The sequence below is a fragment of the Deinococcus fonticola genome (assembly GCF_004634215.1).
GTDB classification, from domain to species: Bacteria; Deinococcota; Deinococci; order Deinococcales; family Deinococcaceae; genus Deinococcus; species Deinococcus fonticola.
In genome coordinates this window covers 55,391-112,613 of sequence record NZ_SMMH01000009.1, presented here as the reverse complement: position 1 = coordinate 112,613, position 57,223 = coordinate 55,391, and the positions used below count along the sequence as shown (strand labels likewise).

Below are 57,223 nucleotides of genomic sequence, written 5' to 3'. Positions count from 1 at the left end.
CGGAAGCGTTTTTGGGCGCGGCCGCAGAGGCGGCGCAGGTCAGGGCCAGGGAAGCCAGCAGCAGGCGAAGAGGGCGCATCTGACTTACATTATGGTTCGGTCAAGATGACGAATGTCTTGCAGGTTGGGTTACAGGGGAGCAGACTTCCCTTTCCCTATGCTCGCTACTCCGTTTAGACCCGCGTCAGATCTTTGGGCAGGGGCAGGAACTCGATTTCGGGATGCTGCTCGGCGGTGTATTCCAGATCGTACTTGCTGCGAAACAGCATGACCGGGCGGCCCTGGTCGTCCTCGACGTGGCGGGCGAAACGGGCGACATTGGTGGGGTCACCGGCCAGCCAGCGCACCAGCCCGTAACTGGTGACGTGCATGTCCACATCCACGCCGTATTCCTCCTGCAAGCGGGCCTGAAACACCTCGAATTGCAGCGGCCCGACCGCCCCCAGGTAGGGGTCGCGCGCGCCGTCGGTGGGGTAGAAGACCTGCACCACGCCTTCCTCGGCCAGTTGAGTGAGGCCCTTCATGAACGCCTTGCGTTTGCCCACATCCCGCAGGGTAATGGTGGCGAAGGTTTCGGGGGTAAACCTGGGGAAGCCCGGCAGCGTCACCTTGCCGTCCACGCTCACCACGTCCCCGATCTGGAACACGCCGGGGTTGACCAGCCCCACGATGTCGCCGGGGAAGGCTTCCTCGACTTTTTCCCGATCCTGCGCGAACAGCGTGTGGGCCTGCGAGAGCCTGAGCTTGCGCCCGGTGCGGGTATGCGTCACGTCCATGCCACGCTCGAAGTGCCCGCTCATGACCCGCATGTAGGCGGTGCGGTCGCGGTGTGCCCGGCTCATGTTGGCCTGCAACTTGAAGATGAAGCCCGCGAACGGCGCGTCCGGGTCGCGCTCGCCCAGGTTGGTGTCCACCGGGCCAGGGGGCGGCGCGAGGTCGACGAAGTGGCTCAGGAAGTGCTCGACCCCGAAGTTGTTGATGGCACTGCCGAAAAACACCGGTGTGAGTTCGCCTTTCAGGAAGGTGTCGGCGTCGAAGGCCGGCATGGCCCCCTGAATCAGTTCCACGTCCTCGCGCAGCTTGTTCGCCAGATCCGGCCCCACCAGTTCATCCAGTTTCGGGTCGTCCAGGCCCGCCGTGTGCACCGGGGCGCGGTGCTTGCCGCCCGAGGTGCGGTCGAAGGTCAGCACCTGGTTGGTCAGCAGGTCGTACACGCCTTTGAAGTCCGGGCCGTCGCCAATCGGCCAGGTCAGCGGCACCGCCGTGATTTTCAGCGTTTCCTCGACCTGCGCCACCAGCTCGAAGGCGTCGAGCGCGGGCCGGTCGAGCTTGTTCACGAAAGTCAGGATGGGGATGCCCCGGTTGCGGCACACCGCAAACAGTTTCTCGGTCTGCGACTGCACGCCACGCGCCGCGTCCAGCACCATCAGGGCGCTGTCGGCGGCGGTCAGGGTGCGGTAGGTGTCCTCGGAAAAATCCTGGTGTCCCGGCGTGTCCAGCAGGTTCACGTGCTTGCCGCGGTACTCGAAGGTCAGGGCCGAGGAACTGATGGAAATGCCGCGCTGCTGCTCGATGCTCATCCAGTCGGATTTGGTATGGCTGCGTCCTTCCTTGGCCGTCACCGACCCCGCCTCCTGAATGGCGCCGCCGTACAGCAGCAGTTTCTCGGTCATGGTGGTTTTGCCGGCGTCCGGGTGGGAGATGATGGCGAACGTCCGGCGGCGGTTGATTTCGCGCTCCAGCGCAGCGGGATTGCTGTTGTTATGGGATTGGCTTGGGGCAGTCATGCTTACTCCTGCGGGCAGGTCAGGCCCGAACAATGTGACTCAGAGGGAAAAAACAGTCGTCTCGACTCGCGCGCGACCACACGGTCAGGGGGGCGTGAGGAGACCACTCATACCCTCCATGATACCCGGAAACGGGGGCCTGACGGCGCCATGATTTCCGGGCGCCGGAACAGCAGGCGCCTGACCTGCGGCTGATACGGCGCTGCTTTCCTGCGCTCAGGAACCCCGCCTCTGAGCGAAAAGGAGAACCCATGCGGCACCCCGTCCGAACCACGGCCACCCTTCTGTGCACGGTCTCGCTGTGTACGGCCCCGTTCTGTACCGCCCAGGCCGCCCCACCCATGTTTCTGGATGTCGCCACCAGCCCCAAAGGCAGCAGCGCGAGCGACATGTTCCGCGACATCGGGCGGGTGTGCACGAACGCCAGTTTTCTGCGCCAGCGCCAGACCAGCGGCAGTGTCGAGAACCTGGACTTGCTGCTCGGCAATCAGGTGTCCCTGGCCTTTATTCAACTGGACGTGCTGAAAGCCCGCGACCAGATCGACAAAGACCCCCGCGCCCGCGAGCTGAAACAGCTTCTTCCACTGAACTTCGACGAGATTCACCTGATCGCCCCGCGCCCCCAGCAGAAGAAGAACGTGTTCGGGAAAGTCAGCATCGTCGGCGCAAGCAAATTCAGCGACCTGAAAGGCAAGAAGGTCGGCACCTGGGGCGGCAGCATGATTACCGCCAACGTCCTGAAAGCCAAATCCGGCCTTCCCTTTACCATCGTGGAGTACAAGAACCGCGAGGACACCCTGAAGGCCCTGGCCGCCGGGCAGGTGGACGCCGCCCTGAGTGTGGTCGGGCAACCTGCCGACTGGGTGAAAAGCCTGGACGCTACCCGTTACGCCCTGCTGCCCCTGGACATTCCCAGCAATAAAGTCAACGGCTTTTACCGCGAGGCCACGCTGCGCTACCCGCAACTGGGCAGCGGTGTTCCCACCTACGGCGTGCAGCGCATTCTGGTGACCCGCGACTTCAAAACCCCGGAGAAACGCGCGGCCCTGCTGAACTACCAGAAGTGCGCCCTGGGCAAACTCACGGCCCTGCAGGAAACCGAGGGCTTTCACCCCAAATGGAACGAGGTGACCTTCAAGGAAAGCGACTGGCCCTGGTTCAGGTAAACCCCGGCGCGCGCCACCATTGCGCGCCGCGCCCGCCCGTACCCTGAGCGCATGACCCTGCCCACCCCCACCCAGCCGACCATCTACACCATCGGGTACGAGGACGCGCACCTGCACGAGTTCCTGCATACCCTGACGCAGGCTGGCGTGAAGCTGGTGGTGGACACCCGCGAACGCGCCCAGAGCCGTCGCCAGGGCTACAGCAAAACCGCCCTGACCGAAGCCCTGAAAGAACAGGGCATTGGTTACAAGCACCTGCACTCCCTCGGCACGCCGCCCGCCATCCGCAAGGCGTACAAGCTGGATCACGACTTCCAGGCCCTGAAAGCCGGGTACACCCTGCACCTCGCCACGCAAGGGGACGCGCTGCACGAACTGGCCGACCTCGCCGCGCAGTACCCCACCGCCCTGCTGTGCTACGAACACGAACCCGGCGAATGCCACCGCTCACTGATTACGGGAAGGCTGGGCGAGATGGGGCTGATAGGCGACGTGGTGAACCTGAAACCGCCCAGGCGCAGCAAAACATGACCCGCCAAGTTTTCATCGGTTGCGTGGGCTGGAGTGTGGCCAGTGGACGCCCCGAGTTCGGGGAGGGCAACAGCGTGCTGGAACGCTACGCCACGCGCCTTACCGCCGTGGAGATCAACAGTTCCTTCTACCGCCCGCACCGTCCCGCCACCTACGCGAAGTGGGCCGCGAGCGTGCCGGACGGCTTCCGCTTCAGCGTGAAAGTCCCGAAAGCCATCACGCACACCGCGAAACTGCGCGACGTGCACACGCCGCTTGCCGAGTTTATTGAACAGGTCAGCCACCTGGGCGGCAAGCTGGGGCCGCTGCTGGTGCAACTCCCACCCAGCCTGAAGTACGACCCCGACCTCGCCACGGACTTCTTCCACACCCTGCGCGACCTCACGCCCGCCCCCGTCGCCTGCGAATCCCGGCACGCCACCTGGTTCAGCCCCGACGTGGACGAGGTACTTAAGACCTACCGCGTTTCCCAAGTTGCCGCCGACCCCGCAGTAGTGCCAGAAGCCGCGCGTCCTGGCGGGTGGGAAGGGCTGAGTTACTACCGCTGGCACGGCTCACCCAGACGGTATTACTCGGCCTACACAGAAGAGGCGTTGCAAGGGCTGGCAGAGGAAATCCAGGCGCTTGAAGGTGAGGTGTGGGTGATCTTCGATAACACGGCAGCAGGGGGAGCGGTGGGGAATGGGTTTGAGTTGAAGCACGCACGGATCGAACGGTCCCCCGCAGGCCACACCTTCCCCAACTGAACGGATTGACCAATCAACGCAATTGGCTCAAGGGAACGCCCGCGCATACGCCAACGGTTTACGCTTCAGTCGTCGTGAAAGGGGCCGCCCATTCTCTGAGAAGGACAGACAGGAGTCGGCCGTAGACCTCCTCCTCTTTGATCAGCTCGCCGGCTCCGTAGGCGCGGGCCTCCCATGCACGCCGGTGAGGGGGGACGCTCCGACCTACGACTAGGTCAACGACTAACTCCGTCAATTCTGCCAGCTCTTCGCGTCGCTGTGATTGGAATTCCTCGGTGTGGACGAGTTCCTCCAAGTTCTGCCAGATAACATTGGTCATCATCCTGGGATTGTGATCAAGTTCCTGTGCGAGTGCTGTTGCGAACTTCGGCAAAGCATCCTCTGCATGAGTTCCTGCCGATAGCTGACGGAGTGGATAGACGGCGTCAGCCAGGATGTGTGTGTCCATGCTGAGCATCAGCAATGATTCAAGCACTTCCCCCTGTTCAATCCGGGAGTCCGCCCAGGTTCGGACTGCTTGAGCGGAAGAGTCCATCGGCCCGCATAAACCCAGTTCGATACGCCAGAGCCAGCATTTGGATTCAAGGCCCGTTTTCGGGAGCGGCCTTTGACTCACGCCCGCATTCCCCCACCGTTCCCTTGCTTGTTCATCCATGCGGGGGGCTTGGGCGCGAATCTTCCCAGGATGGTTTGCTGGTCATACGCCAGGTGGGCGTTGGCCCAGGGGAAGGTTTCGTTCAGGACTTTAATGGCCTGCTGGCTGCCCATGGCGTGGTCGAGCTGGTAGATCACGAATTGCTCGGGCGTTTCCAGTCTCAGGTAGGTGGGCATGCTTCCGGCGTGTTCGTCCAGTACGCTCTGGAATTCGCCGATGCTGTCGGGGCTGGCGGTTTCCAGGTCGATGGTGACGTACATGACCTTGGGCACCTCGCCCAGTTGCTCGATGCTGACGACTTCCTCGGCGATGGCCCGCAGGCCGCCGTCCTCGCTTTCCAGTTCCACGATCACCAGGGCGGGCGTGTCGTTGACCAGTTTCTCCTGAATGCGGTCGTAGGCGCGGGAGAAGGCGACCAGTTCGGTCTGGCCGCTCTCGTCGGCGAGGATGAACCTTGCCATCATGCCGCCGCTCTTGGTGGGTTTCTTGACGACGCCCTCGATCATGCCGGCCAGGACGGCTTTCAGGCGTTTGCCGGGCGCGGCGTTCTGCGCGGTGAACCAGGTGTCCAGGTCGCTGATGCGGCAACTGGCGGCCTCGCGCAGGCCCTCGTGCTGTTCCAGCGGGTGACCGGAGATGTAGAGGCCCAGGGCGTCCTTTTCGATCTTCAGGCGTTCCAGGTCGCTGTAGGCGGGAATGCCGGTGCGCAGGGGGCGTTCCTTCTTCACTTCGTCCATGCCGAACATCATGCTCATGCCGCTCTGCGCCTTGGCGTTGATGTCGGCGGCCCCGGCGGCGTCCTCCAGGGCGTCGTCCAGGCTCTGGATGAGCTGGTGGCGTTCGCCGAACTGGTCGAATGCGCCGCTCTTGATCAGGCTTTCCAGCGCCTTGCGGTTGCAGACCTTGTTGCCCAGGCGCGAGCAGAAGTCCGCCAGGGACTTGAACGCCCCGGCCTTCTCGCGTTCCTCCAGGATCTTCAGCACGGCGTTCTCGCCCAGGCCCTTGATGGCGTACAGCCCGAACAGGATGTCCTGCCCGACCACCGCGAAGTCGCTGCTGGAACGGTTGATGTCCGGCGGGAGAACGTGCAAGTCCATCTTCCGGGCGTCACTGACGTACTCGGCCACTTTGTCGGAATCGCGCCTTTCGACAGTAAGAAGCGCGGCCATGAATTGAACCGGGTAATTTGCTTTAAGCCAGGCGGTCTGGTAGGTGATGACACCGTAGGCGGCCGAGTGGCTGTTGTGCACGATCAGGTCGTTCGCCACGAAGTTATGCGTGCCGGGAACTTCCAGGTCGTAAGTTTGCGCTTCACCGGCACTCTCTATGCTGGTGATGGTGTCCCAGTACAGGTCGTCCGAGCAAGCTTCCAGCAGAGAAGGGTCTGCAAAAAACTCGCCCAGGCTCTGGATGGTGCTGCGCCGGAAGCCCTTTTTATGCACTTTGGCCGCGCCGTAGAACTCCTTGATGCAGACGCCCGACCGGGCCTCGATGTCACCCCAGGTCAGGCCGCTGGCGTTCTTGGTCTGTTGAACGCGAGTTTTGATGCTGGCAGGCAGGGTGTCCACTGTTTCGCGCTGAGTGGGCGTGCTGGCGTAGTAGGCCTTCAGGTCACGCAGTTGTTCCGTGCGCCCGACGATATGCGGCGCGATCACGTTCAGGAACTGCTCGATGCTGCGCCGCCCGACGAGGTGAACGGTGTATCCGGTGCGGCCTGAAACGTCGTCGCCGCGCTGGTAGGCGAAGTGCTTCTCGCTCACCTTGCCGACCATGCCCAGGCGCAGCAGGACGTGCGCCAGGTCATGCGCGAGGCGCTTTGAGGAGGTAGCCGCGTAGGGTGTGGTGTTGCCCTTCCCGTACAGGAAGCCGTCGCCCGACCAGTACCGGCCCAGAAGCACTGCCAGGCTGGCGTTGGTCAGGCGGAACACCGCCGGGGGCAGGGCCTTCTCGGTGGCTTTCACGCCGATCAGGCCCAACCCTTCCAGCCACAAGCGCACGCCGGACTTGCCGCCTGCACCGCCGCGCAGGCCGCTGCCCAGGTACACGTCATGCACGTTCTGACGGTCGGCCCGCAGCTTCACGGTGGGCCGGGTGTTCGGGAACTGCTGCGCCAGGGCAACCATGTCCGCCACCTGTTCCGCGCTTTGCGAGTACAGGTAGGCTCCGTGGGTGTGGCAGGTGTTGCCCTCGGCCAGAATCCAGCCCAGCAGGCCCGCCTCATATTCCGGGCAGTTCTCGGTGCCCAGTTCCGGCAGGCGGGCGGGCGCGGCAATCCGTTCGCCTTCTCTCAGGTCTGCCACGGTGCGCCAGCCGTCCAGCGTCAGCAGCGGGTGGTTGCTCGTGGCGGTCAATTCGCGGCCCAGCGCGGTTTTTACCATGAACACGGGTTTCACGCCGTTGTCGAAGAACTGCCCGGTGGGACGCAGTTCCAGACGGTATGAGCCGTTCACGCTCGGCAATTCCACGCCCACCCCGTCGCGGTACAGGTCTTCAATCCGGCGCAGCTCACCGCCCGCCACCGGAACCAGCGTGTCCCCCGTCAAACACTTGTTGAAGCCGTAGTTCGCAAACGCATCCAGCAAGTCGAAGAGCCTGTTTCCTTCATCTTCGGGAACGCCTTTTTCTTTTGCGCCTTTGACAAAGAGCTGGCGCTGGCGTTTCATTTCCTCGGCGTCTTTCTTGCCCATCGCGCGGCGCAGCAGGTCGGCCCCGCCCAGCGAGTACCCGGCGACCTCGGAGGCAATCTGCATGATCTGTTCCTGATACACCGGGATGCCGTAGGTTTCCTTCAGGATTTTTTCCAGCCACTGCGCGCTGTTAGGGAAGCCGTCGCGGACGTAATCCACCTCCTCCAGGCCGTGGTGGCGGCGCACGTAGGTGGGGATGTTCTCCATCGGGCCGGGGCGGTACAGCGCGGACAGGGCGATGATGTCGGCCAGGCGGCGGGGTTTCAGGCGGCGGGAGGCGTCGGCAATCCCGGCACCTTCGAGCTGGAAGACGCCCTTGGTGTCGCCGCGGCTCATCAGTTCGTAGGTCTTGGCGTCGTCGAAGGGGATGTTGTCGAAGTTGCCGTACTTCTCGTCGAAGTCGGTGCCGGACTCCCGCAGGATGCGTTTGGCCTCGTCCAGGAAGGACAGGGTGCGCAGGCCCAGGAAGTCCATCTTGATCAGGCCGATGTCCTCCACGGCCTTCATGTCGTACTGGCAGACGATGCCCTCGCCGGACGTGTCGCGCATGACCGGCACCAGGTCGGTGAGCTGGTTCTTGCCGATCACCACGCCCGCCGCGTGGACGGAAGCGTGGCGGGTCAGGCCTTCGAGTTGCTGCGCGAACTCGTAGGCTTTCAATAGTTCGGCATCTTCGGCCAGGTACTGCTGGATGTCCGGCACGCTGTCGCGGGCCTGTTCAAGGCTGTAACTTTTCCCGAACTTGATGGGAATGAGTTTGCTGACCTTGTCCACCTTCGCGTATTCCAGGCCCATCACGCGGGCCACGTCCTTCAGGCACGCCTTACTCGCCATCGTCCCGAAGGTGGCGATCATGGCGACCTTGTCGTCCCCGTACTTTTGCCTCACGTAGTCGATCACTTCCACGCGCCGGGCATCGTTGAAGTCGATGTCGAAGTCCGGCATGGAGATGCGGTCCGGGTTGAGGAAGCGCTCGAACAGCAGCTCGAATTCGAGGGGATCGAGGTTGGTGATGCGGATGGCATAGGCGACCAGCGACCCCGCGCCCGAGCCGCGCCCCGGCCCCACGGAAATGTCGTGATCCTTGGCCCAGCCTATGTAGTCGGCCACGATCAGGAAGTAATCCGGGAAGCCCATGTTGTTGATGACCGACAGCTCGTACTCGGCGCGGCGCAGCAGCACCAGGGCGTGCCGGTGGTGGCTGCGGGTGGTTTCCTTCTCGGTTTCGCCGTCCAGGTCGATGGTGGTGTCGCCGGTGCGCTCGCGGGTCTTGCGGCAGTCCTCGGCGGCGTAGGTGGGCAGGTCGCCGTCCTCACCGCGTTTTTCCATTTTGACCAGCGCGGGGTAGGGCGTGTACTTCTCGCCGGCCTCCTTGCCCCGCGCTTCCCATTCGCTGCCCAGGAAGGCCAGCAGGGTGTAGAGGGTGTCCAGGTCGCAGGTGGCGGCATCGCAGCCGTCCACGCGGGCCAGCACGCGGGCGGCGTCCTCCGCGCCCAGTTCGGCCAGCGACTGCGCCGCGTAATCGCGCAGGAGGTTCTCGGTCAGGTGGGCCGGGTAGCGTTTCACCGCCCCGGCGTAGGTCTGCACGCGCAGTTCCTCGGCCATCGTGCGGCCTTTGGGAATCGGCAGCGCGGGCATCTGGTACTGGCGGTTCTTGCCCACCGGCAGGTGAACGTCACACAGGTCGGCAATGTGGGCGGTGTTGTCGAACACTTCCTCGCCCCACTCGGCCACCGGCAGCGCCCGCTGCATCTCGTCGAGGTTTTTGACGTAGAACTCGTCGCAGGGGAACTTGAAGCGGTTCTCGTCGGCCAGCGTGGCCTTCGTCTGAATCGCCAGCAGCGTCTCGTGCGCGGTCGCGTCGGTCTTCTTCACGTAGTGCCCGTCGTTGGTGGCGACCATGCCGATCCCCAGCTCCTGCGCCCAGGCTTTCAGGATGGGGTTGTTCTTCTTCTGCTCGGGCAGCCCGTGGTCCTGAATCTCGATGTAGTAGTTCTCGCCGAACAGTTCGCGGTACCACAGCAGGCGTTTTTTCGCGTCGTCCTCGCGGCCCTGCATCAGCAGCTGCTGCACCTCGCTGCCCAGGCACCCCGAAAAGGCGATCACGCCCTTATGGTGTTCCTGCAGGAGTTCGTGGTCGATGCGGGGCTTGTAGTAGTACCCCTCGGTGTACCCGCGGCTGCTCAAGCGGCACAGGTTCTGATACCCCTCGAAGTCGCGGGCCAGCAGGGTCAAATGGAAAATGCCTTTCTCCCCGTCCTGAGCGCGGCTCCTGTCTCTTCTCGTGCCCATGCCCGGCACCACGTAAGCCTCGTAACCAATAATGGGTTTCACGCCCATGCCCGTCGCGTAGTTGTAGAAATGCACCGCCCCGTGCATGTTCCCGTGATCGGTCATCGCCAGGGCGGGCGTCTGGCCCTCCGGCGTGACTTCCTTCGCCCATTTCAGCAGGTCTTTCAGTTTGGCCGCGCCGTCCAGCAGGCTGTACTGGGTGTGCTGGTGCAGGTGGGCAAATCTCTTGGGTTTGCAGCACGAGCCGTCCGGCAGGTGAATGTGCCGGTCGGGCGCGGTTCCAGCGGGAGCCGTTGGCGGGGTGGGGGAGACGTCGTCGGGCGGGGTCACCTGTTCAGGATACGCCGGGCACATAATGCCGGTCTGTGGTGGTGGGCCTTGACGGCCCCAAGTGCAGATCAACTCAGGTGCAGACCGGGTAGCGGGTTGAATTGGCCGGCCCAGGTGGTGGGCCGGCACGTCATTGTGCTGTCAGAGCATGGCCGTATTGTTTTATTCATATGCGGTCAGGCGGTTCTCCCCTCACCTGGCAGTTGGTGATTTTCGGCCTGCTGCTCGGTATTGACGTGTTGGTCGGCCTGCGGGTGGTGCAACGCCTGGTGCTGCACCAGGGTGAAATCTCCCCGGACGCGCCATTCTTCGTGCTGCTGCTGCTGGTCTTGCAGGTCAGCCTGCTGCTGGTCTTTGCCCGCTGGAAAAGCACCCTGCGGCACGCCAGGCATCTGCGGGAAGCGTACGAGCGCGAGGTGGAACTGTCGCGGCAGATCATGGAGAGCGTGGAGATGGGCGTGTCCGTGCTGGACGCCGAGGGGCGCTACCATTACCTGAACCGCGCGGCGTGCGAGCTGCTGGGGATCAGCCGCGAAGCCCTGCTGGGCAAGACCGCCGAGGAACTGGTGACCGGGACAGGAGGGCTGTCGTACCAGGAGATGGCCGCGCAGTCGCTGGTGACCACGCGGCAGATGCCGGTCACGCTGCGCCGCAGCGACGGCCAACTGCTGCGGGCTCTGGTCAAGGTGACGCCGCGCTGGTACGAGGGCCGGGTGGTGGGGTTCATCACCTCCGTGGTTCCGTGCGGCGACCTGCCGCAGGCGCGGGCCGAAAGTGGGGTGCAGGAGCCGTCCGCCGGCCCTTCCCGCTGACCCGGCGCGGTTCATGTTCTTCGCATCCAGGTTTGGCGCTCTGCATTATCATGGCGGATATGGCGTATACGATCCTCGTCGCGGATGATGAACCGGCGATTCGCACCATGCTGGAGGTCATCCTGTCGGCAGATGGACATGAAATAGTGGCAGTGCAGGACGGCAAGGCTGCCCTGGAATACCTTCAGGATCACACGCCCGACGCGATGCTGCTGGACGTGAAAATGCCTTTTATCAGCGGCTTCGAGATCTGTTCGCGGGTCAAGCGCGTCCGGCGCCTGCGCAACACGCCGGTGCTGCTGCTGACCGGCATGGACGACGACCAGACACGCGACCAGGCCAAGATGGTCAACGCCGACGACCTGGTACACAAGCCCGTCAGCGGCAAGCAACTGCGCGGGCGCGTGGCGCAACTGATCGAAGCCCGCCAGGGAGGGACGAGTTGATTTTCTTCCTGCGCTTCACGAAATTCCTCACGTCGCTGGTGCTGGCCGCATTGGTGGCCGGGCTGGGCGTGGCGGCGGCTTACGGCACCAAGTGGGCGCGTGAACTGCCCGACTACCGTGAACTCGACAGCCTGACCCGCCAGCTGGGCGCGGAAACCAAGGTGTTCGCGCGCGACAACACGCCGCTGGGCAGCCTGATTCCCAAGATCGGGGAGCAGGCCATCAGCCGCACCATCGTGAACCTCAACGAGATCAGCCCTTTCATGGTGGCGGCCCTGATCGCCAACGAGGACCGCACCTTCTTCCAGCATTACGGCCTCGACCCACGCGGTATCGCCAGGCAGTTCCAGCGCCTGGCGCAGGGTGAGGAGGTGCAGGGCGGCTCGACCCTCACCAACCAGCTGGTGAAAAACACCCTGCTGCTCGACGAGTACCGCATGGCCCGCACGCCGGACCGCAAGATCAAGGAATGGATGCTCTCCATGCAGGTCGAGCGCAGTTTTACCAAGGAAGAAATCCTCCAGAATTACCTGAACGCCATCTACTGGGGCGACGGCGGGCCGGTGGAACTGTACGGCATCCACTCGGCGGCGCAGGCTTATTTCCGCACCACGCCGAAGAACCTGACACTGGCGCAAAGCGTGTACCTGACCACGCTGGTGCCCAGTGCCGGGCGTTACTTTGATTACAAGACGAACCGCACCACCTACATGAAGCCGGTGCTGACCCGCATGGTCGCCGACGGCTGGATCACCCAGGCGCAGGCCGACGCCGCCTGGAAGGAGAAACTGCAACCGCGCGGCTGGCAGGTGCAGTACGACGCCAGCGGCAACATCGTCACGGCAAAACTGGTCGACCGCAAGGCCAAGGAACTGAAGGCCGTGACCACCACCCGCGCCCCGCACTTCATGGGGCAGGTCGAGTCGGAACTGGTGAGGCGCTTCGGGCGTGAAAAGGTGTACGGCTCAGGGGGGCTGCGGGTGTACACCACCCTCGACCCGAAAATCCAGAATGCTGTCGAGCAGACCAGCCGCGAAACCTACTACGGCTACATGACCGCCCAGGGGCAGGCGCTGCCCTACGGCTCGACGCTGGCCGCCGTCATCATCGACCCCTTCACCTCCGAGGTGCTGGGCATGGTCGGGCAGAAACTGGTGGGCAACGAACCGCCCGCCGACTGGAACAATGCCGCGCAGGGGCAGCGCCAGGTCGGTTCGACCATCAAGCCGCTGCTGTACACGGCGGCGCTGGAAAAGGGCGCCACGCAGTTCACGCGCATGGCCGACCAGAAGTGGTGTACCCGCGACCCCGGCTCAAAGGGTGGCTGGTACTGCCCGCAGGACTACGAGGGCATTCAGACCAACCGCGTGATGACCATTCGCGAAGGCCTCGACAAGTCCCTGAACCTGGTCGCCATTCGCGTGGCCGAGTACGTGGGCCTGGATACCTTCTTCAACAAACTGAAGCTGCTGGGCGTGCCGCCGAACGACGGCACCAGCTGGGCCGCCGCGTTGGGCGCCGTGGAAACCACCCCGGTGAAACTGGCCGCCGCCTACGCGCCCTTCGTGAACGGTGGCCTGTACCGCCCGCCCCGCTACATCACCCGCGTCACCACGGCCCGCGGCGAGGTGCTGTTCGACGCCGCCAACGACGCCAAACTGCCCACCCGGGTGTGGTCGCCCCAGGTGGCCTACGTGGGCCTGGACATGATTAAAGGCGTCGTGAACGACCTGGACGACGCGCAGGCCGGCCTGGCGCAGCGTGCCCGGCTGGACAACTGGCCGGTGGCCGGCAAGACCGGCACCACCAACGGCATTACTGACGGCAGCAAGGACCTGTGGTTCGTGGGCACCACGCCCCTGTACACCGGGGCGGTGTGGGTCGGCAAACAGCAAAGCGGCGAGATGCCCAAGCGCTACTACTCCGGCTGGGTCAGTGCGCCCATCTGGAAACGCATGATGCAGCTGTCGCACAAGGACCTGACGCCCCGGGACTTCCCGCCGCCGCCCGCCGGGGTGTACTACGGCGGTACGCCCGACAAGGGCATTTTGCCGGAGGTGAACGCCGCCATGGTCGACCGCAGTTACCTGACCCGCGACCCACGTCAGGGCATCGAGGAAGAACTGCCGCAGGCCCCCCGTTACCGTGAGACCAGCTACGCCTCGGCCAGCAGTGGCACGGATCCGCGCACCGTCGTGGTCGATATCGACAAGACCACCGGGAAGATCGCCACCGAGTTCACGCCGCCCGCCAACGTCGTGCAGCGCCGCGTGGACATCGAGCAGTTGCCCGGCTACGCCCCCGACAGTAACCCCCAGCCCCTGCGCGACGAGCAGGCCGACCCGGACGCCGTGAAGCTGGTGCGCTCGCAGGTGGGCGGCACACCCGTGCCCAACGAGACGCAATCCCCCATGCCGGAGCAAAAACAGAAACCGTAAATCCCGGTGTTACCCCTTACGTCTTCCTGATACGTCTGACCTGATCTGTGCAAGGCGGGTCAGGCTTTCCCTTTTCCCCAGCGGTTCACGCTGGCGCCCCTCTCGCAGTAGTCAGGCCGCTTCTCATGCCGGTGCCAGAACGGGCGGGCATAGTGAGGGGCATGAAAGGTGCGCCGCTGCTGTCGCTGCTTCTTCTGCTCGGGGCCTCGCCGGCCAGCGCCCTGGTGCGCCTGGGTGAGAAGCTCCCTCCGCACCCCTGGACGGACTCGGACGACACGCGCGAAATCGTGGTGGTGTACTCGCACGACTGCGGCGACCTGGGCGGCTTGTGGCAGGCCATCCTGAATAGCGGTCTGCCCGTCCGCGCCGTCAACGCCGAGGACGTGGCCTCGCCGGCGCCGCAGGGCGTGAGCGTCTGGCGCGGCGACGACGCCACCGCCTTTGCCCGCAAACTTCGCCTGGAAGCCTACCCTACCGTGCTGCTGGTCAACGAGGGCCGCATCCTCAACGCCTGGGAAGGCACCTTCGGCGGCAAACTGGAGTGAGGCTCAAGCGGCCAAGCGGCTGGCTTTGTCGCCCTGCAATTTGCATGAATCGGCGTTGTGACGGCTCAACATCACGCGGCAGTGCCGTCGGCTCTCTGAGTCGCGTCTCTCCTTGTTCACTGTGCAGGACGTACCAGAGGTGCCTACTCGCCTTCTGAGGGCTGATGAGAGCACCCGTCTTCACCAGTACTGCTTGACTCAAATCATGCAGTGAAAACGGCTGAGCCACGCCCCGTGAGGCGACCGATGAGGCCAGTATTTGCCGGCCACTCACTTCTTCCCGAGCAGGTAGGCTTTGGGGTGGTGGCCGCCGCTGTAGACCTGAAACAGTTCGCGGGCGTTCCACCTGTCCTGTTCGCGCAGCACGGTTTCAAAGAGGCGGAGTTCGTGGGTGATGACGCACAGCCGCCCGTGTTTGCTGATCAGGCGGTGCATTTCCTCCAGGAAACGTGGGTACAGGATGTTGTTGCTGCGGTGATTGCCGATGGCGTCACCCCACGGCAGGTCGGCGATGATCAGGTCGAAACTCCGGGCGGGCAATCCCGTTTCGAGGGCATCGACCTGCGCCACCTCGATCTCGCGTCTGGCGGCCTGCAGGTTCTTCCGGGTGCAGGCCACCGCGTCGGCGCTGATGTCCACGCCCACCAGGGCGTCGTAAGGCCCCATCAGGGCGCGTTCGATCATCAGGGTGCCGCTGCCGCACATGGGGTTGAAAATGCGGTCCTCGTCGCGTTGCCCGGCCAGTTTGTGCGCGGCGTAGGCGATGGTGGCGTTCAGGCCGCCGCCCATGTTGCACTCGCGCCAGGCGCGTGCTGAGAGGGGGCGCGGGGTCAGGCGGGCCAGCACTTCCCAGCCCGGGCCGCCCGTTTCGGGGCGCAGGCGGATCAGCAGTTCGCCTTCCTGCGGGTCGTGGGGCAACTCCAGGCCGCTTTGCAACTCCTCGGCGAGGCGCTGCATGACGCTGGATTCCTTTCCGGCGGCACTCAGGCGGAAGGAACGGTGTCCGCCCACCTGGGCCACGCCCCGCAGGAAGTCCGTCAGTTCGCCCAGTTGCTGGTTGCCCAGCAGGCCGCGCGGGCGCGGCACGTCCCAGGCTTTCACGCGGTAGGCGGCCACCGCTGAACGCAGGCGCGTAAGGCGTTCCGGGTCGCCCGGGTACCAGAAGCGCAGGCCGCGCTGGTCACGGGCCAGCTTCACGCCGCTCAACTCGGTTTCCGCGATCTCCTCCAGGCCCGGCAGCACCTCCAGTTCGTACTCGTGCGCGGGCTGACGGGTACGGTAATCGGTGGGTCGGGGCGAGAACTGACCACCGCCCGCCGGGGTTCTTCTTCCGGCGGAAGGACGGTTGGGCGTGCGGGAAGGTCGAGGCATAGCAGGACAATATAGCGGTAGAATCCGCGCCGTGCCTGCTGCACCCCCCAGTCCCCCCACCGAGCCACTGCGCCGCAAATCCTTTCTGGCCCGCCTCAGCCCGCCGCAACTGATCGCGCTGTCCTTCGCGGTCGCCATTCTGATCGGCGGCACGCTGCTCAGCCTGCCCGTGACGCACGGCCTCAACCCGGACGGCACGCTGCGCCCGGTGAATTTCCTTCAGGCGCTGTTCACCGCCACCAGTGCCCTGTGCGTCACGGGCCTGAACGTCATCGACCCCAGCAAGGACTTCAACCGGCTGGGGCAGGTGATCATCATGCTGCTGATCCAGGTGGGGGGGCTGGGGATCATCACCTTCGGCACGTCGTTCGCCCTGGTGATGCGGCGGCGCGTGGCCTACTCGGAACGCATCCGGGTGGCGCAGCAGGTCAGTGCCCTGAACGCCGGGGATGTCACGCGGCTGATTCGCAACATCTTCCTGTACACCTTCGCCATAGAACTGGTCGGGGCCGCCGTGCTGGCGTTCAAGTTCGTGCCCATGCACGGCTGGAGCATGGGGTTGTTCTACGCCGTCTTTCACTCCATCAGCGCCTTCAACAACGCGGGCTTCGCGCTGTACAGCGATAACCTGATGGGCTTCGTAACCGACCCCCTGGTGAGCCTGGTGATCGGCTTCCTGATCATCCTGGGCGGCACCGGCTTTCTGGTGCAGATGAACGTCGTGGCGCACCTGCTGCACCCCCGCCGTTACCGCCTGATGGTTCACAGCAAACTGGTGCTGACCATGATGCTGGCGCTGCTGCTGATCGGCATGCTGGCCTACCTGATCTTCGAGTGGAACAACCCCCAGACCCTGGGCAAACTGGGGCTGGGTGGCAAACTCCTGGCCAGTTTCTTCCAGTCAGTCACCACCCGCACTGCCGGATTCAACACCATCGATTACGGGGCCATCACCTACCCCACCATTTTCGTCACGCTGCTGCTGATGTTCATCGGCGCGAACCCCGGCAGCACCGGGGGCGGCATCAAGACCAGCACCTTCTACGTCATGATCGCTTCGGCCTTCAACATGGTGCGCGGGCGGCGCGACAACACCCTTTTCGAGCGGCGCATCGACACCGAAACCACCCTGCGGGCCATGACCGTGGGCTTACTCAGCATGGGCCTGGTGCTGGGCATGTTCCTGCTGCTGCTGATCTTCAACAAGAACGGCGAGACGAAATTCGTGCAACTGGCCTTCGAGGCCGTCAGCGCCTTCGCCACGGTGGGCCTCAGCATGAACCTGACGCCCAGCCTGCACCCCGATCAGCACGTGATCCTGATCCTGCTGATGTACCTGGGGCGCATCGGGCCGCTGACCTTCGCGGTGGCATTCAGCCGCCCTGGGGGCAAAGACCTCGTGCGTTACCCCGCCGAGCGGGACATCCTGATCGGGTGAGCGCGTGACCTCTGCCCGACGCCCCGTGCTGGCCCGCTTCACGCCGCCGCAGATCATCGCCGCGCTGTACCTGCTGGGCATCCTGCTGGGCACGCTGGCACTGCACCTGCCCGGCGTGCAGACCGGCGTCAACCGCCTGGACAGCGTGAAGCTGCTGTTCACCGCCACCAGCGCCATCTGCATCACCGGCCTGACCGTCTCGGATCTGGGGGATGGCTTCACGCGCTTCGGACAGATCATCGTGATCGTACTGGCGCAGATCGGCGGCCTGGGCATCGTGACCTTCGGCACGCTGGTCGCCATGCTGGCCGGGCGCAAGGTGAACTTCACCGAACGGCAACTGCTGCGCGAACAGATCAGCGCCCTGAATGTCGGCGGGGCCGTGTCGCTGCTGCGAATCATCCTGCTGTACACGCTGGTCGGCGAACTGGCCGGCGCCGCGCTGCTGGCCCTGCGCTTCGTTCCGCAGTTCGGCCTGGGGGACGGCCTGTACTACGCGCTTTTTCACTCGGTCAGTGCCTTCAACAACGCCGGATTCGTGGTGATGCCCGGCGGCATGAGCCAGTACGTGCAAGACCCGCTGGTCAGCGGCGTGATTGCCCTCCAGATCATCCTGGGCGGCCTGGGCTTCCTGGTGCAGCTGAACGTGCTGACCCACTGGCAAAACCCGCGCCGCAACCGCCTGCTGATCTACAGCAAACTGACCCTGGCCACCACGGCTTTCCTGCTGGTGACTGGCACGCTGGTGTATCTAGTGCTGGAGTGGGCCAACCCCGGCACCCTGGGGCCACTGCAACCCGCCGGGAAAGTCCTGGCGGCTTTCTTTCAGTCCGTGACGCCGCGCTCGGGGGGGTTTGCGCCCCTCAACACCGAGGCGCTGGTCAGCGGCAGCCTGTTTCTCACCATGGCCCTGATGTTCGTCGGCGCGAACAGCGGCTCCACCGGGGGCGGCATCAAGACCAGTACGTTTGCCATCCTGATGGGCAGCGCCTGGAACCTCATCAGCGGCCGCACGGACCTGATCGCCTTCGGACGCCGCATCGTTCCCGAAAACGTGGTGCGGGCCGGTACCATCACCGCCATCTACACCCTGCTGGTCTCCGGGGCGTTCTTCGCGCTGCTGGTCACCAACCCCAGGCTGGACTTCACGCACCTGCTCTTCGAGACCATCAGCGCCGCCGCCACTGTCGGCCTTTCCATGAACACTACGCCCCAGATCAATGACCCCGGCCTGCTGATCCTGACCGTCCTGATGTACCTCGGGCGCATCGGGCCCGTGACCTTCGCGGTCGCCATCAACGCCCGCCGCACCAACAAAAGCCTGATCGACTATCCGCCGGAACGCGACATTCTCGTCGGGTGAGGGGTGTGGAGCGATGGGTGTTCAGCCCTGACGTCAGCTTTTGCCGGAGCTTCTCCAGGCCACAAGCGATACGGATTCCGTCTGTTTCGCCACGCCCGGAACCCGCTTCGCTCCCACTCGCTTTGCCCGGATTGAATCGCCTACGAAGTGATTCAATCGGAGGCCGTATCACAGGCTAAACTTGCCCCAGTGAGGAACTCCGCATGAAAACCAAACAGTGCCTGGTGATCGGCCTGGGCCGCTTCGGCACGGCTGTGGCCACCACGTTGTACGAGATGGGCCACGAGGTCGTGGCGATCGACCAGAACGAAGAGAACGTGGAGCGCGTCATGAACCTGGTGACGCACGCCGCCATCGTGGACGCCAGCGACGAACGCGCCCTGCGCGCCCTGGGCGCGGGGGATTTCGACGTGGTGATCGTGGCGATCGGCTCGGACGTGCAGGCAAACATCCTGGCGACCATGAACGCCAAGAGCCTCGGCGCACCCTACGTCGTCACGAAGGCCATCGACGAGATGGCGCGGCGCGTGCTGGAACGCATCGGCGCCGACCTGGTGATTCGCCCGGAGCACGACATGGGCGTGCGCCTGGCCCGCCAGATCGCCACGCCGAACATCGTGGACACCCTCGACCTGGGCGGCGATTATGCCATCGTGGAGATCGAGGCCAACGAGAGGTTGCGCGGCACCCTGCGCGACCTGAACCTGACCGGGCGGTTCGGCGTGCAGATCATCGCCATCAGCCACGCCGGGAAAATCGAGGTCACGCCCCGTGCCGAGGACACCGTGAACCCCCACGACAAACTCGTGGTGATCGGCACTAGCCACAGCATCGACGAACTCAGGCGCTACATCGGCGATTGAGGGCTGGGGCGCCCTGGGGCAGCGCGGTCTTTCCTGAACCTACTGAAAATTCTGGTCGATCACGTTCGCTGCTCTGGCGGGTTCCGTCGACGGGCTGGGCACCTGCTGGGGCAACCGGGTGGGTTCGGGCAGCAGGTGCTTGCTGCTCGGTTCCGCAAAGGAATTGACCAGGGCGCGGTACCCGTTCAGGAACTGGCTGTACTCGTGGCGGGCGGCATTCAGTCGGCCGGTCAGTTCGAGGTACTGGTCACTGAACTGCTTCTCCAGGTGGGCGACGCGCCCGGCGTGCTCGTGCTCACGTTTCAGGGTCAGTTCGTGCTGCTGGCGTTCCAGGTCGGTGTGGCGGGTGCGGTACGCGATTTCTAGCGTGCTCATGCGCTCCTGATGCGTCGCCTCCAGTTGCGCGGTGCGGCGTTCCTGTTCACGTTGGATGTCCTGCGCGTGCGTGTTCGCCTGCGCCACCAGGAGTTCACTTTCGCGGATGGCGTTTTCCTTCAGGTCATGCGACACGCGTTCGGCGGCCACGAACACGCGGCGAATTTCCTCCTCCTGTTCCTTTTTCTCGTTCAGTTCGGCGCCCAGTTGTTCCACGCGGGCTTCCAGCTCGCCCTGACGGTGCAGCAGTCGCTCCAGTTCCTGCGCCACGTCTGCCAGAAAGGTCTGCACGGCGGCGGCGTCCAGGCCGCGCAGGCGGGTGGGGAAGGTCTGGTGGGTCAGGTCGCGGGGAGAATATTTCATGGAAAGAGCCTCCTGCCGACGCGCACCAATGTGGCCCCAGCGGCAATGGCCTGCGGGTAATCGTCGCTCATGCCCATACTCAGCTCGGGCAGGCCAAGCTCGTGCGCCCACTGGGCCGTGGTCCGGAACACCTGCGCGGCGGCCTCCGGCTGGTCGTAAGGGGCCATGACCATCAGGCCGCGCACATTCAGCCCGGTGGCGCGCACGTCCCTGAGCATCTGCGGCAGGTCGTCCGGGGACACGCCATGTTTCTGCGCTTCGCCGTTGTGCATTTGCAGCAGCACGTCCGGCGCGCGCCCCCACTTCTGCGCGGCCTCGGCAAGCGCTTCGGCCTGCCAGCGTTCCTCCAGGCTGTGAATCAGGGTCACGTCCCGCAGGTACTTGACCTTGTTGCGCTGAAAGGCCCCGATGAAATGCCACTGGGCGCCCGGCAGCAGCGGCACCTTGTCGCGCAGTTCCTGGCCTTTGTTCTCCGCTAGCGCAAAGGCGCCGTGCACCAGGATCGATTGCTGAATCTGCTCGGCGCTGTGCCCCTTGGTCACCGCCACCAGTTGCACGCTGCCTGGCACGCGCCCCGCCGCCACTTCCGCCGCACGAATGCCCGCCAGCACTTCAGGGACACTCATCCGGCCCTCCAAATCATGAAACACGCTGTCCGCACACGGGTATTCTCCGCTTCAGGCGGGATGGACACAAGGGAGGGTGGTGGGCCGCGGGGTTTGGCTCATGGCAGTGGGTGGTGAGAAAGCAGGGGGGAGAGGATGCTTTCACCAGCCGCTCTCTGCCTTCCGCTGCTTTACCTATCCATTCTTTTGTGCATGTCGGACAGTTCTCCGGTGCAGGGGTTCTGGTCTTTCACGGGTCTGCTCAAATCCACGCACCAGCGGGCGGCGAACATCCGTTTGGCGGCCTTCAGGGCCGGGCCGGAACCCTCGCCGCCGTTCTGGAAAAAAGTCACGACCAGAAAATTCGGGTTGCTGAGGGGGCCGTAGCCGGTGTACCAGGCGTGCGTGTACGCGTACCCGTTGCGGCGCGACAGGCCGTTCTCGGCGGTGCCGGTTTTGCCCCCGGTTCGCACCGGAAAAAGCCACGGCGCCAGTTCGTGGCGGGCTGTGCCGGTGGGAATCAGGGTGGTCCAGGTCAGGCCTTCCTTGATCAGCCGGAAGCCGCTCAGGTTGCCGTTCTTGACCACACTCGTCGCGGGCCGCAGGGGCTGCACCTGGCCGTTGTAGGCGCGAACCACCGTCAACGGGCGCTGCCGCCCCTCGTTGATGACCGTGGACAGCACGCGGGCCACCTGCGCGGGCGTGACCAGCACGTCCCCCTGGCCGATGCTCATGTTCAGGCCCGACCCCGGATACCACGGCGCTTTCGGGCTGGTGTAATCGTCGATGGACGGAATGCTCCCCACCTTCTCGCCCACCAGTTCGATCCCGGTGGGGCGGCGATACCCGAGTTCGGTGCCGCGCTCCTTGAGTTGCCGCGAGTACGCGCCGGGACTGGCCCGCACCGCCGAGGTGTAGTACCACGGGTTGCACGAGAAGGCGATGGCCTTGCGGGCGTCCACCCAGCCCAGGCTATAGCGGGCCCAGTTGCGAAACCGCATGCCCTGGTAGACGTAGCTGGGCACACAACTGGTCGAGAAATTGCCCCACTTCTCCACATACGCCAGACCCGAGGCGGGTTTGAACACGCTGCCGGGGTTGTACGCCTGCAGGGTGCGGTTGGCGGTCACGGCGTCCAGCGCGGCATTCTGGCGGTTCGGGTCGACGGCCCAGTTGCGCATGCCAGGGTTGGGGCTGGGTACCTGAGCGAACCAGTTGGGGTCGTAGGCGGGGCTGCTCGCCATCGCCAGCACCTCGCCCGTGCGCGGGTCGAGGGCGATGATGGCCCCCCGCACCAGGGTTTCACGCGGTTTGCCGTAGTGGCGCCGGCCCTCGTTCACGTCGGCCAGGCCCGCCTGCAGGGCGTCCTCGGCGGCGCGTTGCAGGCGCGAGTCGATGGTCAGGGTCACGTTCTGGCCCTTCAGGCCGGGGTCGATGACCTGCTCGGTGAGGGGCTTGCCGCTGGCGCTCACCTCGCGGCGCAGCAGGCCGTTCTTGCCGGCCAGGTGCGGCTGCAGGCTGTACTCCAGGCCCGAGCGGCCCGCCAGGTCGCCAAGCGTGAAGCCCTCCTCCTTCACCTGCCTGTCCGAGGCTTCCTGCACGTACCCGATCAGGTGTGCGGCCATCCGCCCCTGCGGGTACACGCGCTCGTTGCGCTGACGCAGTTCCAGGCTGGGCACCGTGACCAGGTATTCGGCCAGCGCGGCCAGCCGTTCCTGCGGCACGTTGCGGGCCAGCACCACGCTGGTTTCGCTGCGCCGATCCGGTTCACGCGGCTGCCCGTTCACCAGTACCGACTGCGGCACGCCCGCCAGGAAGCGAATCTTGTCCCAGTCGGCAATGGCCTGGGCCGGATCACCCGGGTTGCGCCGCCCCAGGTACACCAGATCGGTCACGCGGCGGCTGCTGGCCAGCAGCACCCCGTCGCGCGTGCGGATCTCGCCGCGTACCGCCGTGATCACGTCGTCTCGCTGGAAGTTGGAACTGGCCCGCACTGCGAACTGAGAGTGCTGGTGCAGCTGTAACTGGTACAGGCGCCCCGCCAGCGCCGCCAGGCCCAGCGTGAGCATCAGCGCCACGCCGCGCAGAATCGAGCGCCCCTGCGCCTGCTGCTCGGTGGTCATGGGGAGGGTGGTGCCCAAAGTCTCGCGCCCGAAGGCGTCCACGCGGGTGCGCTTCAGCTCACGCTGCGCCGCTGAAGTGGCCGGTGGGGGAGCCGATGAAGCCAGATCGGTCTGCGTCCCGGTGTCCACCCGTGACGGTTCAGGTTCCAGTGTCTCTGGTTCTACCGGGGGAGTTGGTTTTTTCTGCGGCTCGTCCGGGAACTCGAAGTCGATCACGTGGGCCTCAATCCAGTCCTTCCTGCGGGCGGCCCAGCAGGTACGTCATCAGCGATTCCCACGACCAGCCGATCAGGAATGTCGTCAGGAAGGTCATCGGAACGACTTTCAAGAGGGTCGGCACGGTCACCAGATTCGTGCGCAGCACGTAAGTCAACAGGGTGAAGGTGAACCACTGCCCGACCAGGGCCGCCGCCACGGTCAAGGCCAGGCGCCGCCAGCCTCCACCGGGCAGCCAGCGCCGTACCGCCAGCACCAGCAGCGCTCCGCCGGCCAGCCCCGCCGCGTGCAGCCCCAGGGCGCCCGCGCCCAGGATGTCCTGCAGCAGCCCCACTGTGAACGCCCCCAGCAGGGCGCCGGTGGGCCGCCACCGCCACGCCAGGGCTGCGCCCGTCAGCAGGAACAGGTCCGGCGGCGCAATGCCGATGGGTTGCAGCAGCCGCGCCAGAAAGCCCTGCACGATGATCAGCAGCACGAAGTAGGCCACGATCATCAGCCACTGCGGCCCGGCGGGCAGGGCCAGCCCGCCGCGCGAGGGCAGGTCGAAGCGGTTGAGCTGCTTCATGGCGCGGGCCTCATGGGGTGATCCTCACCGTGTCTGTCAGCATCACGTCTTGCAGCGTCCTGTTTCTGAGGATCACAGTGCCCCCAGCACGGTCACGTCCGTCAGGGCCCCGACATCCACGGCGGGTTTCACGATCACGGTGCGCGTCACGTCGTTTGGCCCCACCGGCACGATTTTCTCCACCGTGCCCACCCGGATGCCCACCGGGTACACGCCCCCCAGGCTGGAGGTCACCAGCACGTCCCCGACCTTCACCGGAACGCCCAGCGAGAACTCGGCCCGCAGTCGGTTGGGCGGGGAACCCACCGCCAGGCCGCGCCCACCGCGCCCCCCCGAGAGCGTGACGCCCACGCTGCTCTGCGGGTCGACCAGCGCAATAACGGTGGATTTCCGGGCGCTCACCTCGATCACCTGACCCACCAGGCCCGCCGGGATGGTGACGGGCATATGGACGCGCAGGCCGTCGGCGCGGCCCCGGTTCAGTTTCAGGCGGGCCAGCAGCGGACTGGGGGCCACGTCCACCACCTGCGCGATGCCCACGGCGTTGGGGGCCTGGGTGGACGTGATCTGCGTCAGTTGCCGCAGGCGACCCAGCTCCACACTCAGCAGTTCGTTCTGCTGGCGGAGTTCCTGATTCCGGCGGGTCAGCGTTTGAATTTCCTCTCTGGTGCGCCGCCCTTCGGCCATGCTGGCAAAGCTGCCACGCACGTTGTCGGCCGCCACCAGGGCCACTTTGGAGAGCGGGGCGGTGGCGCTGCCCAGGGCGGACGGGGCCAGCACCTGAAAGCGCAGCAGCACCACACTCAGCACCAGCAGCAGCCCGTATACGCTGAGGGCCTGCGTCCAGGGCCTCACGCGCGGGTTGCCGCCTGCAAGTCGGTGGCTCCAGTCAGGTCGTCCCACACCGGCACCCCGGCCCGGCGCAGCAGGCGCATGACCAGCGCCAGCGGAAACCCGACGATGTTCGAGTAATCCCCGTTCACCCGCGCCACCAGCCCCATGCCGACGCCCTGAATGCCGTACCCGCCTGCTTTGTCCAGCCCCTCGCCACTGCGGGCGTAAAACTGGATTTCCTGCTCGGTCAGCGGCCGAAATTCCACGTCGGTGCACTCCACGCCGCTGAAGGTGCCGCTGGGGGAGAGGACGCTCACGCCCGTGAACACCTGATGCGTCTTGCCTGCAAGGGTGCGGATAAAGGCGGCATTTTCCAGCGCGTCGGCGGGTTTCGCCAGCAGTTCACCGGCGCAGGCCACCACGGTGTCTGCCGCGATCACCACCGCGTCCGGGTGCAGCTTAGCCACCGAACGCGCTTTCAGCAGAGCGAGGTCGCCCGCCAGCTTCTGCGGGTTCGTTTCGGGGCTGTCCTCGTCCTCGCCGCTCACCAGCACCTCGAACTTCACGCCCAGGTTGCTGAGCAGTTCGCGCCGCCGGGGGCTGCCAGAGGCCAGAATCACGCGCCGGGTCTTTTCGCTTCCTTCCGGCACTCAGTACCCCTGCATGTTCTGCGTGCCGCTCACCAGACCCACCCCGCCGGAGGTTCCCAGCCGCGTGGCGCCCGCCGCGATCATCGCGTCGGCATCTGCCGGGGTACGCACGCCGCCCGCCGCCTTGATCTTCGCCCGGCCCGCGATGACTTCCGCCATAAGCCGCACATCCTCCACGGTGGCGCCGCCCGTGCCGAAGCCGGTGCTGGTCTTCACGAAATCCGCGCCGCCACGCACCGCCGCTTCGGTCGCGCCGCGCTTCTGCTCGTCCGACAGGTAACAAGTCTCGATGATGACCTTCAGCACGCGGTCCGGAATAGCCCGGCGCACCGCGTTCACGTCGGCCTGCACAGCGTCCCAGTCGTTCTCCAGGGCCGCGCCTACGTGGATCACCATGTCCACCTCGTCCGCGCCGGCTTCAGCGCTCAGGCGGGCCTCCACGGCCTTCTGCTCGCTGCTCACCGCGCCCAGCGGAAAGCCGCAGACCGTCGCCACCTTCACCTCACTGCCTGCCAGCTCCGCCCGGCACAGAGGAATAAAAACCGGGTTCACGCACACCGCGTAGAAACGGTGCTCCCGCGCCTCGGCGCACAACTGGCGAATATCGGCGCTCGTCGCGGTGGCTTTGAGCAGCGTGTGATCAATGGAGGACGCGAGGTTCACAGGCCACAGAATACCGGGCCACAGGCGAGAAAGCTGAGGAAGCCGCCAGGCAGCGCCTCAATCTTTCATTTTGCGTCTTGCCCGCTGAACAACCCACTGCCAGTGGGACAACCAGTCGAGATCCTCAGCGTCACAACCGTATTTCCAGGCGCGGAAGTAGCCGTGCATGATGCGCGCTGCCGTATTGTCGAGACCATGAGAATGTCCGAACTCTCCTGAAGTGGCCCGCTCGAAGGCCACCCAGCTCAGGGAAGAAAGAGGTTCCAGCGTCGGGTTTCTAGTCCGGCGCAACTCCTTCAGGTAAATGGTGACGAACTCCGGGCAAGCGTCCAACCTTTCAATAAGCAGCAGAAGTCTCAACAGACCAAACCGCACCCGTCTGTCGAAAGAGGAAAGTGACGGTGACAGCAGTCTGCTGACTTCGTCATGACGTTCTGGTTTCATCTTCTGCTAGAATAGTCGGTTGGGTGACCCGCCCCGCACTTCGAGGCGGGTTTTTTTGGGCCTGGAGAGCAGAAAGCTAAAGGCGGAAGGCTGAAGGCGGCTTGCTCCGAGAGGGAGCTAACTTATGGAATACAGAAACATTGCGATTATCGCGCACGTCGACCACGGCAAAACCACGCTGGTGGACGGCCTGCTGAAGCAGACCCTGGAACTCAAGCACGGTGAGGAAATCGCCGAACGCGCCATGGACAGCAACGACCTGGAACGTGAACGCGGCATCACCATTTTGGCCAAAAACACGGCCGTGGAGTACAAGGGCGTCAAGATCAACATCGTGGACACGCCCGGCCACGCCGACTTCGGTGGGGAAGTGGAGCGCGTGCTGGGCATGGTGGACGGCTGCCTGGTGCTGGTGGACGCCGCCGAAGGCCCCATGCCGCAGACCCGCTTCGTGCTGCGCAAGGCGCTGGAGCTGGGCCTCAAGCCCATCGTGGTGGTCAACAAGATCGACCGCCAGGACGCCCGCCCCGAGGAGGTCGTGAACCTGACCTTCGATCTGATGGCCGAACTCGGCGCCAACGACGACCAGCTCGATTTCCCGATCCTGTACGCCATTGCCCGCGAAGGCAAGGCCTTTAAGGACCTGAACAACCCGCAGGACGACATGCACGAACTGTTCGAGCTGGTGCTGGAGAAGATTCCCGCGCCGCACGTCGACCTGGATGCGCCCTTTCAGATGCTGGTCACCAACCTGGATTACTCCGAGTACCTGGGCCGTATCGTGCTGGGGCGCGTCAACCGCGGCACCGTGAAGAAGGGCGAGTTCGTGAACCTGATGCATAAGGACGGCACCATGACCAAGGTGCGGATCGTGCAGCCCTTCACCCATCTGGGCCTCAAGCGCATCGAAGCCGACGAAGTGGGCGCGGGCGACATCGTGGCGCTGGCGGGCATCGAGGACGCGCAGATCGGGGAGACCATCGCCGACCTGGCCGACCCCGAGGCGTTGCCCATCATCACCGTGGACGAACCCACCGTGAACATGACCTTCCAGCCGAACACCAGCCCCTTTGCCGGCAAGGAAGGCAAGTATGTGACCAGCCGCCACCTGAACGACCGCCTGAAAAAGGAAGTCATGACGAACGTGTCGCTGCGCGTCGAGGAAATCCGCCCGGACGAGTTCGTGGTGAGCGGGCGCGGCGAACTGCACCTGTCGATCCTGCTGGAAACCATGCGGCGCGAAGGCTACGAGATTCAGGTCGGCAGCCCGCGCGTCATTACCCGCGACATCGACGGCGTGAAGCACGAGCCCTTCGAGCACCTCGTCATCGACGTGCCCGAGCAGCACAGCAGCAGCGTGATCGGCGTGCTGAGCAGCCGTAAGGGCCAGATGATCAACATGGAGCCCCAGGGCAGCCGCGTGCGTGTGGAATTCAAGATTCCCAGCCGGGCGCTGTTCGGCTTCCGCACGCAGTTCCTGAGCATGACGCAGGGCGAAGGCATCATGAGCCACGTGTTCGACGGCTACGCGCCGTGGGCCGGCGACCTCAAGGTGCGCCAGAACGGTTCGCTGGTCAGCATGGAAGACGGCCCGGCCTTCGCCTACTCCATCTTCAAACTGCAAGACCGCGGCAACTTCTTCATCGACCCCGCCACCGAGGTGTACGTGGGCATGATCGTGGGCGAGAACAGCCGCGAGAACGACCTGAACGTGAACGTCTGCAAGAACAAGAAGCTCACGAACGTCCGCTCGTCGGGGGCCGACGAGGCCTTGAGCCTGATTCCCCCCAAGCGCCTGACCCTGGAAGACGCGCTAGAATACATCAGCGAAGATGAACTGGTCGAGCTGACCCCCAAGAGCATTCGCCTGCGCAAGAAAGTGCTGAACCCCAGCCTCCGTAAGTAAGCCGGGGGGTTGAAAAGGGGGCCGTGGCGTGTGCTGCGGCCCTTCTCCTTTTTGTGTATTGGCAGCCGGGGCAGCGGACACTGGACTGGGAACAGTGACCGGGCGCCCCGGCGTGTAGACTCAGGGCGTGTCAGCTGGCCGTCCCCTCTTCATCTTGCTGCTGCTCGTCTCGCTGGGCCTGATGGCCTTTGCGGCCCAGGGCCACCATCAGGCGCTGCTGGCCGGCGCGACCCTGATCCTGGCCCTGGCTTCGTGGTCACTGGGCGGGGGCTGGCGCTGGACAGCCCTGATCGCCTACCCACTGGCCTTCGCTGCTTCGATGTTCCTGGCCGGGCGCAGCGCTCCTTTGCCGCTCCTCGATCTGATTGGGGCCCTGCTGACCCTGGCCGGCGTGGGCTGGGTGACCCTGCGCGAACAGGGCGCGCGCTCTGAGCTGGCGTGGCAGCAGAACATCATCGACGCGCTGCGGGTGGGTTCCGAACGCCTGAACGAGGCGCGCGACGCCGACAGCATTATCCGGGCCGGCGTGGACATCCTGAACAAGCTGGACATCGCGCCGAACATCGCCTTCGTGGCCTACCGCCAGGGCACGCCCTACATTCTGTCGGCCACCGGGGTGCTCAAGCAGTTCGTGGAACGGCCCATTCAGCCCAGCGGCAACGACAGCCGCAGCGTACAGGCCGATCACTGGGTGGCTGAGGAAGCCCTTGCCATGCTGCGGCGCGAAGACCGGCGCAGTTACCACATCACGCCGGTGTACGGCCGCGCCTCGGCGCACCTGGGCGTGCTGATCCTGACCCGCCCCGACAGCGTGGCCTTCGACGAGCAGGAAAAATCGGTGATCGCGTCGTTCGGGCGGCTGCTGGGGGCGCAGCTGGGGCAGTGGCACGCCATTCGTGACCTGCGCGACGCTAACGAGCTGACCCTGCGCTCGCTGGGCGCAGCCCTGGAACGGCGTGACGACGAGACGGGCGGGCACACCCAGCGGGTCGTGAGCACCAGCGTGCGCCTGGCGCGCCGGCTGGGCTGGGATGAAGAGCAGGTGCAGGCCCTGCGCTGGGGCGCGTACCTGCACGACCTGGGCAAAATCGCCATTCCGGACCGCATTCTGCACAAACCCGGCTCGCTGGACGACACCGAACGCCGGGTCATTCAGACGCACACGACCATCGGGTACGACATGCTGCAGGAACTGCACTTCCTGCCGGCCGAGACGCTCGACCTGGTGCGTTACCACCACGAACGCTGGGACGGCACCGGGTATCCCGCCGGGCTACGCGGCCAGAACATCCCCGAGACCGCGCGGGTGTTCACGATCGTGGACGTGTACGACGCCCTGACCAACGCCCGCCCGTACAAGTCCGCCTGGACGCGCGAGCGGGCCATGCAGGAAATCCGCTCACAGGCCGGCAAGCAGTTCGATCCGCATTATGTCGAAGCCTTCGTGCGCATGATGGCCGATCAGGACGACGCCAGACTGGTGCTTTGAGCGACGCCTGACTGGGCGATGAGAAACAGGGCAGCCCGCCTTAAGCCAGGGCTTGCAGGTCGGCCTGGGTGGGGGCGTACGCGCCCGCATGGGCGCAGGCGCAGGCGGCGGCCCGCAGACCCACCTCCAGGTGCGCGGCCCAGTCGGCCTGGGGGTGCTGCGTGGCGCTGCTCAGCAAGCCAGCGCACAGCGCGTCCCCGGCCCCGACAGTGTCTTTGAGCGTGACCGGGTAGGTGGGGAGATCCAGCCGGGCGGACGTGTACAGCGTCGCTCCCAGGGCACCGCGCGTCACCACCAGCGGCGTGTGGGCGTTCTCGCGGCGGATGAAAGCCACCACGTCAGCTTCGGGTTCGCCTGGAAAGAAGAAAGCCATGTCCTCGTCACTGAGTTTGATCAGGTCGGCGCGGCGCAGCACCGCGCAGAACACCGTGGGGTAATCGGGGTGGTGGTGGGCCAGTCGGGCGTTTGGGTCGAAGCTGATCTTTACCGCTGCTGCGCGGGCCGCTTCCATCATGCCCAGCAGGGTGTCGGCCAGGGGCCAGCGGGCCAGGCTGATGCCGCCCAGGTGCAGCCACCTCGCCTCGCGCAGCCAGCCGCTGGGCAGGAGGGTCGGGTCGAAGTGCAGGTCGGCGCTGTTCTCGCCCAGGAAGCGGTAGGCCGGCGGGTCTTGCCGGTATACCACCGCCAGCAGGGTGGGGGCTTCCACCTGCTGGAGAAAACGCGGGTCAAGTCCAGCGTCCAGCGACGCGCGGTACAGGTCGTCGCCGAAATTGTCGCGGCCCACCGCACCGGCAAACGCCGTGGGCACGCCCAGCCGGGCGCAGGCGCGGGCCACGTTCCAGCCCGCCCCGCCGGTATGCGCGTGCCAGGTGTGCCCTCCAGCTGTCACCAGATCGGTCAGGGCTTCACCGGCACTCACGATGAGGGGCAGGGGCCTCGAGGGCAGCGTCATACCCGACAGTCTAGAGCAGCTCTGCAATCGCCCGTCCAAAACAGAATGACGGAGCCCTCTGGCCCCGTCACTGGAGTCAATCCTGGTTCAGGTGTTGCGGGTGGGTGAGCCGTTCTTGTCGGCGGCGGGAGGGCGCTGATTCAGGTCGGACTGCGTCTCGGGGCGGGCCTGCGGGGTCTGGGTCTGCGGCTGGTAAGGCACCAGCGCGGTGCTGGTCTTCGCGGCGTCGCGCTCGATCCAGAATTCCCCGACCACGCCGCGAATCTTCTGTCCGGCCCCGTGCAGGGTGTTGGCGGCCTCGGGGCTGACGCTGCTCACAGCGTCCATGATGGCCTGGCGGGCCTGCGGCAGGCGGGCCAGGGCGACTGCGCCGCCCAGCACCAGCAGCGTACTAGTTCCACCGCCCAGCCCGGAGCGGCTGGTTTCGGCGCGGCGGGAGAGGCGGGCATTTTTCGCGGCCTGTTTTTCCAGCACAGCCAGTTGACGGTCGGCCTGTTTGCGAATCGGAGCCACCTGGCGATCCACGGCCTTCTGGAGTTTTTTGGCGTCCCACTTCTTGCCGCTGCGCCGCAGATCCTTCTCGGCCTTACGGCGGGCGCGGCGCACGCGGTACTCGATATCTTCCCGCTCGTCTTGCAGGTTGGCCTGCACGTCGTCCAGCAGGGCGCTGGCTTTCTGGCCGAGCTGCCCGACCAGGCCCCGGCTGGACTTGCGGGCCTGTTTCACAGCTTTTTCGGCGTCGTGGCGGCGTTCCTCGGCCAGGTCGCGCAGGTCTTCCCCCAGGGCGCTCAGGCGTGGGCCATACGTCTTGCTGGCCCGCTGGGTCGCTCTGGCGGCTTCCTTGCGGGCGCTCTCGGCGCTGCTCAGCAGGTCTTCACTCAGGGCGCTGAGGCGCGGGCCATACTCTTTACGGGCGCGTTTGGCGGCCTTGCCAGCATCGTGGCTCACCTCGGCGGCGCGGGCTGCGGCGCTGGCGGCCACGCTGCTGGCCACCTCCTGCGCGACGTCGAGCAGCGAGTGGGCGCGGCTGGGCGCTTCCTCGCGCAGCGTGCCGATGGTCTGGCTGGCCTCCTCCAGCAGGTGGCCCAGGGTCTGGCCGGTCTGCTGGGCGGCGGTGGACAGGGCCGGTTTCAGGCTGTCGTCCAGGGTGTCCTGGGCGCTGCTGACGGCGTCGCGGGTGCCCTGGACCAGGCCGCGCCGCACGTCACGGTTGAGGGCCAGGGCGGCAAAGGCACCCAGCAGCACGAGACTGCGTTTACTGACACCTCCGGTGGCTTCGTTGGTCATGTTGTACTCCTTTCACGCTTGCCCATCGTTCGGCAAGCTGTTAAGCGCATCATGGCGCGGCCCCCACAGGGATTGATGGGCGGAATGTAACGCCAGGTTCATGTTCTGCTGACGCCCGAGAGTTTGAATTTCGCGTCGGGATCGAGTTGCCCCGTCCAGGCCAGTTGCATGCGCTGCGTCCAGCGTTTGAAGCGCTTCGGGGCGAACTGGGTGGTGAAATCCACGGTGGCTTCCTCGCTGCCCACGTCGTGACCGTACTTCTGCGTCAGGAAGTAACGGTGATCCATGATCCACAGGTACAGGTCGGCCTCGGTGCGGCCTGGAAAGCGGTACATCACGTCGTGCAGGTCGATGTTGTCCACGATGCGCAGGTAGAGGCGGCCGTACCAGCTCCTGACCGCCTCCTGCCAGGTGACGGGTGGCTGGCCTTCGCGGCCCGGTTTGCGGTCCAGGTAGTACTGGCGCGTGTGGATATGTTCCAGCAGCCTGGCGTAGCGGCCCGGGGTGGTGAACAGGATGGGCCGGTGACCGGGAAGAATCTCGTCCAGCCGGGTGGCCCGCAGGAAGCTGGCGTACTCGCCCTTGATAATCAGGTCCTTGAGGGTGTCGTGTTCGTCGGGCGGCACCGTGACATCCAGTTCTATGACGTAGGCGTCGATGAATTTCTGCCCGTTGCGGCGCGCGACCGACACGCGGTGGTTGCCGTCTTTCACGAAGTACAGCCCGCCCACCTTGTACACCTGAATGGGCGGCAGCTCCTTGCCTTCCAGTTGCGCGGCGCGCACGCTGATCCAGCGTTCGTCCAGGTGCGCTTCTTTGGGCAGGTAATGGCGGTCGAATTCGCGGTAGCGGTCCACCGAGCCGATGATGCTGTCCACCGGAATGGGCTGTAAGCCCAGCGTGTGCTCGCCTTCGGGGGCGAGTTGTTTCATCCACTCGAAGGGCAGCAGTTCGTTGGGCTGGCGGCGTAGCACGGCCAGAAAGTCGCGCATGTCGCTGTACAGGCGGGCGCGCTCCACTTCTTGCTTGGCTTGATTTCGGGCAAACATCCGGGGCGACTCCTTGCTGACGGGAGAAGCGGGGCGCAGCTTGGCCGGGGAATGGTCAACCCCGGCTTCGTGTCCAGTTTACACTAAATGTCCGGCAGGAACCTGACGGGAAGTGAGTTGAGTACCGTCAGGTAGGACTTAGCCCGCTGCCCAGTAGGCCGCGCCCACCAGCCCGGCATCTGCGCCCAGTTGTGCGTGCACCACCTGCGGCTGTGAACGCGCCGGAAAGGCCGCCAGCGCCCGCTGCACCCGCGCCAGATAGCCGGGACGCAGGCCCACGCTGCCCCCCAGGGCCACCCGCGTAACCCCCAGCAGCGCCGCTACATCCGAGATTTTCCAGGCCAGCAGCGCGGCAGCGTGGTTGTACACGTCCCGCGCCTCGCCGGCTTCGCGTTCGCCCCCGTGTTCATTTCCCTGTTCGGCCCAATGTTCGGCGAGGTCAGCCAGTGCCCGCGCTCCTGCCAGGCCCAGGTGAACTGCCTGCCGCCCCAGGGCTGTGCCGCTGGCCTCGTGCTCCAGCGCCGTCAGGTGACCCAGGCCAGGAACTGGAAAGCCCCCGTGGCTGTGCGCCGGCACCGAGGTAAAACCGAGTTCGGCATCCAGGCCGTTGGCGGCCAGGTGCAGCCGCCCACCCAGCACTAATCCGGCCCCCACACCCGTGCTGACGGTCACGAACATGAATTCCTGGGTGCCCTGGCCTGCCCCGGCGCGGAATTCCCCCCATGCCGCCGCGCGGGCGTCATTGAGCACCGTTGCTGGCAACTCCAGCGCTTCCCCGAGGCGCTGCGCCACCGGCACCTCGAGCCAGTTGGGGAAAATGTGCGTGGCCAGTGGCGTCACCAGGCCACCCGCCACGGCGCCCGCACACGCGATCCCCAGCGCGTCCGCCCCGCCACGTAAGGGCCGGGCCAGCGCACTGGCCGCGTCCAGCACCGCGTCCGGAAAGGCCGGCTGCGGCGTGGCGCATTCGCGCCGTTCCATGACCTGCTGGCCCTCCACCAGCGCAGCGCGAATGGACGTTCCGCCGATATCCAGGGCCAGTACTCGACTCACGCCGGCATTCTGTCACGACCCAATCGACTCCTGCTTACTTTTCCTGGCGTGCCAGGCGAAGCTGTCCATTGGGCTGCACCACAATCTGTGTCTGCCGACCTTCCCCGGTGCGAATCACCGCGCCGGCCCGGTGGTAGCGCACCTTCACCACGTCCGCCTGATGGGGGACAGGCACCTGCCAGGCGTCATGCGGCCACAGCGCCCCGCGCACAGCGCACTCGCCGCTGGTCAGGCACACTTCCACGTTCCGCAGAATCAGCCCACTGTGGTTCACGACGCTCACCCCGGAGCGCGTACCGCCCAGCTGCGCCGTCCACACCCACAGCGTCAGGGCACCCAGCACCAGGGCCGCTGGAAAGTGCAGACGCTGTGCAGGCAGAGGCGGAACAGTCATGCCTTCATTGTGCATCCCTGTGTAACGGTGTCGTCATCCCTTTGGTGGGGAGATGTCTACTCCACGCCTGGGTCGCGCACGGGTTCAGGTGGCAACCACAAGAATTCCAGCCGGGCCAAAGCATGGAGAACCCTGACCAGACTCGAAAACTACGCAGCAGATTGGGAAGAAAAGCGTCCCGGACGTGACCGATTCGGCAGCCACCAGATCAGGAATGAAAGAGACCGGGTGACTACTTACAGCAGGGCGTGCGGCAAATAAGGAGACTGCACGGTGACGCTCATGCCCCGTCGCTTCGCCAGGGCCGACAGTCCCAGTGCTGGCAGGCACAGCCACGCCTCCGGGCCGTTGCGCCGCGTTTCCCCCTCGCAGTAGAACTTCACGTGACTGGCCAGGGCCAGTTCGACTTCCTGATTGAAGCCCGCTTCGTCCCTCAGGGCCAGTTTCGCCATCATTCCGCATTCGTGCATGGCAATGAAAGCCGCGAATTCCTGGCTGTCCCCGGGCAGGTGATCCATGGCTTCCAGCGTCTCCAGAATCTTCTCGGGCGCGTCCGGCGCGTCGCGGTAGAGCGCTTTGGCCGCCTCCACCTGCAAGTAACGGTAAGCTGGAGATTTGGTGCTGGACGCCTGCAACACTTCGTAGCTGATGTTCAGCAGAACGTTGTCGATCAGGGCCGGTTGCCACCACATCAGCGTGAGGTAAAACGCCCGTAACCAGCGGTCGGGGTGCGCGGTACTGTTCGGCCCCACCGTCAGGCGGAAGAAGCTGTCTGCGCGGGGTGGAATCAATACTTCAATTTCCCTGGAACCCTCGGGGTAGTTGGCCAGTTCCAGGGAGTAACTTTCGGCGTGGGCCGCTATCCCCAGGAATTTGGCTGCTTCATCGCTTCCTGCCTCTCCCTTCAGTGCCAACAGGCCCAGCGATTCGAGTGCGCGGCTGCCGAGGGACGTCAGAGAAAAGTCCTGTGCCGTGACACGGCTGGCAAGAATTTTGGCCAACATTTCGGAATGACGCGTAAGATTGCGATCAAGCTCTTCAAAAACAAATGCATCAGGCATTTCGATTCTACTTTCCAACATATTTCATTGACTCCTATTTGTTCACTGAAATAAAGAATTTGAATCGGATTATCTGATTATAAAAGGAGTAATTTTAATATCGAGTGCAGTATTCGTAAATTCAGTATCGCCATTCGGTAGTCTGACCGCCTTCGATTCTATGGGAGCACGAACCTCAAGATATTCAACGAGACCCATATCCGCTGCATCTGCTACTTTCTCGCCGGTCGTCCGCATGTTGGCATTTTTGTTCCGCGTCATTTCACCAACGGTGCCCGGCGAGTCAGGGCACAGGGCGTGCCGGCGGGCGGGTCGCCGTGACCGTCAGCGGAAACACCCCCGTGAAGAGGCGCGGCCAGGCCAGGTGCGCCGCGCCGATGCTGAGGTGCAGCCCGGACGCCGCAAAGTGCCTGTCCCACAGCAACTGAATGCGCGGCGTGATGACTTCGCGCAGCTTCGCCTCGGCGGCCCCGCGCTGCTCACCCAGGTCGAAGGGGCTGGGGTTCTCGAGGGCCGAGCGCACCTCGGGGCGCGTGAAGGCCTGGTACAGCGCGTCGTCCACCAGGCGGGCCAGCAGGGCCTGCTGCTGCGCGGCATGGTGCGTGACCAGGGGGGCCAGGGCCCCGAAGGCGACGGCGGAACCCAGGGTGTTGCCGGCGGTGTTCCAGGCGCTGTAGCCCGCCAGCTGCGCCAGCGGCAGATCCTGTATGAGCTGCCACAGGCGTCTTTCTGCGCCGTTGGGATAGGCGATGTCTGCCAGTGACACCGCCAGTCCGCGGGACAGCAGATCACGCAGGTCGTCGGCGAAGGCGGGCAGGTGCCGATCCGGGGTGTCGACGGTCGCCAGATCCGGCTGGACGTTGCCCTGCCGCCGGCCGGGCGTATTGACAGCCAGGATGAAGTCGGCCTCGCTGAACTGGCGGGCCAGCGTGCAGCCGGCGCCGCGCAGGTGGGCCTTGACCAGTTCCCCGGCGGGCCTGTCCTCGTAGATCAGGCCTACGCCCGCGCCCAGCGTGCCGCTGTACGTCACCCAGGCTCTGGCGGGCGGCAGATGATGACGCAAGGCCCGCGTGAGCAGGGCGCACGGAACCTCGTCCGCGCCGGGGTAGGTATCGAAGTGGGCCCACACCCCCAGCTCGTCGGCCCTGGCTTCCAGCAGGCGGCGGTCGAAGGCCGCCAGGCCGTACTCGCTGGTGTCATCCAGCGTCACCGACAGGTGTGTCAGAATGCCGCCTTTCAACAAATCCAGCGCCGCCAGGTGCAGGGCGCGGTTGCGCTCACGGGTGCCCAGCCAGTCGGCCAGGACGTCCGCCGGCAGGGCCGCCCGCGCCGCGTCTAACGCGCTTTTCTCGGCGGCTCCGTGACGGGCGTGGCGGTCAAAGGCCGCGCTGTACGCCCGCAGTTCAGGGCCCCACTCGCCGTAATAGGGTTTTTCCTCGTGCGGGTCGTTGTCGTGGGCCACGCGCACCACCACGCCGAAAGCGTAGATGCGCAGGGCCGGGTTCAGGCGCTTCAGTTCCCGCAGGGTTTCCAGGCGACCCAGAGCGACCTCCAGAGCGTCCGAAACCCGTCTTGCCGGGATCATGCCGCCCAGGCACAGCGTTTCCAGGCACAGCACCAGGGCGTCGGCGCCCGCCGCGTTCTCCAGCAGCCAGCTTCTGAGGGCGCCGGTGTCTCCCGGCGTGAAAAAGTCCGGCAGCGCCCCGGCGGGCGGCGTGAGCATCTGCGCGCCCGTCATGCGCCCGAGTTGCACAGGCAGTTCAAGGGTGGGGGGGCGGGTATCGGGCGGAACGAGGAGAACGCGCGGCATCCCCAGCAGAGTAGATCAGGGCCGGGGCAGGGGAGCGCAAATCCTGCCAGCGGTTGAGGCGCGTAGAGAACCGGCCTGGAACTGCGGGCTGGGATGAACCTCATCGTGGGCCTGACCGCCTGCTCCGCCAAGGGCAGCAATAACGGCTCTTGACCTCAGTAATGCGGGCAGATGGATTCAGCGGATTTCACTGCATTTCTGGAATTACTCGGGCCGACTTGGCCAGAAAAAAAGATGGAGTCACGGCGACACCACAGCTTGCTCGAAGGACACTGGCAAGCTGTGGTGTCAGCGAGGTTCTGTCTGGGTGGCCGCGCAGCCGAGGTGCCGAACTGAAAAGTCTTGACCGGCGCTGGGAGACCCGGTTCAGGCGTTGGGTTTCAGCAGGTGATGTAGGCAGTGCTGGTAATCGACGCCCTGCTGCTGATCCTTGACCAGGTCGGCCACCGAGAACTCGCCCAGCACCTCCAGCATGGCGTCACGCATGCGGGTGTAGACGCTGGCCCGCGCGTGACAGCGCCCCTCCTCGACGCACGGCTCGTGCCAGTTGAGGCTGATGCACGAGAGCGGCGCGACCGGGCCGTCCACCCCCCGCACCACCTCGCATAGCGAAATCAGCGCAGGCTTGCGGGCCAGGGCGTACCCACCCCCAATACCTTTTTTGCTTTTCACGATGCCCTTGGCGCTCAGGGCCGCCAGGATCCTCACCAGGTAAGGGCGGTGCACCCCGGTAGATTCACTGATTTCCTCGCTGGAAACCCAGCGCGTTTGCTCCTGGCTGCCCAGGTAACCCAGGGCCTGAAAGGCGTAGACGTCCGTGGCAGAAAGCCGCATGTTCCCAGTGTAGTGGGTAATGGCTTGTGGGGCGCGGGTGGGTGGCGGCGCGGCGGCCCTCTCTGGCGGGCGCTTACGCTACGCTCGGGGCATGGATTTTGCCCGCACCGTGACCGAACGCACCCTGCACCTCAACACGCGCCTGTGCGTGGGCCTCGACCCGCGCGCAGGCGCTTACCGTGACCCGGAGCACCTGCGCCAGCACACGCTGGACGTGCTGGAAGCCGCCGCGCCCTACGCCGCCTGCGTCAAACCGCAACTGGCCTTTTACGAGGCGCTGGGCCTGCCTGGTCTGCAGATCCTTGAAGAAGTGTGCAGCGCCGCCCGCACCCTGGGTTTGCCCGTGCTGCTCGACGGCAAGCGCGGCGACATCGGCAGCACCGCCGCCGCGTACGCCCAGGGCTGGCTGACTGGCCCGCACGCCGGGGACGCCCTGACCGTCAACCCCTTTCTCGGCTTCCAGACCCTGCGGCCCTTTCTGGACGCAGCCATCGCCCACGGCGGGGCCATCTTCGTGCTGGTGAAGACCAGCAACCCGGATCAGGCCGATCTGCAGGGCCACGGCGTCAGCGAGAAGGTGGCCGCGTGGATCAGCGAGGCGAACAGTGAAACCCCCGCCGGCAGGTACGGCCCGGTAGGCGCCGTCGTGGGGGCCACGCACCCCGGCGAACTCGCCAAATACCGCGAGTTGATGCCCCGCGCCCTGCTGCTGCTGCCCGGCCTGGGCGCACAGGGCGCGGCGCCCCAGGATTTGCGGGCAGCCTTTCACCCCGGCGGCACCGGCGCACTCGCCAGCGCCAGCCGCGCCGTGCAGTACGCCGACGGCCTGGATGTGCGGGCCAGCCGCGAAGCTGCGAAGGCGTTGCGGGACGGCCTGAACGGCGCGATGGACTAAAAATGCGGGAGGTTCAGAGGCCCATGTCGGCGCCCCCCTCTTCCCCGGATTATTCCGCCGGCCCGGCCGTCAGTTCGTAGGCGGCGTCGCGCGTGCCGTTGCCTGATTTCCTGAGGTGGCCGTCAAGCACCAGTTTGCGCAGGATTTTCCAGGCCTGCTGGGTGTTCAGGCCGCAGGTGCCGCGCAGGTCGCGGTTGCGCACGCGGCCCTGTTCGCGGGCCAGTGCCAGCGCAATGGCCCGCACTTCGGCGGCGCTGGGCGCGTGTGGGTCGGCCGCCCGTCTGGGGCGCTGAGGTTTCACTGGTGGGGCTTGGTTGGCAGATTCGTGCGGTGGCTCGGAAACGGGTGGAGCGGGCAGTGGCTGCGGCGGGATGGGCCGGATAGCCTGTGTAGAGCGGCCCAGGGCGCCCTGCACCTCGTCCGACAGCTGGTAGGCGATGCCACGGCCCACCCCGGCTTTGCGGATCAGGCCGTGGCCTTCCATGCTGCGCAGCAGGCGCGGGGTGCGGTCTTCTGGGAGTTGCAGGGCGCGTGCCAGGTGAGGGCGGGTGGCCTCGCCCTCACGGGCCAGCAGGCTCAGCACGATCAGCATGTCCAGCGACAGGGTCTGCATGTCCTCCTGCTTGCGGGCCACGAACCGCACGAACTCCGCGTCGAAACCGGGACTGTGCAGGCTGAGGGTCACGGCGTCCGGGTAGTTCAGGAACTCGGGGGGTTCCTTGCCGTGGCGCAGCATCAGGCTGAACATCTTGTCGATGCCCACCCCGGCGCGCTCGACCAGGCCCAGTCGGGCCAGCACCTCGGCCAGCAGGGGATTGCGGCGCTTGGGCTGGTGGCGCAGGATGTTGCCCGGCGTGATTCCCCCGGTCAGGCCACCGGGGTTCATGATCTCCAGTCGGTCCGGGTAATGGTGCACGTGCACCACGTCCCGCAGGGTGTAATCGCGGTGTGTCAGGGCGTTTAGCAGCGCTTCTCTGTACACCGCCTCGTCCTGGTCCCACACCTCGATGCGGAAGAGGCCCACCTGCACCGGCGTGAAGCGGTTGCGGGCCTGGATCAGTTCAGCCAGGCGGGTCAGCAGTGCGGGAATGGGGCGCAGAAGGTCTTCGCGGAAATGAAACTCGATGTCCGGCGAGGCGTGGTGGTAGTAGCACACCTCTGATTGCGGTACGTGCGCCTTCAGCGCCGCCGGGGTGCCCGCCAGCAGGATGGCCGCCAGCGTGGGCCGCAGCGCCCCGCCGCTGGGTTGCAGCAGTCCCAGCTCGCGCAGAAAGTCCAGATCCGGCAGGCTGGCGGCCTCGGTACGCCGCCCCAGCGAACGCAGCCGCGCCACCTCCGCCGGGTCGAGGTCGGCCAGTGAAGCGTCGGGAGGCACCACCGCCGTGAAATCCTGATCGGCGCTCACCTCACTGAACGCCGGACTGACCGGCACCAGATGCAGGCCGTCCCAGGCGATCACTGCGCCGTCGGGCGCCGCCAGCACGTAGGGGGCCTGCGGGACGAACACCGCCAGCACCCGCGCGCCGTTCGGCAGGCGGTGGTGCTGCACGTTCACGCTCAGCCGCCCGCCTGACAGCTCGAAGATCGCGTGCGTGACCATCAGGGGGTGGAGCCCGCTGGCGTCGCGCTCCGGCACCTTTTCGAGGGCCGCCAGGTCTGCACCCACCAGCACCGTTCCGCCCCGCGCGTTCGCCAGGCCCACCGCGTACCGCGCCAGTTCCTGCGGTGTGACCTCCAGCGGCAGGTGAACGCAGCCTGGCCCGGCAGGGGGCAGCACCCCCAGCGTGGAGATGGCCTCGGGCAGCGAAGAGGAAGACAGCGTCACAGCCAGACAGTATAGCCACGGCCACGGCAAATGAGCCACGCCATGACGTTGTCGTCAGGAAGCTGTGAACCCCCCAACCCTGCACCGGAGTCAGCCGTTGATCCGCCGCGTCATGGTCGCCATGTCACGGTCGCTGAAGTTCGCCGTCTTCGAGACTCCCGGTGCCTGGTGATGGCGCCTGGATACGCGCGGCCCACAGGCGCTCCACCCGGCCGCCCCGCCACACCAGCGCGGCGCGTGCCCTCACGCCAAAAAGCACGGCTGCCTGGTCAAATTCCGTTCCCCAGCGGCGGGCGTCCCGCAGGGTCGCGCCGGGCACCAGCAGGGCGGGTTCCTGCCAGCGGCCCTCGCCGTTCATCACCTCTTTGGAGGTCGGGAAGTGGAGGCGTACCTGCGCGCTCAGGCGTGCCTGAGCCTCGGCGTTCTGTGAAGCTGACGCCTCCTGTCCCAGCGGGTTCCAGGCGGTCACGATCACCCAGGAGTGCGGGCCGGGACGACAGAGTTGGTCAAGACAACCGGGCTGGCCCCGCCGCGTTTCAATTAACCTGAAGCGCGCGTCAGCCGGGCCATACTGGGCCGCCAGAAACCCTGCTCGCAGCGCCGGCTCAGCGATTGACGACCGCCGTGGTGACCAGCACCCGCCCGCTTCTGAAGCGCAGGCTGACCGCGATGCGCTGACCCCGGATAAACTGCCCGCCCAGCGCGATCCGGTAAGTGGATTCGCTGCCCAGCACGGTGGTATTTTTCATGGGAAGGCTGGACACCACCTCGCAGATGGGTGAGCAGCGCATCAGGCGGGCGGCGCCCACGGCACTCCAGGCGCCGACCAGGGTGTCCGGCGTGGGCACGTACACCCGTCCGTCGATGACCGCGCCGCCGTACGAGGGCCGCAGCGTCAGTTTCGCGGCGGGAACGGGGGCCGCCATTGCCAGACTGGCCAGCAGAGAAGGCAGCAGCAAGGTGGTCACGGCGTACTTCATTCGTTCTCCTCCGGCCACATCAGTGGATCGTCTGCCTGCGCCCCCTGGGACGCGGGCGAGTCCACCTCGGTCTTCATAATCTCGCGCAGGACACTGGTGGCAAAACTCCCTTTCGGCAGGGTAAACGAGGCGGTAAACCCGTCCTGTTCGGCCGCCACGCTGGCCTCGCTCGGAAACACCCGCGTCAGGCGCCGGTCTCCCTTGCGCGAATCGAAGGCGGCGGGGGAGAGGCCAAACCCCGCCAGCGTTTCGGCCTCCAGTTCGCCCGCCACGAGGGTCAGCGGCTTGACCTTGCGTCCAAACAGCGTCCCGGTGGCGCTGATTTCCCGCGCCTGCGCCCTGGGGGTCTCGCGTTCGGCGTCCTCGACCATGAAAACCCCGCCCGTCGCGTGTTTCTTGGCCATGTCCCCGGCCACCACCCGGTCAAACAGGCCGCGCTGAAGGCGCAGACTCACGAAGGCGTTGAACACCGCGCTCTGCACGCTGCTGGTCAGAAACCGCCGCACCCGTGGGTCACGCAGCCTCGACTCGCCGCGCAGGACACGCAGGCCCTCCTCGGCGTTCAGGCCGCCCAGCCCGAAGCGCTGCGGCCCGAAGTAATTCGGCACGCCCAGCCCCTCCAGTTCGGCCAGGATGGCGGCGGCCCTGTCCGCCTGACCCTGGGCCTCCCGCACGCGCACCACGAAGCGGTTGCCGTGCAGGTGTCCCAGCCCCAGCTTGTTGCTGTGCCGCGTTACCTCCAGCACGCGTACGCCCTCCAGCGCAAACTGCCCCAGGTGCCGCTCGAATTTTCCCGGCAGGCTGAGCCACTGCGTGGTCACCGCGTGCCGGTCTTTCAGGCCAGCCACGCCCACGTCCCGGTCGCGCACGCCCAGTTGCGTGCACAATTCCCGCACCACATGCGCTGTGGTATGCCCCGTTTTTTCCACCTTCAGGTAGACGAACTCCCCCGCGCCGCACGGCGCGTAAGCCGGCACCTCTTCCACCCGGAAATCCGGCGGCGACTGGCGCAACACCCCTCCGGTGCCCTCACCAGGGACGAGTTGCGCCAGGGCCGACCAGTCAAACACCAGAGTCACGACCCCGACACCATACCGCCCCGGTAAACGAATGAGAAGCCCTGCCTGGATTCTCCCTGATCCGCCGGGCGCGCCACCTCCTGAGCTGTGCTTGCTGAACGGTGCCAATGAACGGTGCTCGCTGAACTCGGTACACTGCCTGACATGAGCATTCACCTGAACGCCCAGCCCGGCCAGATTGCCGAAACCGTCCTGCTGCCCGGCGACCCCCTGCGCGCCCAGCACATCGCCGAAACCTTCTTCGAGAACCCGGTGCAGCACAACAGCGTGCGCGGCATGCTGGGTTTCACCGGCACCTACAAGGGCCAGCGCGTCAGCGTGCAGGGCACCGGCATGGGCATTCCCAGCGCCATGATCTACGCCGAGGAACTGATCACCCAGTACGGCTGCAAGAACCTGATTCGCGTCGGCACCTGCGGCAGTTACCAGGAGCACGTGAAAGTCCGCGACCTCGTCATCGGGCAGGCCGCCAGCACCGACAGCAACATCAACAAAATTCGTTTCGGAGAGAAGACCTTCGCGCCCGTCGCCAGCTTCGAACTTTTGCTGGCCGCGTACCAGATCGCGCAGGAACGCGGTTTCACCACGCACGTCGGCAACATTATTTCCAGCGACACCTTCTACCACGACGACTACGACCAGTACAAAATCTGGAAGGACTTCGGCGTTCTGGCCGTCGAAATGGAAGCCGCCGGGCTGTACACCACCGCCGCCAAGCACGGCGTGAAGGCCCTGACCATCCTGACCGTCAGCGACCACCTGATCACGCACGAGGTCACCACCGCCGAGGAACGCCAGCTCACCTTCAACGGCATGATCGAAGTCGCGCTGGACGCCGCCCTGAACATTCAGTAAGTGGGAAGTCGGGAGTGGAGAAGAACCCCCTCTGCTGCTTAACTTTTGCGCCTGAGCCGGGCGATGTAAAAGCCGTCCACGCCGTCCAGGGGCACGGTCATGATGCCTGGCCCCTCGCGCAGTACGGGGATGTCCAGGGGGGGTAACTCCTCGGGCATAAATTCCGGGTGCACGTTCACGAAGTTCTGCACGACTTCCGGCCCCTCCTGCGGCGTGACGCTGCACACCGAGTACACCAGCACCCCACCCGGTTCGACCAGGTCAGCCGCATTCGGGAGCATCCTGCCCTGAAGTTCCGATAATTCCGTCACGTCCTGCGGGGTCAGGCGCAACTTGATCTCCGGGTGGCTGCGCAGCGTGCCGCTGCCGGTGCAGGGCGCGTCCAGCAGCACAAAATTCGATTTCGGAACGTCCAGCGGTCGCCTCAGGTCATGCGTGACGAACTGCGCCTGAAGGCCCAGGCGTTTCAGGTTCGCCCGAGCGGCCTCGTGCTTGCGTGACAGCAAGTCCACGCTTGTGACGTCCGCGCCCCGCGCCGCCAGCATGGCCGCCTTCACGCCCGCGCCGCCCGCCAGGTCAAGGACACGCTGGCCCTGCACGTCGCCCAGGGCGTGAACGCACGCGAGGCTGGCCGGGTTCATGGGCTGGGCATGGCCCCGCGTGAAGGCCGGACTGTCCCGCAGGGAACCGGGCAACTCGACTTCATCCACTTCATCCAGCGAACGCAGGATCTTGCCACCGTCCTCCTCGATCAGTTTCGCGCCCTCTTCGGACAGGCTCAGCCACAGGGGTTGCGGCTGAAGCAGGCTGGCCGTGACCTGCGCGGCCTGCTGCCCGAACAGTTCCGCGTACACGTTCGCCAGCCACTCCGGCAACTCGTGCGACGGGGCAGATACGGCTTCCACGCGTCTCAGCACGGCGTTGACCAGTCCGCTTGGCCCCAGCCGGGCGCTGCGCGTCAGGTTCACGTACTCGTTCACCACGGCGTGCGTCGGCGTGTGCAGGAACAGTTTCTCGAACGTTCCTGCCAGCAGCACCGCCCACGTTTTACGCTGCGTTTCGCCCGTCAGCAGTGGCGAAAGGGCCGCCATCAGCGAGGGGTAATGCCGCAGGGTGCCGTACACGATGTGGGTCGCCAGCCCCGCATCCCGCGCGGGCAAGCGCGCCTCACGCAGCGCCCGGTCAAGGGCCGGAGCGGCGAACGCCTCGCCCTCCAGCACGCGGTACAGCACGCGCACCGCCACTTCACGCGCGGGGTTGCTGGGGTCGGGGCGGCGGTCAGGACGCGACATCGAACCGGCATTCTACAGGGCAAGCCGGGGCCGCCGCGCACGCCGGGCCGAAATCCTTAATTCCTTACAACTCACCCGGAATTAACCGCTAAGATAAGCCCCATGTGGGTGTCCACCAAAGCGCAGTACGGCCTCCGTGCCCTCATTGAGATCGGGCGCGGCGGCCTGCAGCCCGTGCCGCTCAAGGACGTGTCGGATCGCCAGGGCCTCAGCCAGCATTACCTGGAGCAGATCGCCAGCAACCTGCGCCGCGCCGGGTTCATCAAGAGCGTGCGCGGTGCTCACGGCGGGTACCGCCTGGCCCGTCCCCCCGCGCAGATCAGCGCTTACGACGTGGTGACCGCCATGGAAGGCAGCATCGCTCCCGTGTCCTGCGTCGAGAACGACCACACCTGCCAGAGCCAGAACGTCTGCGGTACCCAGAACCTGTGGTTCCGCGTGGACGCTGCCCTGCGCGACGTGCTGGGCAGCACCACCCTGGCCGACCTGATCAGCGAAAGCGAGCAGCAGCAGCACGACCGCCTGGTGCAGATCGAACCCAATTACGAACGCCGGGCGCACTGATCCCTGATTCCCCTATTCCTGCGGGATCAGCCTATTTCCAGCGTGACCGGGTGCGCCAGCCCCAGGGTCGCTGCCCTTTTCAGGGCGGCCCGCGCTTTTCCAGCCTGGATGTGCTCCATGAACGGCGCGTCGGCGGCCAGGGTGGTCAGCGTCCAGAAGTCGCCCCAGACTTCGCAACCCCAGGCTTGCCGCATGCTGCGGCTGGCGGCCGTCCACACCGGTTCGCTGAGGTGCTCCAGTGGGGCGATGAAGTGCAGTTCACCGTCCGTGCCGGGGGTGCGGGCGACCTCACGGCGGTACTCGGCCTTCTCACGCCTGGTCAGGCTCTCCCAGTACCCCGCGCCGCAGTAACGGGCAGGAAAAGCGCTGAAGGTGTCGCGGCAGCGTGTGGGGCGGGCGTCGTACTGCGTGCAGGCCCCCGTCTGGCGGTCGAGCAGCGGGCAAAACGACACTTGCTGGCGGTGGCGCTCCACGAAGGTTTCCTCGTCCGGGGCGCTGCGGGCGTTCTCCTGCACGGCGCGGGCGTGCGCGGTCATGCGGCGCAGCTCCTCCGGCCCCAGGGCAGCGGCCGTGATCAGGGCCTCGGCCAGGCTGACGCGAATGGGCATGTCGCAGCACAGGAAACACCCCGCGCCGCAGTGAACCGTGCCACCCCGCGCCGCGTACCCTTTGATCCACTTGCCTGTCTGCTGGGCATAGCGCTGGTAGGCCGCCTGGACGGGAGCGGTAACGGCGGCCTGAGCGGGTGGTGGGCGTGACTGACCTGGCGAGGGGCGGCGTTCGGACATCCCCTTACCTTACCCCAGGCGCCTGCGCGCTTCAGGCTGTCAGAACGCTTTTCTTCCCAGAGTGAGGGTGTTGCTCCACTGCTTCTACTGGGAGTCTGCTTTGCGTGAACTCAGCTTGCCGAAACCCGGTCTGGCCGTCGCGTCGGGCAGGCATTGATGCGGGGCTTGTCATCTGGAGCGGTTGTTATACTGCCGTTACCGTGTTTCGACGCTCCCGACAGAATCCCTCCGCGCCGCCCGTCGACGCCCGTACTTCCCGCAGCGCCGGTGAAAGCCTCACTGACCCCACGCAGGTGCTCGCCAGCCTCCTCTCGCGCCCCACCGTGGAGGGCGTGCTGGAGCAGGCCCTCGCGTACGCGGCAGGGCTGCTGGGCGACGGCGTGAAGGGCTACGCGGTGTTGCGGCGCGGGCAGGACAAGGTGGTGGCCGTGTACGGCTACCCGCGCGGTCTGGCCGGGCAGGCCCTCTCCGGCCCCTGGGCCAGCATGCGCCCGCGCCTGCTGACCGACGGCACCCGCGAACTGTACGAGGTGAACGCCCCGGAACTGCACAAGGTCTTCGACGAGGCCGGCATGTCGGACGTGCCGCTGAGCCTGGTGGTGCCCGTCAGCGACCGGGGCCGGGGGATCGGGGCGCTGGTGCTGGACCGCACGTCCAGCGCCCCGGTCAGCCCCACGCAGCAGGAGGCCGTGACCCGCTGGGCGGCGTCGGTGGGAGCGCTGGTGGGCCTGATCGAGTCGCGTGAGGACTGGCAGCACACCGCCCGGCAGGTGACGGCCTCGGTGGTGGAGGCGGTGGAAAGCCAGGAGTTCGAGGGCCTGGGCCACGCGCAGCAGGTCGCGGAAAGCAGCGTGCGTCTCGGTCGCAGCCTGGGCCTGTCGGGGCGCGAACTGGAGGAACTGTGGTTCGCGGCGACCCTGCACGACCTGGGCAAGTTGCACGGTGAAGCCGGGCACGCGCAGGTGGGGGCCAATTTCCTGCATGGTGCCCCGCAACTCGCCGAGGCCCGCAAGGCCATCCGTCACCATCACGAGCGCTGGGACGGCCAGGGCGAACCCGACAAGCTGTCCGGCGAGGACATCCCCCTGTTTGCCCGCATTCTGGCGGTGGCCGACGCTTACGTGCACGCCGGCAGCGTCGAGGCGGCCGAAGCCCAGGCCGGTATTCAGCTTGACCCGCGCGTGGTCGAGCACCTGGGGAAAGTGATCCGGTAACGTGCCGCGCTGCCCTGACGCCCGCCTGTTGCTGCCAGGATGCCTGTGAAGGACGTGGCCCCCACCACCGCCAGTTTCCCGCACCTCTCGGGGCGCTTCGGGCCGCTGACGCCCATGGATCAAGGCATGCAAAGCCGCGTGTATGTCACCCAGGGCGGTGAGACGGTGGTAAAGGTGTACCGCAACCACCAGGGCGATCACCGGCGCGAGGCCCAGAACCTGCGCCGCGCCGGCATGGGCCACTGGGTCATCGATGCCCTGGAGGCCGACGGGGTGGAAGCCCTGGTGATGCGGCGCTTTCACGGGCAGCCGCTTCAGGCGGCAGACGTGCCCCGCGCCCTGCCGCGCCTGCGCGAGATCCTGGGCAGCCTGCACCGCGAGCAGCAGGGCGTCGTCAACCTGCCCAAGGTGCATGAGCGGCTGCGCCGCTTTCGCTCGGCGCTGGCGGCCTACCCGCTGGGTGACCTGTTCGGGGCGGTCGAGGGGCCGCTGGAGCTTGGGCTGCTGCGCCGGCCCGCCTCGTTTTGCCACCTTGACCTGTGGCAGGACAACATCCTGATCGACCCGGGAAGTGGTGAAGTCCTGATCATCGACTGGACGAAGGCCGCCTGGGACGACCCGCTGCGCGACCTGGCGCTGCTCAAGACCGGCACGCTGGATCTGCTGCCGGCAGACGCCAGCCTGGAAGCGGCGTTGTCTCTGCTGCCCGACCAGCAACCGGCCACCCTGCGCCGTTACCGCGCCTATCTGGCGCTGACCACCCTGCACGACCTGTACTGGTTCCTGATGAATGAACCCTACGAGTTCGACGTGCAGCGCGAACGCAAGGTGCGCCGCACCCGCCACGCCCTGGCCCGCCTGCCTTCGGCGTAAGCTGCGCTGGCTGCTGCCCGGCCTTCAGGTGACGCAGGCGCCTTGCGCCATCTGCACGCTGTGACGCCCCGCCCGCTTGGCGGCGTACATGGCCTGATCGGCGTGGTGAAGGGTATCGTTGGGGCTGCGGTCGGCCCGCACCCTGGCCACCCCGATGCTGGACGTGATGCGCAGATCCGGGGCGAGGTGGGGCCAGGGAAGATTTGCCAGGCGCACGTTGATGCGCTCACAGACCTGCTGGGCCTCGTGGGGTTGCAGGCCGGGAAACAGCAGCAGGAACTCCTCACCGCCGATCCGGGCGACGCTGTCGGAACTGCGGATGGTCTCGCGGATCGTCTGGGCAACGGTTTTGAGCACGGTGTCCCCGGCCGCGTGGCCGTAGCGGTCGTTCACGTTTTTGAAGTGATCGACGTCCAGCAGCGCGATCGCCGCCTCGCGGCCGTGGCGGGCTTGCTCGTGGAGGTCATCGAGGGACTGCATGGCAGCGGCGCGGTTGGGGATTCCTGTAAGCGGGTCGTGCAGGGCGGCTTGCGCGAAGGTGGCGGCCCGCTCCTCGGCGGCCTGCGCCTGGTGTTCGATCAGGCGCAGCTGGGCGCTCTGCTGGAAGTAGGCCCGGTACATGGCTTCGGCGCGGCGCATCAACGCCCGCTGCACCTTGAACGCCTCGGCGTGGCGGCCCTGCCGGGCCAGGCTGTCGGCGATCAGTTGCCCGGCGTCCACCGCCCGCAGTTCCTGCCCGGCTTCGGTGTAGAGCTGCGCGGCGCGGCTGGCGTCGCGGATGACGGCCAGGTCGTCACGCCGCTGCATGAACAGTTCGGCCCGGCTGTGCAGGGCGCGGCCCAGCACGACGCCGATCTGGCCTTCTTCCGCCAGGCGGACGCGCTCGTCGGCAAAAGCGTGGGCCTGGGGCCAGTCACCGTGAAAGGCCGCGTGAATAGAGAGGGCCTCAAGCAGGTCCGTCAGGAGGCGGGGGGCGGCGATGGCCCGTTCGCCCTGGCGGAGGCTGTGCAGAAACTCGACAGAGGATTCCAGCTGCTGGGCCACTTCGGTCTGAATCGGTCTGAGGTGATCTGCCGGAGCGTCGGTGCGGTCTGGCGCAGAAAAAGCGGCAGGGGACGCGGGCGAACTCGGGGACGCGCGGCCCGCGGTGTGCAGGGCATGGGCTGCAGACTTGACGTAGTTGATATGGAAAGCCTGCTGTAATTCCGGGCCGACCTGCGGTTCCTCGTCCAGCAGCCCGGCGGCGTGCGGCGAGCGCAGCAGGCCATGCAGGTGCAGCGTCGCCTCGATGTAGTTTTCGCGCTCCATGGCGTTGTGTGAGGCGTTTACGGCGGCCAGCGCCAGCCCCCGGGCGTCACCGGCCTGCCGGGCAAGCCGCTCGGCCACTTTCAGGTGCTCGTCGGCCCCCTTGTCGTCGTACACTCCGGCCATGACCAGCGCTACCGTGATGTGCGCCTTGGCCTGCAGCGACAGGTTGCGGGTGGAGCGGGCGATATCCAGGCCCGTGACTGCGTGAGTCATGGCGTGGGGAAAGTCGCCGAGATCCATAGCCGCGTAGGCGGCGTCACGGTGAAGCAGGGCGCGATCCACCGCGTCCGGGGTGTGCCGCAGGCTGGCCTCGCACTCCTGAAGTTGTTGCTGAAGCGCCGCTGCGCTGAGGACGTCCTCTGACATGTGTCTCCGTGGTCACGTCATGCGGGGAAGACAGACGTTCCTGCAGCAGGGTAGCCGATGTCATCTCTCTCTTTGTGATCTCTCTCTTTCAGCACGTTCCTCACTCTTAATCATTTCTTCATGCCCCAGTATTCTGGTGGCGGCGGCCGCTGGCATAGGGCGGCCCAGCGCGTAGCCCTGCACGATGTCGCATCCCGCCTCGCGCAGGCAGGCCACGGCGTCCATCGTTTCGGCTCCTTCGGCCACCACGCTCGTGCCCAGTTCGTGCCCCAGCGCCGTCAGCGCGGTCACCAGGCGACGGTCGAGGACATCCACGCAGATCTGCCGGACGAACGAGCGGTCAATCTTCAGGTTGCTGACCTGAAAATCACGCAGGTGCCGGATGCTGGAGTACCCGGTGCCGAAATCGTCCAGCGCCAGCCGCACCCCCTGGGCCTGCAGCGGCCCCAGCAGCTCATTGGCGCGGGCCGGATCGAGCAGCAGGCTGCTTTCTGTCAATTCGAGTTCAAGCCGGTTTCCCGGCAGGCCCGCTGCGGCCAGGGCGGCCTCGACATCGCGCTGCAAAAGGCCGTTGTGCAGATAACCGGGGGAGATATTCACCGCGATCCGCAGGTGCTGCCCGCCGGGCCGGGCCAGCCATACCGCCAGCTGGCGGCAGGCTTCGTGCAGCACCCAGGTGGTCAGCGGAATGATCAGCCGGGTGCGCTCGGCCACCGGCAGAAATTCCGCCGGGGACACCAGACCGCGCTCCGGGTGATTCCAGCGAATCAGGGCCTCGAAGGACGTGATGTGCAGCGTCCCCAGCGCGAACTGAGGCTGGTAGTACAGCTCCAGTTGGCCGCCCCGCTCCAGGGCCCGCCGCAAGTCCTGTTCGCACTGCAGGGCCGGGTAGTTCTCCTGAACGCCGCCCGCGTTCGCCACAGGGGCCGCGTCCAGCACGGTATCCTGGCCCGTCTGACGCGCGGTGGCCAGCGCTTCCTCGGCCCGCTGCATCAGCCCCTCGGCCGTTACCCCGGGCGTAGCCGGGGCCGCGCCACAGATGAACGGCAGGTTCAGTTCCTGGCTATCGACGGTTAAGGGAGCGCTCAGGGACGCCCGCAGCGCCGCCAGGGTTTCGCGGTGCGCTCTCCGCCCATGACGGCACACCACCGCGAAGGTGCCCCCATTCAGGCGGGCCGCCAGATTCCCGTGGGCCGTCAGATCCCCGTGAGACGTGGCGGCCTGAAGTCGGTGGGCGAAGGTCAGCAGCATCTGGTCGCCGCTGGCCTGCCCGAGCGTGTCGTTCACCCATTTCAGCCGGCTGATGTCCAGCGCCACGACCAGCAGCTCCTCGTCGGGCCGGTGGGCAGCGGCGACGGGGTGAAGCTGCCGGCGCAGCTCGTCCAGAAAGGCGTGCCGGTTCGGCAGACCCGTCAGGACGTCCGTCAGGGCCAGTCGGGCCAGCCGGGCGCGGTCACGTTGCCGCTCGGTGCTGCCAGCGCCCACGACCAGCATGGTCAGGGTCAGGGTGGCCACCAGGAGCTGCAAACTCAGCAGATTGGCGTGTGCCAGCTGCGCATGCCAGGCCAGCAGCGCCACGCACAGGTTGGTCAGCACACTTCCGGTCACGGCGGCGGTGAGGCCTGAACGGATGGCGAGCCACAGCAGCGGGATAAAACACAGGAAATACAGTTGCAGCCCCAGCGGAGCGGCCACCGTGAACACCATCACGGCAATGGGCGGCACCGCCAGCAGGGGCCACACGCATTCCCAGGGCAGCCGACTGCGCCACAGCCGCGTCTGGCGCAGCGCTACAGGAAGCAGCAGCAGGGGCGGTGCCAGGACGATTACGCCCACCGCGTCCCCGATCCACCAGTCGAGCATGATGGCCGGCCAGGACGGAATATTCAGGTCGCCTGAAAAAGCGAGGTAAGGCACAGCCAGCGCCGAGACGCCCCCCGCAAGCGCCGCGACCACCGGCAGTGCCAGAGCTTCTTGCACGGTGAGGTTCCCGGCGTTCCACCCCGGCCACTTCCGCAGGAGTTCGGCGCCCAGCCAGGCGGCGGCCGTGCCGAAGAGTGCCGCCAGGTGATTGACCGCAACAGGCGACTGGAGCCAGCCCGCTCCGGCAATCGCCACGAAGACCCAGCCCACGTTCCAGCGCCCGAACCGCAGCAGGTAAGCGACGCCCAGGCCCGCCGGCAGGTACCACAGCGAGATGCCGCCAGCGTCCCGAAACCGGAAGGAAACCCATTGCAGGGCAATAAACAGCGCCATAAAAACGAGCCCCAGCACCGCCGAGAGGACGAGCTGGCCCAGGCGGTGGTCAGGGGGCATCAGGCCCGCCTGACCGCCACCCGTGGCGCGCAATCTTCTGCGCCCCTCTCACTGCGCTCGCCACTGCCATGTCCAATGATAGCGGCCTGCGGTGGGCGCAAGACCTCATACGGGTCTGGACGGCGTGGAGCCCATTCGGGTGCTGTTCCCGGATGGGCGGAATAGAGTTCAGACCCGTATTTTCTCCTTCTCACTCCGTTCGGAAAAATAGCTTGGATGCGCAAGCTATTTTGCGGAGTCGTATCATTTGCCCAAGAAGCCCCGGGAAGCTGAACGGGAGCTAAGGAGTTCGTGGCTGGATGGGTTATGTGTTCACGTGCTCTCTGAGGACAGGTGTCGTTCGGGCCGCGAACTCCTCAGGCCTTTTCACTGTGCCAACAGAAAAGGTCTATCCTCCGACCCTTTACCCCTGCCCTGACCGACGGGGTCAGGGCCTGCTGCCTCTCTATCTAAGCTGAATCAGTCGGCCTGACGCTTGACGATGAACTGCATAACCATCCACCCGCCGAAGGTCAAGGCGGCGCACAGCAGAAAGACGGCGCGGTACCCGAACCACTGTGCGGCCGCGCCGGACAGGATGCCCGCCAGCATGCCGCCCACCGCGCTGGTGTTGGCGAACATGGTGGTGGCGGCCGCGAAACGCCCCGGCATCAGTTCCTGAAAATACAGCATGCCCAGGCCCGCGGTGACCGCCAGCACCGCCGCCCGGATGGCCTGGGTGGTGACCAGCAGCGGCAGGCCACTGGAGAAGTAGATCAGCGCGAAATGCACGGCGAACAGCAGGAACGCGCCCTTAACCAGTTTCTGCGTGCCGGGCAGCCCGCGCAGGGTGGCCAGCGCCAGCATCACCGGGATTTCCAGCAGGGCGCACAGGCCCACCAGAAAACCCACCTGCCCCTCGCTGCCGCGCAGCGTCTCCGTGATGAACAGCGGGAACATGGTCATGCCCATGCTCATGCTGGTGGCATACAGCACGAAGGCCAGCGCCACCCACCACACCAGTTTCCCAGTGGGTGCCGGCGTGGTGGCGGCCTGTGCGGGCGCGGCCCTGTGGCGGGGTGGCTGCTTTTCCGGCACGCTCAGCAGGGGTAGGGCCGCCAGCACGAAACAGGCCGCCGTGACCACGAAGGTGCCCTGGAATCCCCATTTGGCCAGCACCGCTGCCCCCAGCCCCGGCCCCACCACCCACGCCAGGCTGAACACTGACCGCAGCACCGTCACGGCCCGCTCGGGCAGGTCACCCGGCGCACCCGTCAGGCTGACCCGCGCAAACGCGAACACCTGTGGAAAAGCCGCCGCCGCTGTGCCCATGAAGATCAGGCCAGTGGCCACCACGCCCGGGTAAGACCGCACGCCGCTCAGCAGCAGGTAAGCCGTCAGTCCCGCCGCCAGCGTGACCAGCACCAGCGGTTTACGCCGCGTCCAGCGGTCTGACCAGCGGGCCAGTCGCGTGCCGACCAGCACCGCGCTCACCGCGTTCAGGGTCAGGAAGACCCCCAGTTGCAGCGGCGTCATGCCCACCGCCTTGACGCCGAACAGCGACATGTACGGCATCGCCATCGACAGCCCGAAGCCCAGCATAAAGACCGACAGGGTCAGCGCCGGCACGTGCGGCAGCCGCCAGACCCGGCCCAGAATATTCGCGTCGGGCGGGGCGGCTGTTCTCATGCGGGTTACTGTACCGCGCTGCCTACTGAATCGTTTTACCTCAGCCTGTTCCCGTAAAGTGAACAGATGCCCTGGCTTCAACATAAGCGCGTCGGCGCGGCGGACGTTTATTCCCTCACAGACGGCCTTTTTCGCCTGGACGGCGGCAGCATGTTCGGCAGCGTTCCCAAAGTCCTGTGGGAGAAAGTCGCGCCTGCCGACGAGGACAACCGCATCCAGCTGCGCAGCAACCCCCTGCTCATCCAGCTGGGTGGCCGGAACATCCTGGTGGATACAGGCTTTTGGGACAGAGGCGGCGAAAAATTCGACCAGATGTACGCCGTCGAGCGCGATGAAACCACCTTCCGGGGCCTGGGCGAACTTGGGCTGTCGCCCGACGATATCCATTACGTCATCAACACGCACCTGCACTTCGACCACTGCGGACGGAACACCAACCTGATCGGCGAACCCACCTTCCCCAACGCCCGCTACATCGTGCAGCGCCAGGAACTGCACGACGCCACGCACACCCACGAACGCAGCCGCGCCAGCTACGTCCCTGAGACCTTCGTGCCCATCATGGAAGCCGACCTGTTCGACGTGGTGGAAGGCGAAACCGAGATTGTTCCCGGCGTGACCGTCTTGCCCCTGCCCGGCCACAACCTCGGTCAGCAGGGCGTCGTTCTGCATAGCGAAGGGCAAACCCTCGTCTACACCGCTGACTTGATTGCCACCACCGCGCACGCCCCTTACCCCTACGTCATGGGCTTCGACCTGTATCCCGTCACCTGTCTCGAAACCCGCAAGAAGTACCTGCCGCTCTGGCACGAGCAGGGGGCCATTATCTGCACCCCGCACGATCCCAACGTACCCTTTGCCAGACTTGTCGAAGGCAAGCGGGGGTACAGGCTGGAGGCTGTCGGCGAGGACTCAGCCGTCTAACCTCTCCTCCCACGTCCACAGAACCCGGCGATAGACTCTGGGCACGATGGGAATGACGATTGCGGAGAAGATGCTGGCGGCTCACAGTGGGCACGAGACCGTGGTGCCGGGCCAGCTGATCGAATGTGACATCGACTGGGTGCTGTGCCACGAGATCACCACGCCCGCCGCGCTGAAAATGCTGGAAGACCGGGGAATGGCGCGGGTGTTTAACCCGGACCGGATCGTGGCGGTGCCCGATCACAGCGTTCCGGCCATGAACATCAAGGCCGCAAAGATGTACCAGACCCTAAAAGAGTGGGTGCATAAGAACGGCATCAAGCACTGGTTCGACGTGGGGCGCGGCGGCATCGCGCACGTGGTGCTGGAGAACACCGGCCTGATGAAACCGGGGCAGACCCTCGTTTCCGGTGACAGTCACACCTGCAACGCCGGGGCACTGGGAGCCTTTGCCACGGGCGTGGGCAGCACCGACCTGGCAGGGGCCATCTACGCCGGCAAAGTGTGGTTCAAGGTGCCGGAAACCATGCTGATCCGGGTCAAGGGCCAGGCCAATCCCGGCGTGACGCCCAAGGACATCGTGCTGGAAGTGATTAAGCAGATTGGGGCCGACGGCGCGAACTATATGGTCATGGAGTGGGTGGGCGACTACATCGACAATCTGGACATGGAGGGCCGCTTCACGCTGACCAACATGGCCATCGAGGCGGGCGGCAAGACCGGCATCGTCGCGGTGGACGACACCACCCGAGGGTTCATGAGTCAGCGCGGCGTGTCGCCGGGCGAGTACACCGAATACCAGAGCGATCCGGATGCCGGGTACAAGGTCGTGGTGGAAGTGGACGCTTCCCAGGTCGAACCCACCATCGCCTACCCGCATATTCCCAGCAACGGCAAGGTGGCCGGAAGCGACCCCATCAGGGTGACCCACGCCTACGTCGGCAGTTGCACCAACGGACGCATCAGTGACCTGCGTGACGTGGCCCGTATCATGAAGGGCCGCAAGGTCGCCGACGGCGTGCAGATGATCGTGGTGCCCGCCACCCAGGCCATCTGGAAACAGGCCGCCCAGGAAGGCCTGCTGGAAATCTTCGTGGATGCCGGCGCCAGCGTCAGTTACCCCAGCTGCGGGGCGTGCCTGGGCATGCACAGCGGCGTGCTCGGGCCGGACGACGTATGTATCTCGTCCTCGAACCGCAACTTCGTGGGCCGCATGGGCGATCCCAGCGCCCAGATTTACCTCGCCAGCCCCGCCACCGTCGCCGCCAGTGCCGTCGCTGGGCACCTCGCTGACCCCCGCGATTACGACGCCGAAGGCAACCGGGTCAACGCCGCCGATTGAGAGCAAGCCTCAGCCCTGGGCCGTGAGTGATGGGGAAAACCCTGGGACTCGCGGCCTTTGCCGTGTCGTTCCAGCTTCACGATCAATGTGAACAGTCACCGGGCTGGCCGGGTCATGTCTTGCTTGCCGTCAGTGCTAAGGCGGGAGCTGTTCCGGGTAGTCTTCCAGTTTTTGGTCTGGCTCTAAGTTGCTGTGCTGCGTGGCTGTGCGAAACTACCGGTCATGGCGAATCTTTCTTTCGAGCCTGCTTACCCGTTCGAGGCGACCCTCGAAACGGACGGACGCCTGCACCTGAGCGGCCTGCCGGACGACGAGGCGGTGCAGGGCAAGGTGGTGCAGGTGCTGGCGCAGTCGCAGCCTTTTGGCGAGGCATGGGCCGCCGAGTACCGTTCCCAGGCGCTTCTTTCCGGCGCTGCGCCGGAAGTGGTGGCGACCCTGGAGGACGTGCAGGCCATTCCCGTGCCGCACTGGCGGCGCTTTCAGGGGGAGGTGCAAGGCAACGACGTGACCATTTCTACGGGCGCCCTCTCGTTCGATGGTGAGGAGTGGCAACCCTTCCCGAGGGTGGATGACGCGCGCGAGGAATCCCGGCACCCGGCGTTCGCGCTGTCGGGCGAGACGGTCGGGCGCTTCTTCGCCCTGCAGTGGCGTCAGGGCCGCATCGACATCGAACCGGATCCGCCGGGCGAGTTGCTGGAACTGCTGGAAAGCGTCGTGCAGGCGCTGAATGGTGACGGAAATGCTGCCTGGAAGGAGCGTCACGCGGTGCTGGGCGGCCCGGTGAACGTCCT

At 65.9% G+C, this 57,223-nt stretch carries 50 protein-coding genes (2 of these 50 cut by a window edge); 20 read left to right on the top strand and 30 right to left on the bottom strand.

Translation table 11 applies throughout. The annotated features are described in order from the left end of the window. Positions 1-79, bottom strand: the beginning of a protein-coding gene (locus tag E5Z01_RS07345; protein WP_135228764.1) for a C39 family peptidase. The gene continues 488 nt to the left of window position 1, outside the view; only the first 79 of its 567 coding nucleotides appear in the window; it begins with the start codon at positions 77-79; its stop codon lies off the left edge, out of view. Between the two features lie 94 nt (positions 80-173). Continuing rightward, complete coding sequence (locus E5Z01_RS07340) at positions 174-1,787, bottom strand: peptide chain release factor 3 (RefSeq protein WP_119766055.1); 1,614 nt, start codon at positions 1,785-1,787, stop codon at positions 174-176. Positions 1,788-2,038: 251 nt separating this feature from the next. Here E5Z01_RS07340 and E5Z01_RS07335 point away from each other — a divergent pair, with 251 nt between their 5' ends. The 3 genes from E5Z01_RS07335 to E5Z01_RS07325 are packed head-to-tail and all read left to right on the top strand — an operon-like array spanning position 2,039 to position 4,230. Next, a complete protein-coding gene (locus tag E5Z01_RS07335) occupies positions 2,039-2,953 on the top strand; it encodes a TAXI family TRAP transporter solute-binding subunit (RefSeq protein ID WP_135228763.1) in 915 nt (304 codons plus the stop codon). A gap of 51 nt (positions 2,954-3,004) precedes the next feature. Beyond that, a complete protein-coding gene (locus tag E5Z01_RS07330) occupies positions 3,005-3,484 on the top strand; it encodes a DUF488 domain-containing protein (RefSeq protein WP_135228762.1) in 480 nt (159 codons plus the stop codon). After that, a complete protein-coding gene (locus tag E5Z01_RS07325; RefSeq protein ID WP_135228761.1) occupies positions 3,481-4,230 on the top strand; it encodes a DUF72 domain-containing protein in 750 nt (249 codons plus the stop codon). The genes E5Z01_RS07330 and E5Z01_RS07325 overlap by 4 nt, the downstream gene beginning before the upstream one ends. A gap of 58 nt (positions 4,231-4,288) precedes the next feature. Here E5Z01_RS07325 and E5Z01_RS07320 read toward each other — a convergent pair whose 3' ends face one another. Both E5Z01_RS07320 and dnaE read right to left on the bottom strand, forming a co-directional pair. Continuing rightward, complete coding sequence (locus tag E5Z01_RS07320; protein ID WP_135228760.1) at positions 4,289-4,705, bottom strand: m7GpppX diphosphatase; 417 nt, start codon at positions 4,703-4,705, stop codon at positions 4,289-4,291. A gap of 137 nt (positions 4,706-4,842) precedes the next feature. Then, entirely contained in the window at positions 4,843-10,218 is a 5,376-nt protein-coding gene (gene dnaE / locus E5Z01_RS07315) for a DNA polymerase III subunit alpha (RefSeq protein WP_420810834.1), read from the bottom strand. 146 nt (positions 10,219-10,364) lie between these two features. On the opposite strand from dnaE, the gene E5Z01_RS07310 reads away from it, so the two are divergent. The 4 genes from E5Z01_RS07310 (at position 10,365) to E5Z01_RS07295 (ending at position 14,435) form a co-directional block, all read left to right on the top strand. Then, positions 10,365-11,006, top strand: coding sequence for a PAS domain-containing protein (locus tag E5Z01_RS07310; RefSeq protein WP_135228759.1), 642 nt, complete (start codon positions 10,365-10,367; stop codon positions 11,004-11,006). A gap of 50 nt (positions 11,007-11,056) precedes the next feature. Continuing rightward, positions 11,057-11,452 (top strand): response regulator, encoded by a 396-nt coding sequence (locus E5Z01_RS07305; RefSeq protein WP_135228758.1) that lies wholly within the window; start codon positions 11,057-11,059, stop codon positions 11,450-11,452. After that, on the top strand, positions 11,449-13,890 hold the full coding sequence (locus E5Z01_RS07300; protein WP_135228757.1) for a transglycosylase domain-containing protein: 2,442 nt from the start codon (positions 11,449-11,451) through the stop codon (positions 13,888-13,890). Before E5Z01_RS07305 ends, E5Z01_RS07300 begins: the two co-directional genes overlap by 4 nt. Before the next feature lie 161 nt (positions 13,891-14,051). After that, on the top strand, positions 14,052-14,435 hold the full coding sequence (locus tag E5Z01_RS07295) for a penicillin-binding protein (protein WP_119766062.1): 384 nt from the start codon (positions 14,052-14,054) through the stop codon (positions 14,433-14,435). A gap of 270 nt (positions 14,436-14,705) precedes the next feature. Here the strand turns inward: E5Z01_RS07295 and E5Z01_RS07290 are convergent, their stop codons facing one another. Further along, entirely contained in the window at positions 14,706-15,806 is a 1,101-nt protein-coding gene (locus E5Z01_RS07290) for a methyltransferase domain-containing protein (protein WP_135228756.1), read from the bottom strand. 31 nt (positions 15,807-15,837) lie between these two features. Between E5Z01_RS07290 and E5Z01_RS07285 the strand changes: the two genes are divergently transcribed. From E5Z01_RS07285 to E5Z01_RS07275, 3 genes are all read left to right on the top strand, one after another. After that, on the top strand, positions 15,838-17,244 hold the full coding sequence (locus E5Z01_RS07285; RefSeq protein ID WP_240738228.1) for a TrkH family potassium uptake protein: 1,407 nt from the start codon (positions 15,838-15,840) through the stop codon (positions 17,242-17,244). Positions 17,245-17,248: 4 nt separating this feature from the next. Beyond that, positions 17,249-18,607, top strand: a complete 1,359-nt coding sequence (locus E5Z01_RS07280; protein WP_240738227.1) for a TrkH family potassium uptake protein — start codon at positions 17,249-17,251, stop codon at positions 18,605-18,607. A gap of 203 nt (positions 18,608-18,810) precedes the next feature. Continuing rightward, complete coding sequence (locus tag E5Z01_RS07275; protein ID WP_135228755.1) at positions 18,811-19,470, top strand: potassium channel family protein; 660 nt, start codon at positions 18,811-18,813, stop codon at positions 19,468-19,470. 39 nt (positions 19,471-19,509) lie between these two features. Here the strand turns inward: E5Z01_RS07275 and E5Z01_RS07270 are convergent, their stop codons facing one another. The 8 genes from E5Z01_RS07270 to E5Z01_RS07235 form a co-directional block, all read right to left on the bottom strand. Continuing rightward, positions 19,510-20,208, bottom strand: a complete 699-nt coding sequence (locus E5Z01_RS07270) for a DivIVA domain-containing protein (RefSeq protein ID WP_135228754.1) — start codon at positions 20,206-20,208, stop codon at positions 19,510-19,512. Beyond that, the gene (locus E5Z01_RS07265) at positions 20,205-20,834 is read right to left on the bottom strand and encodes a YggS family pyridoxal phosphate-dependent enzyme (RefSeq protein ID WP_135228753.1); all 630 of its coding nucleotides are present in this window, start codon (positions 20,832-20,834) and stop codon (positions 20,205-20,207) included. Before E5Z01_RS07265 ends, E5Z01_RS07270 begins: the two co-directional genes overlap by 4 nt. 170 nt (positions 20,835-21,004) lie before the next feature. Continuing rightward, the gene (locus E5Z01_RS07260; RefSeq protein ID WP_240738226.1) at positions 21,005-23,152 is read right to left on the bottom strand and encodes a peptidoglycan D,D-transpeptidase FtsI family protein; all 2,148 of its coding nucleotides are present in this window, start codon (positions 23,150-23,152) and stop codon (positions 21,005-21,007) included. Between the two features lie 7 nt (positions 23,153-23,159). Next, a complete protein-coding gene (locus E5Z01_RS19445) occupies positions 23,160-23,717 on the bottom strand; it encodes a Rod shape-determining protein MreD (RefSeq protein WP_167757817.1) in 558 nt (185 codons plus the stop codon). A 72-nt stretch (positions 23,718-23,789) separates the two neighbouring features. Continuing rightward, entirely contained in the window at positions 23,790-24,620 is an 831-nt protein-coding gene (mreC, locus tag E5Z01_RS07250) for a rod shape-determining protein MreC (RefSeq protein WP_240738225.1), read from the bottom strand. Next, the gene (locus tag E5Z01_RS07245; protein WP_240738224.1) at positions 24,569-25,201 is read right to left on the bottom strand and encodes a Maf family nucleotide pyrophosphatase; all 633 of its coding nucleotides are present in this window, start codon (positions 25,199-25,201) and stop codon (positions 24,569-24,571) included. Before E5Z01_RS07245 ends, mreC begins: the two co-directional genes overlap by 52 nt. Beyond that, positions 25,202-25,864 (bottom strand): deoxyribose-phosphate aldolase, encoded by a 663-nt coding sequence (deoC, locus tag E5Z01_RS07240; RefSeq protein WP_135228752.1) that lies wholly within the window; start codon positions 25,862-25,864, stop codon positions 25,202-25,204. It lies immediately after the preceding gene. 57 nt (positions 25,865-25,921) lie between these two features. Then, positions 25,922-26,308, bottom strand: coding sequence for a hypothetical protein (locus tag E5Z01_RS07235; RefSeq protein WP_135228751.1), 387 nt, complete (start codon positions 26,306-26,308; stop codon positions 25,922-25,924). A gap of 124 nt (positions 26,309-26,432) precedes the next feature. On the opposite strand from E5Z01_RS07235, the gene typA reads away from it, so the two are divergent. Both typA and E5Z01_RS07225 read left to right on the top strand, forming a co-directional pair. Then, positions 26,433-28,214: a translational GTPase TypA gene (typA, locus tag E5Z01_RS07230; RefSeq protein WP_135228750.1), complete on the top strand. Its 1,782-nt coding sequence runs from the start codon at positions 26,433-26,435 to the stop codon at positions 28,212-28,214. Between the two features lie 127 nt (positions 28,215-28,341). After that, positions 28,342-29,703, top strand: coding sequence for an HD-GYP domain-containing protein (locus tag E5Z01_RS07225; RefSeq protein WP_240738221.1), 1,362 nt, complete (start codon positions 28,342-28,344; stop codon positions 29,701-29,703). Positions 29,704-29,743: 40 nt separating this feature from the next. On the opposite strand, the gene E5Z01_RS07220 is transcribed toward E5Z01_RS07225, so the two are convergent. The 8 genes from E5Z01_RS07220 to E5Z01_RS07180 form a co-directional block, all read right to left on the bottom strand. Continuing rightward, positions 29,744-30,655: a carbohydrate kinase family protein gene (locus tag E5Z01_RS07220; protein ID WP_135228749.1), complete on the bottom strand. Its 912-nt coding sequence runs from the start codon at positions 30,653-30,655 to the stop codon at positions 29,744-29,746. Positions 30,656-30,742: 87 nt separating this feature from the next. After that, entirely contained in the window at positions 30,743-31,942 is a 1,200-nt protein-coding gene (locus E5Z01_RS07215) for an alginate biosynthesis protein AlgP (protein WP_135228748.1), read from the bottom strand. A gap of 98 nt (positions 31,943-32,040) precedes the next feature. Next, positions 32,041-32,991: a ParB N-terminal domain-containing protein gene (locus E5Z01_RS07210; protein ID WP_135228747.1), complete on the bottom strand. Its 951-nt coding sequence runs from the start codon at positions 32,989-32,991 to the stop codon at positions 32,041-32,043. Positions 32,992-33,129: 138 nt separating this feature from the next. After that, on the bottom strand, positions 33,130-34,044 hold the full coding sequence (locus E5Z01_RS07205) for an ROK family protein (protein ID WP_135228746.1): 915 nt from the start codon (positions 34,042-34,044) through the stop codon (positions 33,130-33,132). 34 nt (positions 34,045-34,078) lie between these two features. Beyond that, on the bottom strand, positions 34,079-34,438 hold the full coding sequence (locus tag E5Z01_RS07200; protein WP_135228745.1) for a hypothetical protein: 360 nt from the start codon (positions 34,436-34,438) through the stop codon (positions 34,079-34,081). 236 nt (positions 34,439-34,674) lie between these two features. Next, the gene (locus E5Z01_RS07195) at positions 34,675-35,442 is read right to left on the bottom strand and encodes an immunity 49 family protein (RefSeq protein WP_167757816.1); all 768 of its coding nucleotides are present in this window, start codon (positions 35,440-35,442) and stop codon (positions 34,675-34,677) included. Between the two features lie 340 nt (positions 35,443-35,782). Beyond that, positions 35,783-37,309 carry a DUF4127 family protein gene (locus tag E5Z01_RS07190; protein WP_135228743.1) on the bottom strand — a complete coding sequence of 509 codons (1,527 nt, stop codon included), beginning with the start codon at positions 37,307-37,309 and terminating at the stop codon, positions 35,783-35,785. A gap of 366 nt (positions 37,310-37,675) precedes the next feature. Beyond that, entirely contained in the window at positions 37,676-38,143 is a 468-nt protein-coding gene (locus tag E5Z01_RS07180) for an Rrf2 family transcriptional regulator (RefSeq protein ID WP_135228742.1), read from the bottom strand. A gap of 91 nt (positions 38,144-38,234) precedes the next feature. On the opposite strand from E5Z01_RS07180, the gene pyrF reads away from it, so the two are divergent. After that, a complete protein-coding gene (pyrF, locus tag E5Z01_RS07175; RefSeq protein ID WP_135228741.1) occupies positions 38,235-39,038 on the top strand; it encodes an orotidine-5'-phosphate decarboxylase in 804 nt (267 codons plus the stop codon). Positions 39,039-39,087: 49 nt separating this feature from the next. Here pyrF and E5Z01_RS07170 read toward each other — a convergent pair whose 3' ends face one another. From E5Z01_RS07170 to truD, 4 genes are all read right to left on the bottom strand, one after another. Then, positions 39,088-40,863 (bottom strand): AlbA family DNA-binding domain-containing protein, encoded by a 1,776-nt coding sequence (locus E5Z01_RS07170; RefSeq protein WP_167757815.1) that lies wholly within the window; start codon positions 40,861-40,863, stop codon positions 39,088-39,090. A 124-nt stretch (positions 40,864-40,987) separates the two neighbouring features. After that, entirely contained in the window at positions 40,988-41,332 is a 345-nt protein-coding gene (locus E5Z01_RS07165) for a DUF3293 domain-containing protein (protein ID WP_240738220.1), read from the bottom strand. A 136-nt stretch (positions 41,333-41,468) separates the two neighbouring features. Continuing rightward, on the bottom strand, positions 41,469-41,843 hold the full coding sequence (locus tag E5Z01_RS07160; protein WP_135228739.1) for a hypothetical protein: 375 nt from the start codon (positions 41,841-41,843) through the stop codon (positions 41,469-41,471). Then, the gene (truD, locus tag E5Z01_RS07155; RefSeq protein WP_135228738.1) at positions 41,840-42,922 is read right to left on the bottom strand and encodes a tRNA pseudouridine(13) synthase TruD; all 1,083 of its coding nucleotides are present in this window, start codon (positions 42,920-42,922) and stop codon (positions 41,840-41,842) included. Before truD ends, E5Z01_RS07160 begins: the two co-directional genes overlap by 4 nt. A gap of 144 nt (positions 42,923-43,066) precedes the next feature. Here truD and deoD point away from each other — a divergent pair, with 144 nt between their 5' ends. Then, positions 43,067-43,777: a purine-nucleoside phosphorylase gene (deoD, locus tag E5Z01_RS07150; RefSeq protein WP_135228737.1), complete on the top strand. Its 711-nt coding sequence runs from the start codon at positions 43,067-43,069 to the stop codon at positions 43,775-43,777. Between the two features lie 38 nt (positions 43,778-43,815). On the opposite strand, the gene E5Z01_RS07145 is transcribed toward deoD, so the two are convergent. Beyond that, positions 43,816-45,069 (bottom strand): RsmB/NOP family class I SAM-dependent RNA methyltransferase, encoded by a 1,254-nt coding sequence (locus tag E5Z01_RS07145; protein ID WP_135228736.1) that lies wholly within the window; start codon positions 45,067-45,069, stop codon positions 43,816-43,818. 102 nt (positions 45,070-45,171) lie between these two features. Between E5Z01_RS07145 and E5Z01_RS07140 the strand changes: the two genes are divergently transcribed. Beyond that, a complete protein-coding gene (locus E5Z01_RS07140; RefSeq protein ID WP_135228735.1) occupies positions 45,172-45,633 on the top strand; it encodes an Rrf2 family transcriptional regulator in 462 nt (153 codons plus the stop codon). A gap of 26 nt (positions 45,634-45,659) precedes the next feature. Here the strand turns inward: E5Z01_RS07140 and E5Z01_RS07135 are convergent, their stop codons facing one another. Beyond that, entirely contained in the window at positions 45,660-46,421 is a 762-nt protein-coding gene (locus E5Z01_RS07135; RefSeq protein WP_135228734.1) for a YkgJ family cysteine cluster protein, read from the bottom strand. 200 nt (positions 46,422-46,621) lie between these two features. On the opposite strand from E5Z01_RS07135, the gene E5Z01_RS07130 reads away from it, so the two are divergent. Continuing rightward, a complete protein-coding gene (locus E5Z01_RS07130) occupies positions 46,622-47,635 on the top strand; it encodes an HD-GYP domain-containing protein (RefSeq protein ID WP_135228733.1) in 1,014 nt (337 codons plus the stop codon). 39 nt (positions 47,636-47,674) lie between these two features. Then, positions 47,675-48,508: a phosphotransferase family protein gene (locus E5Z01_RS07125; RefSeq protein WP_135228732.1), complete on the top strand. Its 834-nt coding sequence runs from the start codon at positions 47,675-47,677 to the stop codon at positions 48,506-48,508. A 24-nt stretch (positions 48,509-48,532) separates the two neighbouring features. On the opposite strand, the gene E5Z01_RS07120 is transcribed toward E5Z01_RS07125, so the two are convergent. The 3 genes from E5Z01_RS07120 to E5Z01_RS07110 form a co-directional block, all read right to left on the bottom strand. Continuing rightward, positions 48,533-50,182 (bottom strand): GGDEF domain-containing protein, encoded by a 1,650-nt coding sequence (locus E5Z01_RS07120; RefSeq protein ID WP_135228731.1) that lies wholly within the window; start codon positions 50,180-50,182, stop codon positions 48,533-48,535. Positions 50,183-50,242: 60 nt separating this feature from the next. Beyond that, positions 50,243-52,531 (bottom strand): putative bifunctional diguanylate cyclase/phosphodiesterase, encoded by a 2,289-nt coding sequence (locus tag E5Z01_RS07115; RefSeq protein WP_135228730.1) that lies wholly within the window; start codon positions 52,529-52,531, stop codon positions 50,243-50,245. A 426-nt stretch (positions 52,532-52,957) separates the two neighbouring features. After that, positions 52,958-54,166 (bottom strand): sugar efflux transporter, encoded by a 1,209-nt coding sequence (locus E5Z01_RS07110; RefSeq protein ID WP_167757814.1) that lies wholly within the window; start codon positions 54,164-54,166, stop codon positions 52,958-52,960. A gap of 66 nt (positions 54,167-54,232) precedes the next feature. On the opposite strand from E5Z01_RS07110, the gene E5Z01_RS07105 reads away from it, so the two are divergent. The 3 genes from E5Z01_RS07105 to E5Z01_RS07095 all read left to right on the top strand — a co-directional run. Then, a complete protein-coding gene (locus tag E5Z01_RS07105) occupies positions 54,233-55,090 on the top strand; it encodes an MBL fold metallo-hydrolase (RefSeq protein ID WP_167757813.1) in 858 nt (285 codons plus the stop codon). A 46-nt stretch (positions 55,091-55,136) separates the two neighbouring features. Further along, on the top strand, positions 55,137-56,432 hold the full coding sequence (locus E5Z01_RS07100) for a homoaconitate hydratase family protein (RefSeq protein WP_135228729.1): 1,296 nt from the start codon (positions 55,137-55,139) through the stop codon (positions 56,430-56,432). 222 nt (positions 56,433-56,654) lie between these two features. Next, a protein-coding gene (locus E5Z01_RS07095) for a hypothetical protein (RefSeq protein WP_135228728.1) crosses the window boundary here: on the top strand, positions 56,655-57,223 show its start. It continues 685 nt past the right edge of the window; 569 of the gene's 1,254 nt are visible here — the first part of the coding sequence; the start codon lies at positions 56,655-56,657; its stop codon lies off the right edge, out of view.

Excerpts from the sequence above, each read along its gene's own strand:
- E5Z01_RS07340 (WP_119766055.1), bottom strand. The coding sequence starts at position 1,787 with ATGACTGCCCCAAGCCAATCCCATAACAACAGCAATCCCGCTGCGCTG.
- E5Z01_RS07335 (WP_135228763.1), top strand. The coding sequence starts at position 2,039 with ATGCGGCACCCCGTCCGAACCACGGCCACCCTTCTGTGCACGGTCTCG.
- E5Z01_RS07330 (WP_135228762.1), top strand. The coding sequence starts at position 3,005 with ATGACCCTGCCCACCCCCACCCAGCCGACCATCTACACCATCGGGTAC.
- E5Z01_RS07325 (WP_135228761.1), top strand. The coding sequence starts at position 3,481 with ATGACCCGCCAAGTTTTCATCGGTTGCGTGGGCTGGAGTGTGGCCAGT.
- dnaE (WP_420810834.1), bottom strand. The coding sequence starts at position 10,218 with ATGTGCCCGGCGTATCCTGAACAGGTGACCCCGCCCGACGACGTCTCC.
- E5Z01_RS07310 (WP_135228759.1), top strand. The coding sequence starts at position 10,365 with ATGCGGTCAGGCGGTTCTCCCCTCACCTGGCAGTTGGTGATTTTCGGC.
- E5Z01_RS07305 (WP_135228758.1), top strand. The coding sequence starts at position 11,057 with ATGGCGGATATGGCGTATACGATCCTCGTCGCGGATGATGAACCGGCG.
- E5Z01_RS07295 (WP_119766062.1), top strand. The coding sequence starts at position 14,052 with ATGAAAGGTGCGCCGCTGCTGTCGCTGCTTCTTCTGCTCGGGGCCTCG.
- E5Z01_RS07290 (WP_135228756.1), bottom strand. The coding sequence starts at position 15,806 with ATGCCTCGACCTTCCCGCACGCCCAACCGTCCTTCCGCCGGAAGAAGA.
- E5Z01_RS07275 (WP_135228755.1), top strand. The coding sequence starts at position 18,811 with ATGAAAACCAAACAGTGCCTGGTGATCGGCCTGGGCCGCTTCGGCACG.
- E5Z01_RS07270 (WP_135228754.1), bottom strand. The coding sequence starts at position 20,208 with ATGAAATATTCTCCCCGCGACCTGACCCACCAGACCTTCCCCACCCGC.
- E5Z01_RS07265 (WP_135228753.1), bottom strand. The coding sequence starts at position 20,834 with ATGAGTGTCCCTGAAGTGCTGGCGGGCATTCGTGCGGCGGAAGTGGCG.
- E5Z01_RS19445 (WP_167757817.1), bottom strand. The coding sequence starts at position 23,717 with ATGAAGCAGCTCAACCGCTTCGACCTGCCCTCGCGCGGCGGGCTGGCC.
- E5Z01_RS07235 (WP_135228751.1), bottom strand. The coding sequence starts at position 26,308 with ATGAAACCAGAACGTCATGACGAAGTCAGCAGACTGCTGTCACCGTCA.
- typA (WP_135228750.1), top strand. The coding sequence starts at position 26,433 with ATGGAATACAGAAACATTGCGATTATCGCGCACGTCGACCACGGCAAA.
- E5Z01_RS07220 (WP_135228749.1), bottom strand. The coding sequence starts at position 30,655 with ATGACGCTGCCCTCGAGGCCCCTGCCCCTCATCGTGAGTGCCGGTGAA.
- E5Z01_RS07215 (WP_135228748.1), bottom strand. The coding sequence starts at position 31,942 with ATGACCAACGAAGCCACCGGAGGTGTCAGTAAACGCAGTCTCGTGCTG.
- E5Z01_RS07210 (WP_135228747.1), bottom strand. The coding sequence starts at position 32,991 with ATGTTTGCCCGAAATCAAGCCAAGCAAGAAGTGGAGCGCGCCCGCCTG.
- E5Z01_RS07200 (WP_135228745.1), bottom strand. The coding sequence starts at position 34,438 with ATGACTGTTCCGCCTCTGCCTGCACAGCGTCTGCACTTTCCAGCGGCC.
- E5Z01_RS07195 (WP_167757816.1), bottom strand. The coding sequence starts at position 35,442 with ATGTTGGCCAAAATTCTTGCCAGCCGTGTCACGGCACAGGACTTTTCT.
- E5Z01_RS07190 (WP_135228743.1), bottom strand. The coding sequence starts at position 37,309 with ATGCCGCGCGTTCTCCTCGTTCCGCCCGATACCCGCCCCCCCACCCTT.
- E5Z01_RS07180 (WP_135228742.1), bottom strand. The coding sequence starts at position 38,143 with ATGCGGCTTTCTGCCACGGACGTCTACGCCTTTCAGGCCCTGGGTTAC.
- pyrF (WP_135228741.1), top strand. The coding sequence starts at position 38,235 with ATGGATTTTGCCCGCACCGTGACCGAACGCACCCTGCACCTCAACACG.
- E5Z01_RS07160 (WP_135228739.1), bottom strand. The coding sequence starts at position 41,843 with ATGAAGTACGCCGTGACCACCTTGCTGCTGCCTTCTCTGCTGGCCAGT.
- deoD (WP_135228737.1), top strand. The coding sequence starts at position 43,067 with ATGAGCATTCACCTGAACGCCCAGCCCGGCCAGATTGCCGAAACCGTC.
- E5Z01_RS07145 (WP_135228736.1), bottom strand. The coding sequence starts at position 45,069 with ATGTCGCGTCCTGACCGCCGCCCCGACCCCAGCAACCCCGCGCGTGAA.
- E5Z01_RS07140 (WP_135228735.1), top strand. The coding sequence starts at position 45,172 with ATGTGGGTGTCCACCAAAGCGCAGTACGGCCTCCGTGCCCTCATTGAG.
- E5Z01_RS07135 (WP_135228734.1), bottom strand. The coding sequence starts at position 46,421 with ATGTCCGAACGCCGCCCCTCGCCAGGTCAGTCACGCCCACCACCCGCT.
- E5Z01_RS07125 (WP_135228732.1), top strand. The coding sequence starts at position 47,675 with ATGCCTGTGAAGGACGTGGCCCCCACCACCGCCAGTTTCCCGCACCTC.
- E5Z01_RS07120 (WP_135228731.1), bottom strand. The coding sequence starts at position 50,182 with ATGTCAGAGGACGTCCTCAGCGCAGCGGCGCTTCAGCAACAACTTCAG.
- E5Z01_RS07110 (WP_167757814.1), bottom strand. The coding sequence starts at position 54,166 with ATGAGAACAGCCGCCCCGCCCGACGCGAATATTCTGGGCCGGGTCTGG.
- E5Z01_RS07105 (WP_167757813.1), top strand. The coding sequence starts at position 54,233 with ATGCCCTGGCTTCAACATAAGCGCGTCGGCGCGGCGGACGTTTATTCC.
- E5Z01_RS07100 (WP_135228729.1), top strand. The coding sequence starts at position 55,137 with ATGGGAATGACGATTGCGGAGAAGATGCTGGCGGCTCACAGTGGGCAC.